The sequence below is a fragment of the Paenilisteria rustica genome, from assembly GCF_013820765.1.
GTDB lineage: Bacteria > Bacillota > Bacilli > Lactobacillales > Listeriaceae > Listeria_A > Listeria_A rustica.
Genome location: NZ_JABJVM010000024.1, coordinates 1 through 45,689, shown reverse-complemented (window position 1 = coordinate 45,689; position 45,689 = coordinate 1). Strand labels below are relative to the sequence as shown.

Annotated in this window: 42 protein-coding genes; 14 read left to right on the top strand and 28 right to left on the bottom strand. The window is 41.1% G+C overall.

Annotated elements, in window-relative coordinates; genetic code table 11:
• Positions 1–74: 74 nt before the first annotated feature.
• The 24 genes from HPK16_RS15405 to HPK16_RS15290 all read right to left on the bottom strand — a co-directional run bounded on the left by HPK16_RS15405 (position 75) and on the right by HPK16_RS15290 (position 21,903).
• Positions 75–668, bottom strand: coding sequence for a protein kinase domain-containing protein (locus HPK16_RS15405; protein ID WP_181677791.1), 594 nt, complete (start codon positions 666–668; stop codon positions 75–77).
• Entirely contained in the window at positions 640–894 is a 255-nt protein-coding gene (locus HPK16_RS15400; protein ID WP_181677790.1) for a protein kinase family protein, read from the bottom strand. The genes HPK16_RS15405 and HPK16_RS15400 overlap by 29 nt, the downstream gene beginning before the upstream one ends.
• Before the next feature lie 162 nt (positions 895–1,056).
• Positions 1,057–2,019: a DUF4062 domain-containing protein gene (locus HPK16_RS15395; RefSeq protein WP_181677789.1), complete on the bottom strand. Its 963-nt coding sequence runs from the start codon at positions 2,017–2,019 to the stop codon at positions 1,057–1,059.
• A gap of 732 nt (positions 2,020–2,751) precedes the next feature.
• Complete coding sequence (locus HPK16_RS15390; RefSeq protein WP_181677788.1) at positions 2,752–3,138, bottom strand: hypothetical protein; 387 nt, start codon at positions 3,136–3,138, stop codon at positions 2,752–2,754.
• Positions 3,116–4,459: a T7SS effector LXG polymorphic toxin gene (locus tag HPK16_RS15385; protein WP_181677787.1), complete on the bottom strand. Its 1,344-nt coding sequence runs from the start codon at positions 4,457–4,459 to the stop codon at positions 3,116–3,118. Before HPK16_RS15385 ends, HPK16_RS15390 begins: the two co-directional genes overlap by 23 nt.
• On the bottom strand, positions 4,456–4,782 hold the full coding sequence (locus tag HPK16_RS15380; protein ID WP_343064823.1) for a DUF3958 family protein: 327 nt from the start codon (positions 4,780–4,782) through the stop codon (positions 4,456–4,458). Before HPK16_RS15380 ends, HPK16_RS15385 begins: the two co-directional genes overlap by 4 nt.
• A 57-nt stretch (positions 4,783–4,839) precedes the next feature.
• On the bottom strand, positions 4,840–5,115 hold the full coding sequence (locus HPK16_RS15375; RefSeq protein WP_181677785.1) for a TIGR04197 family type VII secretion effector: 276 nt from the start codon (positions 5,113–5,115) through the stop codon (positions 4,840–4,842).
• 174 nt (positions 5,116–5,289) lie between these two features.
• Positions 5,290–5,586, bottom strand: a complete 297-nt coding sequence (locus tag HPK16_RS15370; protein WP_181677784.1) for a WXG100 family type VII secretion target — start codon at positions 5,584–5,586, stop codon at positions 5,290–5,292.
• 421 nt (positions 5,587–6,007) lie between these two features.
• Complete coding sequence (locus HPK16_RS15365) at positions 6,008–6,430, bottom strand: SRPBCC family protein (protein WP_181677783.1); 423 nt, start codon at positions 6,428–6,430, stop codon at positions 6,008–6,010.
• A 110-nt stretch (positions 6,431–6,540) separates the two neighbouring features.
• Positions 6,541–6,732: a hypothetical protein gene (locus HPK16_RS15360; RefSeq protein WP_181677782.1), complete on the bottom strand. Its 192-nt coding sequence runs from the start codon at positions 6,730–6,732 to the stop codon at positions 6,541–6,543.
• A gap of 25 nt (positions 6,733–6,757) precedes the next feature.
• Positions 6,758–7,921, bottom strand: coding sequence for an ROK family transcriptional regulator (locus HPK16_RS15355; RefSeq protein WP_181677781.1), 1,164 nt, complete (start codon positions 7,919–7,921; stop codon positions 6,758–6,760).
• A gap of 112 nt (positions 7,922–8,033) precedes the next feature.
• A complete protein-coding gene (locus tag HPK16_RS15350; protein WP_220132365.1) occupies positions 8,034–8,153 on the bottom strand; it encodes a beta-xylosidase family glycoside hydrolase in 120 nt (39 codons plus the stop codon).
• A 120-nt stretch (positions 8,154–8,273) separates the two neighbouring features.
• On the bottom strand, positions 8,274–9,011 hold the full coding sequence (locus HPK16_RS15345; protein ID WP_181677780.1) for a WxL domain-containing protein: 738 nt from the start codon (positions 9,009–9,011) through the stop codon (positions 8,274–8,276).
• 30 nt (positions 9,012–9,041) lie between these two features.
• Positions 9,042–9,770 carry a WxL domain-containing protein gene (locus HPK16_RS15340; protein ID WP_181677779.1) on the bottom strand — a complete coding sequence of 243 codons (729 nt, stop codon included), beginning with the start codon at positions 9,768–9,770 and terminating at the stop codon, positions 9,042–9,044.
• 48 nt (positions 9,771–9,818) lie between these two features.
• Complete coding sequence (locus HPK16_RS15335) at positions 9,819–10,544, bottom strand: WxL domain-containing protein (RefSeq protein WP_181677778.1); 726 nt, start codon at positions 10,542–10,544, stop codon at positions 9,819–9,821.
• A 27-nt stretch (positions 10,545–10,571) separates the two neighbouring features.
• Positions 10,572–11,291, bottom strand: a complete 720-nt coding sequence (locus HPK16_RS15330; protein WP_181677777.1) for a WxL domain-containing protein — start codon at positions 11,289–11,291, stop codon at positions 10,572–10,574.
• A complete protein-coding gene (locus HPK16_RS15325) occupies positions 11,284–11,646 on the bottom strand; it encodes an LPXTG cell wall anchor domain-containing protein (protein ID WP_181677776.1) in 363 nt (120 codons plus the stop codon). Before HPK16_RS15325 ends, HPK16_RS15330 begins: the two co-directional genes overlap by 8 nt.
• 13 nt (positions 11,647–11,659) lie before the next feature.
• A complete protein-coding gene (locus HPK16_RS15320; RefSeq protein ID WP_181677775.1) occupies positions 11,660–15,076 on the bottom strand; it encodes a pectate lyase-like adhesive domain-containing protein in 3,417 nt (1,138 codons plus the stop codon).
• 547 nt (positions 15,077–15,623) lie between these two features.
• Positions 15,624–16,865 (bottom strand): DUF1015 family protein, encoded by a 1,242-nt coding sequence (locus tag HPK16_RS15315; RefSeq protein ID WP_181677774.1) that lies wholly within the window; start codon positions 16,863–16,865, stop codon positions 15,624–15,626.
• Positions 16,866–16,935: 70 nt separating this feature from the next.
• Positions 16,936–18,123: a phosphoglycerate dehydrogenase gene (locus HPK16_RS15310; protein WP_181677773.1), complete on the bottom strand. Its 1,188-nt coding sequence runs from the start codon at positions 18,121–18,123 to the stop codon at positions 16,936–16,938.
• Complete coding sequence (gene serC, locus HPK16_RS15305; protein ID WP_181677772.1) at positions 18,116–19,204, bottom strand: 3-phosphoserine/phosphohydroxythreonine transaminase; 1,089 nt, start codon at positions 19,202–19,204, stop codon at positions 18,116–18,118. The genes HPK16_RS15310 and serC overlap by 8 nt, the downstream gene beginning before the upstream one ends.
• Positions 19,205–19,555: 351 nt before the next feature.
• Positions 19,556–20,704 carry an MFS transporter gene (locus HPK16_RS15300; RefSeq protein WP_246369458.1) on the bottom strand — a complete coding sequence of 383 codons (1,149 nt, stop codon included), beginning with the start codon at positions 20,702–20,704 and terminating at the stop codon, positions 19,556–19,558.
• A gap of 11 nt (positions 20,705–20,715) precedes the next feature.
• The gene (locus HPK16_RS15295) at positions 20,716–21,138 is read right to left on the bottom strand and encodes a MarR family winged helix-turn-helix transcriptional regulator (RefSeq protein ID WP_181677771.1); all 423 of its coding nucleotides are present in this window, start codon (positions 21,136–21,138) and stop codon (positions 20,716–20,718) included.
• A gap of 99 nt (positions 21,139–21,237) precedes the next feature.
• Positions 21,238–21,903, bottom strand: coding sequence for an aquaporin (locus HPK16_RS15290; RefSeq protein ID WP_036092923.1), 666 nt, complete (start codon positions 21,901–21,903; stop codon positions 21,238–21,240).
• A 538-nt stretch (positions 21,904–22,441) separates the two neighbouring features.
• Between HPK16_RS15290 and HPK16_RS15285 the strand changes: the two genes are divergently transcribed.
• Both HPK16_RS15285 and HPK16_RS15280 read left to right on the top strand, forming a co-directional pair.
• Positions 22,442–23,701 carry a class I SAM-dependent methyltransferase gene (locus tag HPK16_RS15285; RefSeq protein ID WP_181677770.1) on the top strand — a complete coding sequence of 420 codons (1,260 nt, stop codon included), beginning with the start codon at positions 22,442–22,444 and terminating at the stop codon, positions 23,699–23,701.
• Position 23,702: 1 nt separating this feature from the next.
• Complete coding sequence (locus HPK16_RS15280) at positions 23,703–26,252, top strand: metallophosphoesterase (protein ID WP_181677769.1); 2,550 nt, start codon at positions 23,703–23,705, stop codon at positions 26,250–26,252.
• A 65-nt stretch (positions 26,253–26,317) separates the two neighbouring features.
• On the opposite strand, the gene jag is transcribed toward HPK16_RS15280, so the two are convergent.
• From jag to rpmH, 4 genes are all read right to left on the bottom strand, one after another.
• Positions 26,318–26,938 carry an RNA-binding cell elongation regulator Jag/EloR gene (gene jag / locus HPK16_RS15275; protein ID WP_181677768.1) on the bottom strand — a complete coding sequence of 207 codons (621 nt, stop codon included), beginning with the start codon at positions 26,936–26,938 and terminating at the stop codon, positions 26,318–26,320.
• Complete coding sequence (gene yidC / locus HPK16_RS15270) at positions 26,935–27,798, bottom strand: membrane protein insertase YidC (RefSeq protein WP_181677767.1); 864 nt, start codon at positions 27,796–27,798, stop codon at positions 26,935–26,937. The genes jag and yidC overlap by 4 nt, the downstream gene beginning before the upstream one ends.
• Positions 27,799–27,840: 42 nt before the next feature.
• Positions 27,841–28,194, bottom strand: a complete 354-nt coding sequence (rnpA, locus tag HPK16_RS15265; RefSeq protein ID WP_181677766.1) for a ribonuclease P protein component — start codon at positions 28,192–28,194, stop codon at positions 27,841–27,843.
• Between the two features lie 142 nt (positions 28,195–28,336).
• Entirely contained in the window at positions 28,337–28,471 is a 135-nt protein-coding gene (gene rpmH / locus HPK16_RS15260) for a 50S ribosomal protein L34 (RefSeq protein WP_036084822.1), read from the bottom strand.
• A 628-nt stretch (positions 28,472–29,099) separates the two neighbouring features.
• Here rpmH and dnaA point away from each other — a divergent pair.
• The 12 genes from dnaA to noc all read left to right on the top strand — a co-directional run bounded on the left by dnaA (position 29,100) and on the right by noc (position 45,525).
• The gene (gene dnaA, locus HPK16_RS15255) at positions 29,100–30,458 is read left to right on the top strand and encodes a chromosomal replication initiator protein DnaA (protein ID WP_181677765.1); all 1,359 of its coding nucleotides are present in this window, start codon (positions 29,100–29,102) and stop codon (positions 30,456–30,458) included.
• 279 nt (positions 30,459–30,737) lie between these two features.
• On the top strand, positions 30,738–31,883 hold the full coding sequence (dnaN, locus tag HPK16_RS15250) for a DNA polymerase III subunit beta (protein ID WP_181677764.1): 1,146 nt from the start codon (positions 30,738–30,740) through the stop codon (positions 31,881–31,883).
• A gap of 76 nt (positions 31,884–31,959) precedes the next feature.
• Complete coding sequence (locus HPK16_RS15245) at positions 31,960–33,306, top strand: MATE family efflux transporter (RefSeq protein WP_181677763.1); 1,347 nt, start codon at positions 31,960–31,962, stop codon at positions 33,304–33,306.
• Positions 33,307–33,354: 48 nt separating this feature from the next.
• Positions 33,355–33,849, top strand: a complete 495-nt coding sequence (locus HPK16_RS15240; protein ID WP_181677762.1) for a GNAT family N-acetyltransferase — start codon at positions 33,355–33,357, stop codon at positions 33,847–33,849.
• Between the two features lie 123 nt (positions 33,850–33,972).
• Positions 33,973–34,191 (top strand): S4 domain-containing protein YaaA, encoded by a 219-nt coding sequence (gene yaaA / locus HPK16_RS15235; RefSeq protein WP_036061057.1) that lies wholly within the window; start codon positions 33,973–33,975, stop codon positions 34,189–34,191.
• Positions 34,192–34,213: 22 nt separating this feature from the next.
• Entirely contained in the window at positions 34,214–35,326 is a 1,113-nt protein-coding gene (gene recF / locus HPK16_RS15230) for a DNA replication/repair protein RecF (RefSeq protein ID WP_181677761.1), read from the top strand.
• A 49-nt stretch (positions 35,327–35,375) separates the two neighbouring features.
• Positions 35,376–37,316: a DNA topoisomerase (ATP-hydrolyzing) subunit B gene (gyrB, locus tag HPK16_RS15225; protein WP_181677760.1), complete on the top strand. Its 1,941-nt coding sequence runs from the start codon at positions 35,376–35,378 to the stop codon at positions 37,314–37,316.
• 327 nt (positions 37,317–37,643) lie between these two features.
• The gene (gene gyrA, locus HPK16_RS15220) at positions 37,644–40,172 is read left to right on the top strand and encodes a DNA gyrase subunit A (RefSeq protein ID WP_181677759.1); all 2,529 of its coding nucleotides are present in this window, start codon (positions 37,644–37,646) and stop codon (positions 40,170–40,172) included.
• Between the two features lie 313 nt (positions 40,173–40,485).
• Entirely contained in the window at positions 40,486–41,865 is a 1,380-nt protein-coding gene (mnmE, locus tag HPK16_RS15215; protein WP_181677758.1) for a tRNA uridine-5-carboxymethylaminomethyl(34) synthesis GTPase MnmE, read from the top strand.
• An 11-nt stretch (positions 41,866–41,876) separates the two neighbouring features.
• Entirely contained in the window at positions 41,877–43,763 is a 1,887-nt protein-coding gene (gene mnmG / locus HPK16_RS15210) for a tRNA uridine-5-carboxymethylaminomethyl(34) synthesis enzyme MnmG (RefSeq protein WP_181677757.1), read from the top strand.
• A gap of 9 nt (positions 43,764–43,772) precedes the next feature.
• A complete protein-coding gene (gene rsmG / locus HPK16_RS15205; RefSeq protein ID WP_181677756.1) occupies positions 43,773–44,489 on the top strand; it encodes a 16S rRNA (guanine(527)-N(7))-methyltransferase RsmG in 717 nt (238 codons plus the stop codon).
• Between the two features lie 169 nt (positions 44,490–44,658).
• Positions 44,659–45,525, top strand: a complete 867-nt coding sequence (noc, locus tag HPK16_RS15200) for a nucleoid occlusion protein (RefSeq protein WP_181677792.1) — start codon at positions 44,659–44,661, stop codon at positions 45,523–45,525.
• Positions 45,526–45,689 lie beyond the last annotated feature (164 nt).

The following is a 45,689-nucleotide window of genomic DNA, read 5'->3' as shown; positions in this document are numbered from 1 at the left end:
AGTCCCGTTAGTTTTCGCATCGCGAAATCCATTAGGAATGATACCGAAAACCAACTCATTTCTAAGATATAAAATTAATCGATCGACACCTTATAAATTTTGTTCGAAAAAGGGTTGCCATTCCAATGTCCTTTTACATATATATAATATTCTGACAGCGTAGCTATACTGTCCACTTGTGGACTTTGTGTTAATTTCTTTTTTTGCTCAATTGCTTTATGAATTTCACTTCTTAATACAGAAATATCATTATATCTATTACTTGAGGAATATGACATTGCAGTTGCCACAATACCATCATAAAATGTATCAAACTCTTCGTTACTTCTGTTGATATATTCGCCTGTGAATACAAAGTGAATCAGTGCCCCCAATGAATACACATCACTTTCGACAGTAGCATCTTTCAATTTATCTATTTGTTCTGGCGCCGCGAACGTCACATTTCCATATCCAAAAACAGATGAATTAACCCCACTGCTACCGGACTGTGTTTTTCCAAGTCCAAAGTCTGCTACAACCCAATCTCCATTAACCATCAAAATATTATTTGGTTTTAGGTCTCTATGCAGTATACTCTCTTGATGCGCACTTTCTACCCCATTTAATACTGCGAAAATAATATCCCACCGCGATTCTTCATCTAATGTATTTTTCCAATACTTCATCTGCTAGGGGCATTGAATAACTGTGACCATCCGGACTCCTTTTTAGCAACGGCATAATATTTGGACATCCCGCTAACGCTTCCAGTATGTCAATCTCTCTTGTAAACCTTTCTATTTCTTTCGTGCTCAACAGCTCCTTAACAGCAAAATCAGGGCCATTATCATCCTTATACCTTATAACAACAACGAATGCACCTTCACCAATTACCCCACATCTTCGCACCAAATGTTGCACCTCCATTACACATTAAAAAAAGTTTCAGCCTACACAACTCGCACAATATAATATAAACAGGAATAGCACCTCGCTTTCTCATGTTCTAAAGAATCTTTTAACTCTTAGAACGAAGTACTACATTTTTGTTTTTTACACTGTAATAACTTTAGTTTAGTATGTAGTTGTCTTCTTTAGCTTTCTAACTTCTGTCATCGCGAGATATTTAAGCCCATCTTTTGTAGCTCGTACCCTTTGCATTCTATTTGGTAATTTGTCCACAGCTATTAAATTAAAATTTAGTAATCGTGGGGCTACCTCAAAGAATAGTATCTTATCCGCTACCCCCATACCAGCAGCATTATCTATTCCTATATTAAAACTATCACTAGCATTGACAAAAAGTCTATGACAATCAATTTTTTCTACTTTTCCTTCTGCATCAACAGGGATATCTATAAATGTTTGCCTTAGCACACCTTTAATTTCCTCATAAGAAAATTCTCCAATTTGATTACTCTTTACTGTACTAAGTTTTTCTTCTAATTTTTTGTTTTTCTCTTCCTCCTTAAGCAGTTTAGTCTTGAGTTTACTATTTTCTGTTTGAATTTTCTCAAATGACCCAATCTCCTTACTAGACACCCATCCTTCAACTTTATCATCAGAAGCAAGCTCTTGAAGAGATTCAAGTATTGTAATTTTTATATCTTTCAAATCATCAAAAAATCGACTAACCTTAGATAACACCTTATCTCTAAACTCTTCATAATTCTCTCTATACCCATCTGTTGCTGCCAATCCCATACTTTTCACCTTTTTATCTAAGTATTGATTACTGATAACAACGCTAAAAATAGGTTTTTTAAGTGTTGTTGCATATTCATATTCCCAATGGGTGTAACTGAGCCCAGTTTCAAAATCTATGCTCCCATATCTACCACCTAAGATTAAAAAATAAACATCTGAATCTTCAATCCATTTTTTGATAACTTCTTTTTGTGTCTTATCCCCAGATTTAAATAATTCCATACCAGCAGGAATATGCCCTGCGTTCAAAACCGCTTCTACAGCCATTTGCCTTTCATCAATCAAATCAGAATATGTAGATGAAATAAAAACTTGATATTTCTTTTTCATAACTTCCTCCTTAGTTTACAGCCTTAATAGCTGATGGACATCTGCATATTATATCAAGAAACCCTAATACAGATTATCCTCTTAAAGTTGTAATATTGCCCCTTTGTTATATAAAGCGCTCACAATATGATATATATCAACCCCCTCCATTTTTTCATTTAATTCTTTTTCCCCTATTAAATTTTCCATGCCTTTTTAGCACGTTTCTTCCATTTTACTACATATCCCTCTGTATTACCTTAAAAACTATGACAACATTTTGATACGCAATGACTTATTCGCTTGTACTTTATTGTATGCCGCCATTAGTCCTCTGCTATATTTTGCAGGTATATGATTCCCAAACTCCGTCGCGATGATACATTGATAAACGTTACTAAGATTCTCTGCTTGCGAATCAGCACTACCCAGATTTTCATTTCATCGTTCCTGACTATGATCATAAATCAGTAATCGTCATTTTTCTTAGAAATTTTACGCCATTTAAATCCAAAAGTGACACTCCGATGATATCTACCAATCAAAACAGTGCCAAAACTTATAAAGTTTTGACACCACAACCTAAAATGACCAAACACAAGTACATTCACTGTTTTTGCTTCATCATCAGGGAAAGCCTCAATGGAGAAGAAGTCTGTACTATTCATGCATTAATTTAACTTAAAGAGTTCGCGCTTTAAACATACAAAAATGACATTCAATATGACTATCTAATTTTTTATAGCTTATCCACTAATTCGTAGTGGAAATTTCTATTTTCGAGAAGAATAACTCTTCTGTGATATTTTCCACTTTTACTACATAAGATTTTCCAGAAGCTACATCATACATATATTTAATACGATTAGTATCATATCTGTCATCTGCTATATTATAAGGCTTTATTTCTTCGCCTTTTTCATTACTTAATATAATTTGAAGTTTATCTCGTTTGTTTTTATCTATATTAATATAAATACCTGCTTCATTATTTTTTTTACTTGTTGTAACAGTAAATTCTTTTTCTGATCCTCCTAAATATAAAGGAATGCGATTCCTGTTTACGAACAAAAGCAATGCTATTACTAATACAGTAATAGCAACTATAATTCCTATTTTAATAATTTTTTTTGTATGCATCTATTCCCTCCTGAATCATTTTTCCATCACCAGAGTTATCTCCATAACCATCAAGCGCAAATATTGGCGCAGCTACAAAAATAAATGGAGTACTAAACCCATAACCATAAGCCCACATTTTCCAATCTCCATCACTCACTAATTGCGCAGCCCCAGCACCCGCCTTAAGCGCCTCATCCCCAAATTTTAGAGTCCCTTGCCCATAATAACCAAATAGGTAGTTGCCCAAATAATCTTGTTCCATATCTGCAGACCATCTTCTACCCCAGATTGAGTAAGATGATTCTCCCATTTCTCTATTTTTCAAATCCAAAGGATGGTGACTATCAACCATATCTATAAATTTCAAGTAATCCATTGAATTGCGTCCGGAAACATCAACTAGGGTATCCCCCATACTTCTCACAACGGCTGTAATATCAATGCCTGATAGTTGTAGTTGAGTAGCCAATGTAGCATCAGCTGATAATTCCTCTTCTGAATTTTTACCATATATAGATCTAACGGCATCGTAATAGTCAAAATCTGCTTTATTATTCAGATACAAATATTTTTCGTATACACCAACAATAGCATTTATTTTCTCTTTTTCCGTCAGATTTTTATCATTTTTTATCTTTGCTATCTCATTTTCCATTTCTTTGGGTAAAGAAACCGTTCCATCCTTAGATGTAGTAATTTTATCTTCAAAACTACTTACCCATTTCGAAATAATTGTATTGCTCCAATCCATATTCAAATTTTTATATAAAAAGATTCCTTCCCCCTTTTGAAAAGATTGCCCTGTTTCCACCTCCAGTAAGCCTTTTCCGACAGAATCCAATAACTCCTCCACTTCCTGAAATAGTTTACCTGTCGTGATATCATAGGCCAATAAATCATCTAGTTGATTCTGAATTCCTTCTTGCTGCGCTTGATACATCCATTCTAAATACGCTGGATCGCTGAGGACATAACCTGTATTCTCTAATGGGTTATTAATGAGATCCGAAATTTGCTGATTGAGTTCTTGAATCTTTCTTCGAAGTACTTCTTCTTGGAGTGAATTTTCATCAACCTCTAGAATATAATGAGTCACCAAATTATTAGACGCCTCTTTCAGTTTCTCTGTAATCAAAATCAAACCCTTTATGATGGGGTCATACATTACTGTAAAATATATCTTGGCTGAATCATAAGTTTTTCCTTTTAAATCTGTTTCATTTACAAAGCTTGTTAAGGCCGTCCGCATATTTTCTAGCCCATTAATATGTGATGCACACATTTTTTGTATGTCTTCAGCTTGTTTTTGAGCTGAATCTAAAAACATGTCTACACTCATAAACTTTCCTCCTCCCAAGCTCGCTTACGTTTCTGTATGAGTTCCTCTTCTTTTTCGATTAATGTTTGTTGCTGACGCTTCAATTCTAGTTGCCTTTCTTCGATTTCATTTAAATACTTGTTTTGATAACGATTCATTTCCACTATATTTTCTCTAATCTGATACGCCCTTTTTCCTTTTTTCCAAATTAATTCCATTTCGTTAAAAATCCGATCTTTTTGTTTCAAATGCCAATGCATGAACTCTTCATGCTTTTCAATCTGTCGCATTCCATGACGAACTGCATCCTGTTGAAGTTCAAGCTGATACATTTGCTGAGTTATCTTTTCAGGCGAATCCTGTGTCAGAATAACCCCCTCCTTCCGATATTCTAAGATTTATTAAAATTCAATATCTGGCACTACACAGGCATCCAATGCTTCAAACTCAATTGCCACACTCTTAATATTATCCACATCTTGTTGAAATACCCCAATCAGCCTATTCAAATTCACCTTCTCCTGTTGACTCGCACTATGCGCCTTAGAATTCCCTTGAAGAGTAGTTCGCTGATCATTATCGGTTTCCCAGTTTGTATTAATTGCATCTAATGCATTTTTTAATCGTGTAGCGTGCTCTTCAGCCACGCTCATGCTACTTTTAATTTCTCCCGCCATTCCCCATCATCTCCATTATTTATGTATTATCCAGAAAAGTCATTGCTTAAAATAAACATCGTATGGCAACTTCTTTAGTCACTGAAACAATTGTATTAGACACAGTCATACCACTCTGTATCCCTGACATATGTATGCCCCTCCTTTATTAACAGAAATAGGGGCCCTCTCGCCTTAGTTTAATCCAAAATTGCGTGATAAATTGGCATCATTTTCTTCGACTGCATTCGCCGTTGCGCTAAGCTGTTTCTCGATTTGATCCATCAAGTTAGCAAAATCTTTTACTTTGGGCTTTAATTGTTGGAATTGCTCATCAAATTTTTGAAAAGCAGCTCCCTCCCATTCCCCACGTAATTGTTCTTGTAATTGTTCTAGTTCTCTTAAGATTTGCTCGATATCCTCACCCTTACGACCGTATGTTTTTGAACGATCTCGAAGCTCAGCTGGGCTCATTCTAATTTGTCCTGACATGTATTCATCCCCTTTTCATCTACTATGGATTTTATTCCATTGTTAAATGATACCACGGAAAATATTATTTGTAAACGCTTAATTCCAGAATATTCTTGTTTGTTAATTCCCAAAGAAACTGCATTGAAAAGTTGCTCAATTTTGCACTGACGCAACTCCTAACATAGATCACTAATTTTACGTTTTTAGTGCATACCGTGCAATATAAAATTAAAAATACTACCCGTGGATAAGATCTATTTCAGCAAGACGCTCTTAATAATCATCTATGTAAAATAACGTATCACACTAATAACATGTTTCAAAATCCAATTTCGGATATTTTGAGACATATTGAAAATGCTTCCCATCATAATCGATGAAAAGCACCTTGTTAATTTTTTATATTTTTTCTTATGGCTGCGATGTTAACAACAAACAGCTACTTACTCAACCTCACAAGCTCCATCCCTGCTCGGTCCCACATCTCATTCATCATATCATAATACTGATCATCCATCGCAACATCGACAAGCATCCTAGTCTGGTCGCCAACTGGTTCGAAAATGTAGTGTTCCAGCATATCTGCAAATGCAGCGACTTCGACGTATTTCCCGTCATTGATTTCGCCTAAAAAGGCGAATTTGATTTCTTTTTCTGGTTCAAAAACGACTACTTTGGAAACCAGGCCATTTCCATCTGGATCAACAAAGTTAACGGTTTCATTAAGTCCCATTTCACCAGTGTAGGTCGATCCTTCGTGGAACGCTGCTGCCCATTTTTCGTACTTGCTGCGATCGACGACTAGTTGCCAAGCCTCTTTCGGTCCGCACTCCAGCGTGAATTCTTTTTTTATGTGTTTCATAGTATCATTCCCCTCCTAATTTTGTAGTGCCGTCATACATTTATATTGTAGTCTATTCGATATGCCTGAACAAGTAATCGCGCTCTCTAGATCCGCCGTTTTTTCAGCATTCATTCCGTCCCCTTATCATCTCCTCGATATCTATACTTCGACACGATAAATAGTATCCAAAAAACGCCTAAAGAGATGCTGAGCGATTCTAACCACGTAGCATTAAAGATAAATTTTAGCACTAAGAAAATGACGATAGACATTGTTAATACGCCGCTTACATAGGATGCCCGCTCCTTTTTTCTACTCATCCAGCATTTCTCATCTTCGGTTTCCTCACTTCTTAAAAACAAGATCCTGCGATTCCAGTCCCAAAACCTGCCGTGAAATCAGCGCCACACCGCCAAGTAACGAGGAATCATAAATATCGTGTTGCGTAAATTCAATTCGCGTTTCGCCTAATGGATCGAGCGCCTTGTATTCCTCGAAAATCCGCTGTAACAAATCTGGGAATTGCGATAAGGATCTCGAAGAAAGGAATACCGCTTCCGGCGCGCTGTACTGCACGAGATTATAAGCCATTTGCGCGATCGCCGTAATCCACTCATCAACGACCTCCAAAACAAACGCATCCTTACTCTCTATCAACGCAGCAAACTCATCCACCGTTAACTCCGCCTTCTTTTCGTGCTTCGCGATTCTCTCCATAATCGCTTTTTCCGAGTATAATTCCTCTAATCGATACACTTGCTTATCCTTATAAATCACAGAACGCCCAATTTCACCGGCCAGCCCTTGCACACCGTAATAAAGCTGTTCATTAATAATCGTGCCGACACCAATCCCATTATGAATATTCAACGCTAATAAGTTTTGAAGCGGCTCTTCACCAGTATAATACCAAAAATCTCGAATCGAAATCGCCGTTAAATTGGCCTCATTTTCAAAGCGAATCGGCACATCGACAATTTCTTGCAACGCGGGTAGTAACGCAAAAGAATCGAGCTCCAAAAATGGACTATACCGAATCTCATTCTCGTGAACCGGCGCATGTGTTGACACCGCAATGCCCAGTAGCCCTTTCATCGTATCAAAAGCCTGCAAGCCAGAAATCACCTCGCGCATCATCTGAAAAACATCTTTTACACTGTTGCCTATTAATCGCAGCGAGTCCTTTTTAATAACCTCACCGTTCAAATAGTTCACCGAATACCTTAAATGCCTAGCCCCCATGTCAAAAGCCAAAACGTAACCATACCGATAATTAAATTGAATCAAATTCGGCCGACGTCCACCCGCGTTAGAGGCTTCCCCAATGCCAAGCTCCTCAATAAGACCATCTTCATGCAGCTCCCGAATAATCGAGGATACTGTAGATTTCTGCAGGTGAATCGTGCTCGCAATCGAACTCCTTGATGTCTGACCAGCATTAAATAGAGTTTTTAACACCAATTTCTTATTGTTCTCTCTCATAACATCCTGATCAGTTTTCTTCGTCATATGTATACGTCCCTTCTTGCTTCCCGTTTTTAAAAAGTATATCACATTACAACAACATCTTAAAAGTTAAAACGGACCACTGCACGTTTCTAGGCGTAATGATCCGTTCTTTTTAGTTCTCCCTATAAGAAAAATAATCAAAACCTGCTGGCAACTCGTAACCCGAATAGTCCACACTCGCCATCCCCACAAAAGCACCTGTGAAAAAACCGCCATACGCCGCATAAATCATCGATCACATCATAACGTATTTACAGTGTTTCACGTGAAACATAACGAAAATCACCACCCCTAATTAGAGATGATGATTTTTAGAAGTATAGTTAGTATAAAAATGGCTTCACCTATTCAATCAAGGTGTATCGTTAATCGTCCAAGTCAACGTCGAAGTATACGTACTCCCCGCTACTTTTTGCGCTTCGGCAGGAACATGTAACGTAACATCCGGATTCGTATCAGCAGCCGTCACCCCAATTGTACTACCAAATGAATGCACCCACGTTCCCATGCCTTTATTCGCCTCCGCACTAACAAGCACTTGTGACGCCGCACCAACTGTCACGCTCGGAGTAACCGTCCCCGGAGTCAATGTATTTGGCATTGCCGAGCTCAGTGTTCCCCCACCTAGCGTTAATGTCGCACCCGCTAATGTTTGACTACTAGCATTTGTAAACTCTGTTCCTGATACAGTCAAATTCCAACCCGCATTTGAGCCACGATTATCGGTTACTTGTACGTATTGTGGAACATATTTTTTAGGCCCTGTCGCTAATCCACCCGCATCAAGTGGTTGGATTTCTGAATAAAGAGCATGATAATCTTTTGCCGCACCCGAGATTGTCTGTGTCCCAAAATTAAATTGAGAAGCAAAATCAATCCGTAATGCACCTGTAGTTGGCGCAACGGGGTCTGTCGGCGTTACGTCCGTACCTGGATCTGTCGGATCAACTGGTGGCGTCACTCCATTATCATCTGATTCAAACAAAACCTTGGCATCCGATGTGGTACTCGCAGCGTACGTGGACAATCCCGCTGTGGATAAAGACACAACTGCCACCATTCCCATTACAACTAATTTATTTACTTTCATCTTATTTCCCCCATTCTTTTTTCAAAAAACTCAGTCTGGTGTATCTGACAAAGTCCATGTAAGTGTTGTGGCGTATGTCGCAGTAGGTGATTTAGCAGTCGTACCTGGAACACTCAATGTTACACTGCTATTTTCAGAAGTTGTATCTGCTCCTAGCGTTGTACCGAATGCGTGTGTCCACGTTCCCATCCCTTTACTAATCGGAGCATTAACTACATCTTGATTCACGCTATCGCCTGACAGCGTCACATCTCCTGAACTTGTTGGCATCGCGCTTGTGTTACTAGAATTCAGCGTCCCATCCACTAATTTCAACTCAGCGCCAGTCAGCATATTGCTCCCTGATGCAAATTGAGTATTGCTAACTTGCAACTTCCAACCAGCATTAGACCCCCGATTATCAGTAACTTGAACATAACTTGGCACATATTTTACCGTTGAATTTGGCAGCGTCACTGCATCAAATTTCGCTTTATACACAACATCACTACCTGAAATTTTCTGATTTCCAAAATGGATATTAGAAACGTAATCTATGCGTAAAGGTCCTGAGGTTGGCGTCGTTGGGTCGGTTGGTGTTACTGGCGTTGTTGGATCGGTCGGATCAGTCGGTGTTGTCGGACCATTATCAACCGTAAATGTAACGTCCCCTGTTGACGTTGTACTTCCCACTGTAGCTGCAAAAGTTGGCGCTGCATAAGTAAAAGTTCCCCCTACTACAAATACCCCCGCTAAAAATACTTTTCCTAATTTATTCATTTTCCATGCACTCCTTTTGATTATATTTAATATTAAAAATACCGTCTGTTAATCTGGACTATCCGTAAGTGTCCAAGTCAACGTCGTCTTATAAAGCCCCTCTTTTTTAGGTATGCTCCCTGGGACTTCCAATGCAATACTCTTTTTCGCCGTGGCTAAACTGGTTCCAAATAAATTAATCCACGTTCCCATTCCTTTATTTCCTGCTGCATAAATTAATTCTGATGCATTTGTGCCCGTAGAATCAAGCACAATTGACTTGGCTATAGGCGCATACGTATGCAACATTGATAAATTAATTGTTCCTAACTTTGCATTGTTTAACTTTAGCGTTGCGCCATTCAATGAACTGTCGCCATTTTTAAGCGGTCCATTTTGTGTGACAGATAGCTTCCACCCTGAATTACTACCTCGATCATCGGTTATTTCAATAAAATTAGGCACCTCCTTTATTTTGTTTAAAGCATCTATTCTTACTTTATCTGTTAATGCATAGTAGACAACATCATTACCTGTGATTTTTTGTGCCCCAAAATGGATATTAGAAATATAGTCAATGCTGAGCGGACCTGGTGTTGCAGGATTAACACCCGGATCTGTAGCAGTAATTCCCAGCTTCTTTTCGGGCTGTGTCGGTTCAATCGGCCTTTTAATTCCTGTATTGTACCTCAAATTAATATCTCCATTTGACTCAGTAGTTGCCGCCAAACTCGTTGTTCCTGCTACAGCTAGTGTAAAAAAGAAAATCACGATTAATGGCACCCAACGTTTCATCGCTTCACCCCCTACTTATTTCCCAAATTAACTTGGCGAATCAACTAATTCCCAAATTAGAGTCGTTGTGTAATTCCCATCATATTTCTTCGTTTTTCCTGGAACTGTCAATTGAATGCTAGTCTTGCCATCTTTTTTACTACCTCCAAAAGCAGCAACCCATGTCCCTGTTCCTTGATTTTCTCCTGCAGTTACAACCGAAGAAGAGTCTAAACTTACCGGATTCAACTCGATTAATTTGTTAGCTATAGGCCTAATTCCATGTGAGGGTGATATGAGCTTCATATTCTTTAGCTTTAATTGAGCGCCCTCTAATATATGATTACCATTTTTCAATTGACTAGCCATCCTTACATTTAGCTGCCAGCCTTTATTGTTTCCACGATCATCGGTCACTTGAACATAGTTGGGTACTTCGATTTTCTTCCCATCACGTTTTTGCACCATTTGTGATAACTCAGCATAATAGATTGTATTTTTTTTGGAGCGCTTGTGGGTTCCAAACATGACATCGGAAATATGATCAATACTTAGCGCACCCGATGTCCCCGGCTTGGTCGGCTCTAACGGCTTTGTTGGATCTTCTGGGTCTAGCGGATCGACTACACCTGTCCGTTTTTCCAGAGAAAGATCCATTTTGGTTTCATACTCCGCTTGCGGACTCGCTGCTTGGGCCTCTACATGAACACTCAGAATACCAAAGACCAGTGGCGCAATAAGAAGACCCTTGATTGTATTTTTATTCATTGTTTTTGGCCTCCTTTTGTGCTTTTCGCAGCATTAAGCTCATTCCGCATACTATTAGTGCGCTACCAATCCATACCACGTTCGTGTCCGCTTCATCACCTGTTTTGGGCAATTCTGTGCTACTTCCTGTCGTACCTGTATTTGTAGTAGTCGCAGTCCCTGTAGAACCGTTTGTCTTGGGCTCCGTTTGGTCATCGGTCGGTGTTGTTCCGCCCCCTCCACCACCACTCGTTTCAGCTCCGTCAAAAGTAAGACCGACATCAGATTCATAACTGGCCGCAAAAACTGGGGAACTGGCGAACATCAACGCACCGAATAATAAAATAGAGGCTAACTTATACATTATTTTAATCATGATATCCTCCTTCTCATGGTCCGTCTTCTAGTGTCCATTCGATCTGGGCGGTATATTCCTCATTCGATTTTACAGTTCCTGGTGCTATATTCAATAAGAGAGTTTGTGCTTGGTCAGCTGACATGTCAATAATTGTTGTCCCATTTGCTGGTGTCGTATCTTCATAGATTGTTGTTGCTGTGTCATTTAAATACATATCTGGTAACTGGTCTCGTTTAAGTACTAGCGAATCCGTCACCGTATCTCCTGTTAGTGTCGACAAATTTTGTATTAGTTTTGCTGTCACATGCCAATTGGAAGTGACTGGTCGAGTATCTGTTACAGCTAATTGCACATCATTTTCTGGCTCAATCACTTGTTTCTTCGAGCTAATGGTGTGTGTCCCAAACGAGATTTCATCCGTCACATCTTCAAATTCTAATGTACCGGATGCCACTGTTACAGTAACCGTTTTTTCAAGGCCTCGCACACTTAGTTTGACTTGATAAGTTCCTGGTGTCGCAGATAAACCACCTTTGTCAGTAACGACTACTTGTGCTGTAATATCATTTCCTGCTGGAATCTCCCATGCTTTTGCTTGCGATTTCGTGAGTATCAATTGATTCAATACGGCATCCGTGTCTGGAATTTCATAGCTATACAACAAGAAGTTATGCGCCTGTAGCATCGCTTGGCCATTTCTTACCGTCGAATCATCACTTACAAAAACCGGAATCGAAATAGTATCATTATTCCCAGCAATATCTGCAATTTTAACTTCTGCTGTTGTATATCCTGCTGTCGATAAATCTGGTAAAGATGTAATACTGAAGGTCAGATTACTATCACTATTTCCCGCATTATCTTGAATATTTTGCAGAAGAGACTTGGCGTTGCTTGTGAATGTATCACCTACATTGAAAAATTGCACAATTCCGCTCGCTGTCGGTGCGGTCGTATCGGTAACTGTAACATCATTAGAATGTCCACTACTATTTCCCGCTGCATCTGTTGCCGTTGCGTAATAAACAGTGTACGGAACTAATGGCCTGCTTCCAACCGGTACTACTACTGAGTAAGTACCTGAACCATTTGCTGTTCCTGAAGCTAGGAGTACATTGGTTGCGTTGTTGTAAATATTCACCACCGAATTTGCTTCTGCCGTTCCTGTTATAACCGTTGCTTCATCTGTGATTGCACTTAACGTTGGTGGATTAGGCGCAACATTGTCGGCAACCACAGTCGATACCGTAGAACTTTTTCCGTTTAAAAGAGCTGTTGCAGTAATTGTTTGGCCTCCCGAGAAATACTGACTCGCTGGCAGAGAAAATGAATAATTTCCGGATGAATCTGCCTGAACATGATATTTAGTAGTCGTATCTGCGGCATTTGGTGAATTGATAGTTCCTGTTGGTATCGCTGATGAACCACTGAATATAATATAAGCATTTGGCGTTGCCGTTCCTGTTATAACATGACTATTTGTTTGTGATGTATTGTTTGTTAAAGCACCTATTGTGACTGTTACGTCTGGGATATAGTCGAACAGGACACGTTTAAAGTTTTGCGTTCTAAAATTGGTACCAAAGCTTGTTTGAGTTGCCATCGTATACGAAGTCCCTGTAACTGCGGTGACATTCCCACCACTATAACTAACCGCGGCGTTAAACATCGGTACCCACTCATAGTTAAATCCAGTTTTTCCGCTTGAACCAGCACTATTCCAAGCAAGTACTCGTTGCGTCGTTGCCTGTAATTTTCCAGCTGTGCCCGCCATTGAAATTAACCTACTGCTTGTATTCGAATTATTCAAATTCAGATCCACACTAGCTGAATTGGCTATCTTAAATAACGCATTATTTCCCAGATTTACAATTCTTTTATTACCTGTACCGTCCGAATATAAATTAAAAGTTGACATGTTACCAATATCGATGCTTGCATTGTCTCCCATATTAAGCGCATTTGCAGTGGAAGTCCCCGAGCCTTGAGAGTTCACCGTTAGTTTCCCAGTGCCTTGGACAATGATTTTACCGTTCCCGCCTGTATAGATACCGTGCTTGTCGCTATCCGAAGCAGCATTCGTTTTCACATTTAGTTCGGCACCTGTTTCAACTAATATTTTAGGCGCGCTTCCATCTATCCTTATGCCTCCACGCCCGCTTGCGGAATCAGTTGTGATGTTCAATTTTGCACCACTGTGGACGGAAATATTGCTACCATCAGTCTGTATCCCCGCATATGGCGCCTCACCACCATTTCCTGATGTAGTTATATTGACGGTTGCATTAGCCCCTACATCCACGTTTCCGATATAGCCAAGCTTCATTAATCCTGCACTCAAAGTCTCACCTGTATATGTGGAACCCGGTAAGAAATTAATATTCGCAACTTCAAAAGTAGCTTGACCAGATGCAAGTGGAACTGGTATTGTAATTCCTAATATGTTCAAATAACTATTCACCTGTTTTGTTTGAACAACTCCACCGATATCGATATCAGATCCATACGCAGCAGACAATTGTGCCCCTGTATATGAAATATTCCGATATACTATTTTACTGTATCCCGTTCCAGAGCCTCCAGAAAGTCCTAACGGTCCATAATAATTCTGGCCAAACATACTAAGATCATTTACCGTTAAAATCATGGGAGCACTCGAACTCACATTAAAATAAGCATTTAAATTAGAAAAATCAATTGCATGTCCATTACCATTAATCACCAAATTAGGTCTTGTCGGATACACTGTCGTTTCGTATAAAGGTGAAGTAACAACAAAATCTTGAGTTACATTCATCACAGTAATTGTTGGATTGTTCAAAGCAGCCCGAAATGTTGCATTATCATAAACATCTACTTCACCTGCCGCAGCTGCTACGATACCTGCAGTCTTTGTTTTTGATTCAACAACGTCTTTGATTGCAGCTTTTTCTTCAGCAGGTTTCTTGACTGAAACCTCATTCTGCGCTTCTTCCATCCCAGTGATTTCTAATTCATTTGAGATGATTTCTTGCTTGTCTATTATTTTGTTAGCGGTCACACGAAATTCCCCTGCGCTCATTACCGATAATACCAATTTTCCATCGCGCATAGGGTGATCTAATGTTTGATTAATAGTTGCTAATCGTGTTTTGTCGTCAAAGCTAACTGGGTTATTATCGTCTGGAATACCGTTAATATCTGCCGTTTTTTGATCATCGAATTTTAGTCCTTCTGGAATTTTAACCTGTAATGGCGCAGTTGATCTCGTATTTTCTGAATTTGTCTTGTCTGTAAAATCGATTGTAACGGACTGACCAACCTTGGCTTTAACAGTATCTGCGGTTAGATTTATGCGATCAGTCTCATTTGATACGTCTACACCCCATCCACGTACCGATCCAAGAGTAATTAAACCGACTATCAAAAAAACTAGTGCCGTTCTTAGAATATGCGATTTCCCTATCATTGATTATTATACCTCCCTCGCAAAACAAGTATTGATTCTCTACATGTTAAAAACGCACACATAGACCCCTTCATGTTTTAAACTTGTTGCATTTAATCACACCTACTACTATCAAAACTGCCTATAATATTATGGGTACCACTTCACCAACTAATTTAAACCATTTCTAAGATTTTTTTTCATATTCTATTCATTATTTGCCAAAAACGTTGTGACCGCGGTGTACTAAAAAATTATTAAAATAAAAAAACATCTAAATGACATAACTTTAATATCATAGAGATGTTTAATTTTAAGATTTATATCAAACTGAACCAATTTCATAATTCAAAAGCGTTGCGGCACAGTGACTTTCAGAACGTTAAAAAAGGCTACCTCCCCATGCCATTCATATAAATACCATAAAATAACTGATGTAGAGTTTTCAAATCTCATTACCTGCGCTATTTCGAAGTGAAATGGGTTATTATTCCTCTGAAAACAAAAGCGGAGTTATGAAATTGGTTCAACTATGTGAATGATTTCATCGTTTGTTTCACGTGAAACTTTACTTACTCTCCAAATCATGCACAAACAATCCACTCAACAACTTCGGCTCAAACCAAGTCGATTTCGGAGGCATAATCTCGCCAGCATCTGCCACATCCAGCAAATTATCCATCGTCGGCGGATACATCGAGAATGCAATCGTGTATTTCCCAGCATCCACAAGCTGCTCCAACTCCACAAGCCCACGAATCCCACCAACAAAATTAATCCGGTCATCGCGTCTGATATCCTCAATCCCGAACAACGGTGTAAGTACCTGATCCGCCAAAATAGACACATCAAGGCTCGCAATAACGCCATCACCGGCGAACTCAGGTTTCACTTTCAAACCGTACCATGAACCGTCCAAATACATTCCAAACGTATTCGGCGCCGCCGGTTTATACTCCTCTTTTCCGACTTTCTCTATATCAAATTTTAAAGCAACTTGATCTAAGAAATCCGCTGCGATTGGAACATCAACGACCCTATTATAGTCCAGAATCTCCAGCTGATCTTGCGGGAATAACACAGATAAGAAGAAATTAAACTCCGCGTCCGCGCCAGCATCCGGAAACTCCTCCCGACGCTTCAGACCGACTTTAACCGCCGATTCTGTGCGATGATGTCCGTCCGCAATATAAAGCGCTGGAATTGCCTCAAAGGCCTCCGTAAGCACGCGCACCACATCCGCGTCATCCACCGTCCAAATCCGATGCTTCACGCCATGAAAGCTCTCAAAATCGTAGACCGGCTTATGACTACCAATCCAAGCGTCCACAACCTCATTCACCAATTCATCCGAACGATACGTCAAGAAAATCGGGCTCGTATTCGCATCCGTCACATCCACGTGGCGAATCCGATCCAGCTCCTTCTCCTCACGCGTCAACTCATGTTTCTTAATCGCGCCACTCACATAATCATCAATCGCCGTACACGTCACAAGCCCCGTCTGCGGCCGCCCGTTCATCACCAATTGATACAAATACAACTCCGGCTTCGCATCCTTCGCAAGCCAGCCCTTCTCCTGAAACTCCGCCAAATTCGACGTAGCCTTCCTATACACCGAGTCATCATACGGCGACACATCAGCGGACAAATCAATCTCCGCCTTATCAATATGTAAAAACGACATCGGGTTCGAAACGCCCAATTTCCGCGCCTCCTCCGTACTCAACACATCATACGGCAACGAAGCCACATAAACCGCCTCTTTCGCACTCGGTCTAATTCCCTTAAAAGCTCTAATCTTTACCACAAAAAATCCCTCCTCATTATTATAAAAATAGCCACGACAGAAAATCCATCGCAGCTATTCATTTTTATACTTAATAAGCCGTCACACCAGCAGGTTCAATCGCGCGCACCCGAATCACACCAGGAATCGCGTTCAAACGGTCCACAACGAGCGATAAATTACCTTGCGCGCCTTTTTCCATATCAATCAGCGTATACGCATAATCGCCCTTACTGCGGTTCGTCATATCCAAAATATTAATCGACCCGTTCGCAAGTTCCGTCGTGACCTGCCCAACCATGTTCGGCACATTATGATGAAATACCCCCAAACGCGGATGTCCATTGTAAGGCATGTCCACATTCGGATAGTTCACCGAATTTTTAATACTACCCGTCTCTAAAAAGTAAGCCAGTTCCTTCGCCGCCATTTTAGCACAATTGGTTTCCGCTTCTTCCGTCGAAGCCCCCAGATGCGGCAATACTTCCACTTGCGGATGCTTCACAAACGCTTCCGTCGCAAAATCCGTGATGTACATGCGTAATTGACCAGCATTCAGCGCCTCAACCATCGCACCTTCCTCCACCAATTCCCCACGTGAAAAGTTAAGCAAAACAGCGTCAGGTTTCAGCAATTGCAACGTTTCCCGATTGAACATTCCAGCCGTATTATCCTTCAGCGGCACATGCACCGTCAAATAATCACACGTCGCCAAAACTTCCTCAATCGTCATCGCGCGTTCCACTTCTTTCGAAATCCGCCACGCCGTATCCACCGAAACATACGGATCATAACCGACAACGTCCATACCGAGCGCCAACGCATCATTTGCCACAAGCGCACCAATCGCACCGAGTCCAATGATACCAAGTCGTTTTCCAGCAAGCTCCGTGCCCGCAAATTTCTTCTTCCCAGCTTCGACTTTTTTCCCGATATCGCTGCCATCAAGCGTCTTGACCCATTCCGAGCCTTCCAAAATTGGCCGCGCACCCATAAATAAACTCGCTAATACCAGTTCTTTCACTGCGTTCGCATTCGCACCGGGCGTATTAAAAACTACGATTCCCTTATCAGCACAAGCCTCCACAGGAATATTATTCACCCCCGCACCAGCTCTAGCAACAGCTTTCACACTGTCAGGGAACTCAAAATCGTGCAGGTCATAACTTCGCAGTAAAATACCATCCGGCGCCTGATTCCCGTCAATCAAATATTTCTCCACATCGAACTTACGTAATCCTTCTTTAGCAATCGCATTGAAAGTCTGAATATTAAACATGTATTTCTCCCCCTTTATGAGTCGCTACAAATTTTTCCATCAGAGCAGTCAACGCTTCGACACCCTCGTACGGAAAAGCATTGTAGATACTTGCACGCATACCACCAACCGAGCGATGTCCCTTCAAATTCTCAAAATGAAGTTCCCCCGCCTCCTTAATAAATAACGCATCCAACTCAGGTGAACCCGTCACAAACGGCACATTCGTAAGCGACCGATCCTCCTTGTTCACAGGAGACGAAAACATCGAAGACGCGTCCAAATAATCATATAAAAGTCCAGCTTTCTTCCTATTTAACGCCTCGATTCCCGCCACACCGCCTTGCTCCTTGATCCATTCAAAAACCAGCTTCGACACATAAATCGCAAAAGTTGCTGGCGTATTGTACATCGAACCGTTCTTCGCCTGCACCTCGTAATCCAGCATTGCCGGCAAACCAGCTACATTTCCAATCAAATCCTCTCGAACAATAACGATCGTGAGACCAGCAGGACCAATGTTTTTCTGAGCCCCCGCATAAATCAAACCAAATTTGCTCACATCGTACACACTCGACAAAATATTGGAAGACATATCCGCAACAAGCGGCACTTCACCAGTTTCAGGAGGTGTGAAAATCGCCGTACCTTCAATCGTATTATTCGTCGTAATATGCAAATAAGCCGCATCGGAAGGCACCCGCGGTATCTCTGGAATATAACTGAAATTCTTATCTTTTGACGACGCCAGCACTTCAATATCGCCAATTTTTGCCGCTTCCTCCATCGCTTTTTCAGACCACGAGCCAGTATTCACAAAGTAGGCTTTCTTGCCAGCCATCAAATTCATCGGCACCATCGTGAATTGCAGACTCGCCCCACCTTGTAAGAATAAAATTTTGTAATTTTCGGGAATGTGCATTAATTCACGCAATAGCAATTCCGCTTCCCCAAGAATCTCCTCAAATAAATCCGATCGATGACTTAATTCCATTACTGACATTCCTGAACCTTTGTACGATAGTAGCTCCTTCTGCACCTTTTCTAAAACTGGTACGGGCAAAATCGCAGGTCCTGCTGAAAAATTATACGCTCTTTCCACACAACATCTCTCCTGTTCCAATCGTATTTCCAACCTACAACTTCGATTTCTCACATCTGGTCTTAATACAAAAACTGTGACAAGCATTACAAGTATCGCGAAAAGCCTATTTTGGAGTTCACATATGTATCTCATTCCCATTTACAGTTTAATCAAACCCAAGAAAGAATACTTACTCCTAACACTTGGATATATTATATCAGAAAATACGAATATTTTCAGACAAATTGAACTTATTCTGCGGGTTTTTATTTAAAAACACCAAGAAAGCGTCCCCATTTGGCTAAAAACCTTGAGACTGACTTTCCAGCATTCTTTTTAAAAACTTTTTACGAAAAGCCAATCCCCACATTATTTCCCGGGTAATAATCGCTTCGTCCGAAAAACAAGCAAATAAATCACCAGAAAAATCACTAGCGTAACAATCGACCAACGATACATCATCGCATAATTATAATGTGCCGCGATAAAGCTCAGCCCGAAACTCCCAAGTGCCATCCCGACATCCATCCCCGACAAGAACGTCCCATTCGCGATTCCCTTTTTGTCAGGGGCCGCACGATCCACTGCCAAAGCTTGCAAAGAAGGCTGCACCATTCCGTAGCCGAGCCCGAAAAACAACGAAGATCCAAATAAACTCCAAGCTCCCGTCGCCAGTGATAAGAGCCACAATCCGATGCCCATCAACACGATTCCCGGCAGAATCACCACCCGATGTCCCTTCAAATCATACAATCGTCCTGCAAAAACACGGCTCACCAAGACCATAATCGCTTGCCCAACAAAGAAAATCCAGACCATCCGCACATGTAATTCCAATCCGTAAATCATCATAAACGTTTGAATTCCGCCCAATGGAAAAGCCATCAACATGCATAATAGCGCCGGCAACAACGCCCCCTTATCAAACAACTGCATCTTATGCTTCACGACAATCTCCTGTTTTGGTATTTTCAACCGCGTCACCAACAGAAAAACCAAAACCATCAACACAATCGAGAATCCAATCAGAAAATTAAACGAAAACTGGTTCATCAAAATAATCGCTATAATCGGTGCCAGCGACATCCCAAGCGCCGTTGTCAATCCATAAAAACCGATACCTTCCCCCGTCCGATTCGGCGGCACGAGCGTTGAAACCCCCGTCGCAATCGAAGTCGTCGTGATTCCCCAACCAACACCATGAAATAATCGCAACACAAGCAAAGCCGACACAACCGTTGACCAATAGAAATTCACCGTAACCGCAATCAATACAAAAAAGCCGACCAAAATCATGATTTTCGCACCAAAGCGATCATTTAGCCCTCCTGCAATGACTCGCATAAATAAAGCTACCAACGAAAATAAGCCTACCGCCAAACTCGCCTGGGTTTCCGTACCGCCTAATTTAATAATTTGCGCCGGTAAAGTTGGCATAAAAATCTGGAATCCAATATATAAAAACAAACTCGAAATCAACAATATCACATAATCCTTCGTCCACAACTTCGCCTTCAAAAAATCCCTTCTCACTCTAAATTATTTTCAATCCGTGCTAAAACATCTAAATACGCGTTAAGTTCTGCATCCGATATTCCTAGGTAAAAATGCGAACACGTCTCCTCCACCACGTTCCGAATCAGTTGCACGTTCTGCTTTCCTTCCATAGATAACGACAACAATGTAATCCGCCGATCCTTCTCATCGACCGCTTTTTCAAGCAAATTTTTCCGAACGAGCACATCGATAATTCGATTCACGGTCGGCGCATCCTTCTCCACCAACTCCGCCACATGACGCTGCGAAATTGGCGCTTTTTGATCCACCACATTCAAAACCGACCACTGCTCTGGCGTTACATCGAATCGCTCTAACCCGTGCTGCAAACCAAGACTCGCTTTTCTCGCCACTACATTGGTCCGAAATGTCACATCATCATAAAAATCCCGCATCCCCATTCACCTCTTTTTAAAATAATTGTCATGACAACTATATCATAAAAAAAGATATGATGACAGCAAATCGCCACCATCATATCTCAGGAATACTTCTTATTTTTCGCTATCCATAGCAAATTTACCAACAATCGCAGCCACTAAACCACCAACGATAGGCGCCACAATGAACACCCACAATTGAGATAAAGCTTCGCCGCCAGCAAATAGAGCTGGACCGATACTACGAGCCGGGTTAACAGAAGTTCCTGTCAACGGAATGCCTAATAAGTGAATTAAAACTAAAGTCAAACCGATAACTAGACCAGCAAAAGCAGGATTTCCTTTTTTACCAGTAACGACGATAATAACTAAAACAAATACGAAAGTTAAAATTGCTTCTACTAAGAACGCGCCGCCTGCACCGATATTGCCAAATCCATTTTGACCTAAGTTTTTAGTAGACATGTCAGAAAGATTTAAGAATGAAAGCAATGTAACGGAACCAACAATCGCCCCAGCCACTTGCGCCACAACATATCCTACTAATTCGCCACCTGAAATTCTCTTGTTTAAAAACATCGCAACGGAAACAGCTGGATTTACGTGACATCCAGAAATAGTCCCAATGCTATACGCCATCGCAACGATTGACAAACCAAATGCCATCGCGATTCCAAGCGTTCCAATTCCTTCAATTCCCCCGCCTAAAACAGCAGTACCTGTACCGAATAATACCAAAACAAAAGTCCCGATGAATTCAGCAAATAATTTCTTACTCATGTGTTCTCCTCCTTTTGAAAATAGCATACTTATTATATATACCTCTAAATCATGAAATTGTAAACCTTTATTTATGTAATATTTTACACACTGGATACAAAATTCACGGTATTGACAAATAGAAGCGCTTACCTTAACGTTATGTTGTATAATATATTTCTAACAATGCTAAAATTTAGCAAAAAATCATGTAAGACTTTAGAAATAACGCTTTACATGGCATTCCGCTAAACCTCAGCGTGTCGACAAATGCTTAGTTTCTAGGCAAAAGCGAGTACCAGAGCGGAGCATACTCGAGTACATTGACTGAAAACAGGGAGGGAGTACCATCCCCGACCATGTGAGAAGTTATGCGAAACGCAGTGTAGAAGAGCGCTGGAACGGAACTTTTAACGTAAAGGATTACAGGTTAGCTTTGTTCTCCTGCATATTGGGGGTGTAACTCGTTCTATTTCGAACACCCCCAACAATGATTGTTTGTCGGCACACTGAGATGTTTCACGTGAAACATCTTAACCTACAGTAAAGGAGCAATAACATGGCAATTATTCAAGTAACATCGACCAACCCTGATTTTTCTTTCCTTATTAAGAAGAATCCCGAGTCAGGCATGATGCTCCGGCAAATGCGTAAAGGTATCGCACATGGCTGGTATTCCGCGCCCGATACTTACAATGTTTATTTCAAAGATGCTGATAATGAGATATCCTATAAAAAATATCGCGAGGAAAATTTTGAATACCTGAATCTATCTCGTTATAATTCGAATATCTTCCCATTAAATGCACTTGGCGAATTCTTTTCATTAAAGGAACCCGACTCGCGTGACTTGCCTGGATTTACGCACCAATTTCATATTAATATGCTCTATATTCGCCGGATTCACTATGTCGAATTCTTTCAAAAGTACATGCCAGACTATACCTTCGAAGTTGAGCATCTTTCTGATAAAAACTGGGCCGTGACGATTTCCACCAAGTCTAGTCTCTATGATTTAATCCATGTTTCGAACCTGTTTTGCCTATTTTTCGCTGGTTTCAGTCAAGAACACCTAGATATAACCGATGATTTACTGCGCAAATACATTAAAAGCATCCAAATAACTGATCCGCCTTTCTATATTCGTAATCTTTTCGTTCACAATTTCCTAACAACGCGAAAATTATTCAATCAGTTCAAAGAGGAATTAGAAACAACGAATCGCTATGATATCCAGTTTGATTTCGGTGGCACTGCCCTTCAAAGACGGAATTTCATTGCGAATCAGCTCTCTTTCGACAAAGTCATTGTAGACATAGGTTGCGGCGAAGGATTTTACGCTATCCCCTTTGCTGAGAAAACAAAGCTCGATTATTATGCGATTGATATTGATCCTGAGATGCTGCTCATTACAAACAAGAAAGCTGCGAGAAAAGAGATCGACAATATTATCACCTACTCCTCACTGGAATTATTCTTAGAAAATAGCCCAGCTGAAAAAGTCGACGTGATTCTAACGGAAGTTATTGAACACATGCCTACTAACATGGCGAAAAAACTCATTCGAAAAATCATGCAGCATATTGATTTTGATACATTCATTATCACAACTCCAAACAGCGAGTTCAACACGTTTTACGGTTTGGAAGGCTTCCGACATGACGACCATGATTGGGAAATGAGTACTACAGAATTCCAGACTTGGTTGACAGAAATTGTTGACGAAAAAAAGGTCACGGTTGAATTCCATGCAATTGGTGATGCCGTAAATAATATTCATACAACCCAAGGCGCCACTTTAAGAAAGAAGGAGGTATAATATGGAAATAAATACACAACTACACACCATTTTCCTGCTTGTTGGTCCAACAGAATGCGGAAAATCCACATTTGCACAAGAAACGTTGATACCTCAACTTCAATTTTCCGAACCCGACAAGAATTTCCAAGCAAACGTTCAGTATTTGTCCTCCGACACGATTCGCCAAGAAATCCTTGGTCACGATTACGATAAATATGCCCAAATTATGCTAGAAGCAAGTGATCAAACGTTCGAACTCTTATTCAAAAAACTAGATATGGTCACAAAATTCCCAATCAACGCCGAATTTGTAGTTTTAGATACAACCGGACTAACCGCTGACTTCCGTGAAAAAGTTCGTGAAACAGCTAAAAATAACAATTATAATGTCGAAGTCGTTCTTTTTGACTATCGTGATCGCGATGATTATTATGCCAGCGAGCGCTCCAAAAAGTTGATTTCCAAACATATTACTCGCCTAAAAAAAGAAATTCTACCTAATATCGCACGCGAACAATACCATCAAATTCACCGGATTCGAGCTAAAAATTTCACGAACTATACAATCAACATCCAGAATAAAACACAGTTCTGTGACACACTCCTCCCAACAAACGAGACCTACACGATGATTGGCGATGTTCACGAATGTACGAGCGAACTAAAATCACTTCTACACAAACTGGGTTGCAAAATTGAGAATAATATAATCACCCACAGTCCTCATAAAATCATTCTTGTCGGCGATTGGATTGATAAAGGAAAAAATACACGCGAAATCACTGAATTTCTACACGAAAATCAGCAATATTTCCTATTTGTACTCGGAAACCATGAAAACTTTGTTCATAAATATATTTTGGGTGAAATTAAGGGAGCCAATCAAGAAATTGTCGATAACTATTTCGACTCGATTCCAGACCTTGTCGCGGATCCCGAGCTATTTTCGAAATTCGAACAACTTTTCCACTTAGCAAAACCCTTTTATCGCTATATTGGCGAAGAAACAGCATCCTTTTATGTCACACATTCACCATGCCAAAATAAATATATCGGCAAACTTGACGGAAACTCCATGCGCCACCAACGAAACTTCCACCTAGATCGAACAAGACCCGTTCAAGAACAGTTAGCCTTTTTAGAGAACGAAGCCGTGAATAATTATCCATACCATATTTTTGGACATGTAGCAGCAAAACAAGCATTTCGCATAAAAAACAAATTACATCTAGATACTGGATGCGCTCACGGTAATGAATTGACAGCCGTCACCTTAAAATATCGAAAACCCCTGTTCAAATCCGTGCGGTCAGAAAATCAACAACTCGCTGGAGAACTTCCAATGCTATTCAAGCGCGAACACACCGTTCAGATTTCCGAGCTCGATACGGAATCCTTGAGAAGATTACACTATATCGGCGAAAATAAAATCAACTTTATCTCTGGAACCATGTCACCCGCACCAAAAGACCTAGCGACAAACAATCTGGAATCCTTAGAAAAAGGACTACACTATTTTGCCGAAAAAGGTATTTCTCATGTTGTCCTACAGCCAAAATATATGGGATCGCGCTGCAACATCTACTTGCATAAAAATACAAAACACAGTTTCGCAGTCAGTCGAAATGGCTTCAAAATAACTCATATTGACTTGGCACCAATTTACCAAGCCTTGCATACCCGGTTTGCAGAATACATGGAGCAAAACAAAATTCAAATGCTCATTCTAGATGGCGAACTCCTTCCATGGCAAGCACTTGGCAAGGAACTCATCGAAAAACAATTCCAGCCGATCCAAACTGCGCTGGAAACCGAGCTAGCCTTTTTGCAAAGACATGGTTTTGACGAGAGTCTAGGTCAACTCATCACCGAATATGACGCTACTGATTTCGAAACCTATCAAACCCAACTCACGAAAAAGGAATTAAACGAAAAATATAGCTCGCGACTCTATCAAAACTACAAACCCCTGCATCAAATCAAGCAAATACACACAGATTTAGCGCAGCACAAAGAAGCTCTAAACACTTACAAACAGCAACTAGACATTTACGCAGCAGAATCCGATCTTGATTACAAAGCCTTTTCCTTACTAAAAATAATCTATCAAGATGGAACCGAGCATATCCCTGCATGGCCGACCTCGGAAATGTACAGCTTTCTAAATGATGACACTTTCGTATCGCTTGATCTCACGAATCCCGATTATCACACCATCGCCGAGCAATATTTTTCAACCATCACAACCACAAACAAAATGGAAGGTATCGTGATAAAACCAGAAAAACTAAGTCCACACATCGCGCCTTATATGAAAGTTCGAAATATGGACTACCTATCTATCATTTACGGGTACGACTTCCAATTCCCACACAAATTCAACAAACTAATCAAACAAAAAAGCATCCATAAGAAACTGCGAACCTCCATTAATGAATGGTCTCTTGGTTCCAAATTACTAGCAACAAAATGGACGGAAATCTCACCGACAAATCAGCAGTTCAATGAAACTGCAGCAAACCTATTGTTCGAAGTTGAGAAAGAACGAGACATTGATCCACGCTTATAAATGTTTCACGTGAAACACAAAAAAAGAAGCTTTTCCGATCTTTTTCTCGGAGAAGCTTCTTTTTTTCACCCTTTTATAGGCTTAATGACAATATAACGATATGGTTCGCGACCTTCTGAATGTGTTTCCACACGCTTATCTTCGCTCAAAATCGCATGAATGATCTTCCGTTCAAACGAAGGCATTGGCTCCAAATGAACAACTCGACGCGTCTTCACTGTTTTATCTGCCATTTTTTTAGCCAATAAAGTCAGTGTTTCATCACGACGTTCTCGATAATCACCAACATTCACGACGACGTTTTTGAATTGCGTCGTATCTTTGTTTGCGATCAGTTGCGTCAAATATTGCAACGCGTTTAACGTTTGACCATGTTTTCCAATCAGCAAGCCTAGGTTGTTTCCTGACACTTGAATGCTGACTTCCTTACCTTTTTCAGAGACATCAACAGAGACCTCAGCCCCCATTTTTGTAGCCACATCCATCACATACTGGACAGCCGTTTCGATTTGGTTATGCTTCTCGATGACCTTAACCATCGCAAGCCTTGAACCAATCCCGAAAATACCTTTTTTACCAGCGTCCATGATTTCCACGTCTACTTTTTCCCGCGTTGTGCCTAAGTCCTTCAACGCGTTTTGAATTGCTTCTTCAACGGTTTGGCCTTGCGCAGTTATATCTCTCACTTTCTTTTCTTACCTCCCTTTTTCGATGCAGACATTGTCGCTGCTTTCTTTTTAAGTCTTTCTTCTTCCTTCTTAGCCTCTTCCAAAGCCGCAGCTTCGCGTTTAGCCTTGAATGGATTATTAATTAACATCGTTTGGAAAATCGTAAATATGTTTCCGACAACCCAGTAAAGTGCTAGTGCTGACGGCAAACTGATACCCGCAAATAGGATCATCAACGGCATGAAGTAAATAATCATGTTCATTGATTTATTTTGCTGCGTTTGGCCCATCATCGACAATTTAGAAGAAATAAACGTCGTCAATGCTGCTAAAATTGGCAAAATGAAATATGGATCTTTATCGCCGAGTGTCATCCACAAGAAATCTTGCGTCTTAATCTCCGCTGTCCGACTAATCGCTTGGTAGAATCCAAGTAAAATCGGCATTTGGATTAATAATGGTAAACAACCCATCATTGGATTTGCATTGTTTTCTTGATATAAACGCATTGTTTCTTGCTGTAATTTTTGTTTCGTCTCGTTATCTTTTGATTTGTACTTTTCTTGTAGTTCTTTAATTTGTGGTTGCATCGCTGTCATTGCTTTTTGGCTCTTCAGCTGTTTAATCATTAATGGCATGATCAGTAATCGAATCGCAACGGTTGTCATGATAATCCCCATCGCATAGTTGCCACCAAAAAGTTCCGCAAACCAGATAATTACTTGTGATAATGGATAAACAATGTAATGACTCCAAAATCCTGATGACTCCGATGTGATTGGATCAGTTGAAACACCACACCCCGCTAGAACTGCTAGTAGTCCCATCATTAGTCCTGCAAAGATCAACTTCTTTTTCAAACTCATTTTCTTCTTCAAATAGTGCTACCTCCACTCTCCGCCTGTATTCTTTCCATAAAACTACTTTTTCTGAGGCTGCTTCAAAACTCTTGATAATTTCAAAACATGCATCAAACTTTTCTTAATTTCATGAAAATCCATATTGGCCGCCGGTTTCCTGGCGATGATAATATAGTCATAACCTGAATCAATTTGCTCATTCAGCTCATGAAAGGATTGCCTAATACATCGTTTAATACGATTACGTACGACAGCGTTTCCAATTTTTTTACTCACAGAAAGTCCTATTCGAAAATGCGCCAAATCTTCCCTTTTTAATATGTAAACGACAAATTGGCGATTCGCAAACGACTTCCCTTTTTTAAATACGCGTTGAAACTCATCATCTTTTTTTATTCGATATGCTTTTTTCATAAAATCTCCATCTTCTAATCAGATTATCTTTCATACATGCACCCTTGTTAACCTATCAGATCTCCCTATATAGGAAGTGACTGATAGATTAACGGTTACTCTGCCTGAAATTAAAAAAAACCACTGAGTCTTTTTCAGTGGTCTACGCAGATAAAACTTTTCTTCCTTTACGGCGACGACTAGCTAAAACTCTACGTCCGTTTTTAGAACTCATACGTTGACGGAAACCATGTACTTTTTTTCTTTTACGCTTGCTTGGTTGGTATGTTCTTTTCATTAATTACACCTCCTAGTAAGGGTCTATTACAAATTTACTCGTATAGACAGTCTTAGACATTGTACAGAAATATATCGGATTTGTCAATAATACCTCGGAACAAAGTAGAATATAAACACTCTATCTTCCATAATACCATATTTTCAAACTGATATATAGTTATTTTAAAAATTTTTTCAAAGACTTTTTACTCCTTCTTTTCTTGTGGATAATCTCAGTAAATGTAGGTAAGTACGCTAAAACCCACTTTTTCTGTGGATAACTCTTAAATATACTGAAAAGTTATGCACATTTTACGATAGTTAACCACAATCACTTGTGGATAACTGTTTTTTGGATATTTTTTTATCCCGACCTAGTTCACAAGTTATGCACAAGCTCATATCCTGTGGACATCTTTTCTCAACATCTTCATAACTTTGTGGATAGAATTTGAAATCCCTTGCGATTGTGATGTTTTTCTGATATTATATCAATTGTCGAATAGAAAATTATTTGGGGATAACATTATTTATCCACAGTCAACTTTTACTTTGTGGATAACTTCTAAACAACCCCTGTATAACTTTATCCACGGCTCTATCCATCTGTGGATAACTTTTATGTTTAATGAAAAGGGGGGAACATAGTGCAAACAATGGAAGACATATGGAAAGAAACCTTACGTATCGTCAAGCAAAATATGAGTAAGCCAAGTTATGATACTTGGATGAAATCTACCACTGCGCATTCACTTGAAGGAAATACGTTTATCGTGACAGCTCCAAACAATTTTGTTCGTGATTGGCTTGAGAAAAGTTATTCACAGTTCATCGCTAATATCCTACAAGAAATTACGGGAGAAAATTTTGATGTTCGATTTATCGATGGGGAACAAGATGAGGTATTTGATAACTATATTCCACCAAAACCGCGTAATTTAGATGAGGACTTGGACGAAGCGAACTCCAAACACATGCTAAATCCGCGTTATGTTTTTGATACTTTTGTTATTGGATCGGGCAACCGTTTTGCCCATGCAGCCTCACTTGCAGTAGCTGAAGCGCCGGCCAAAGCCTATAATCCGCTCTTTATTTATGGTGGTGTTGGACTTGGAAAAACGCATTTAATGCACGCAATTGGCCATTATGTTTTAGAGCATAAAACAAACGCGAAGGTCATGTATCTTTCTAGTGAGAAATTCACAAACGAGTTCATTAACTCTATTCGAGAAAATAAAGCCGAAGAATTTCGTAATAAATATCGTAATGTCGATGTGCTTCTTATTGATGATATTCAGTTTTTAGCTGGTAAAGAAGGAACGCAGGAGGAATTTTTCCATACGTTTAATACGCTTTATGATGAGCAGAAACAGATTATTATTTCTAGTGATCGCCCGCCAAAAGAGATTCCAACACTTGAGGATCGCTTACGTTCGCGCTTTGAATGGGGTCTGATTACCGATATTACGCCGCCGGATTTAGAAACTCGGATTGCGATTTTACGTAAAAAAGCAAAAGCTGACGGACTGGATATTCCGAATGAAGTGATGCTTTACATTGCGAACCAAATCGATTCCAATATTCGGGAGCTAGAAGGCGCGCTTATTCGTGTTGTCGCCTACTCGTCCCTCGTAAATAAGGATATCAATGCGAATCTTGCTGCGGAGGCTTTGAAAGATATCATTCCAAATTCGAAATCCCACGTGATCCGAATTCCTGATATTCAAGAAGCTGTTGGCGAATATTATCACGTTCGTTTAGAAGATTTTAAAGCGAAAAAACGGACGAAAAGTATTGCGTACCCTAGACAAATCGCGATGTATCTTTCTCGTGAGCTGACCGATGCTTCCCTACCGAAAATTGGAGAAGAATTTGGTGGCCGAGATCATACTACGGTGATTCATGCGCACGAAAAAATTTCTCAGTTATTGAAAATCGACCAAAACTTGAAAAATGATTTGGCTGAGATTGAGAAAAACTTGCGAAAACCACAGAGTTTATTTTAAAGGACTATATATTGGGCTCTAGGTTAGCCAATTGATGCTTTCAAAGAGCCGAATCATGATATCCTCCATTTTTTAAAGCTGTGCATAATGTGGATAAGTGGAACATACTTACCAACAAGTTATCAACATGTGGAAAACTTTGCGGGAGATAGGCTCAGCTATACTTATCCACAAATCCACAGGCCCTATTACTATTACTACGATTTTTTATTAATTAATTAAACATATTTTGATATAATGTTATACTTAGAAAAAGAAACTAAAAATGGGGGAATTCTCATGAAATTTGTAATTCAGCGCAATCGTCTTGTTCAGGCGGTAAATGAAGTGACGCGTGCTATTTCTTCAAGGACTACTATTCCAATTTTAACAGGTATTAAAATCACAGTGAATGATGAAGGTGTCACATTAACTGGTAGTGATTCTGATATTTCGATTGAAGCTTTTATACCTCTTATTGAAAACGACGAAATTCTAGTGGAAGTGGAGAGTTTTGGTGGTATTGTTTTGCAGGCGAATTATTTTAGTGATATTGTTCGTCGTTTACCGGATGACAGTGTGGAGCTTGAAGTGACGACGAATTATCAAACCAACATTCGTTCTGGGCAAGCGTCGTTTAACTTGATTGGACTTGATCCAGCAGAATATCCGAAATTACCAGAAGTGACTGCTGGTAAAAGTATTCAAATCCCGATTTCTGTCCTCAAAAATATTGTTAGACAGACTGTTTTTGCTGTTTCGGCGATTGAGGTTCGTCCTGTTTTGACTGGTGTTAACTGGATTATTAAGAATAATATCTTGACTGCTGTAGCAACGGATAGTCACCGGTTAGCGTTACGCGAAATTCCGCTAGCAACCGAAATTGATGAGGAATACAATATCGTGATTCCTGGAAAAAGTTTATCTGAATTGAATAAAATTTTGGATGAAGGTACGGATTCGATTGAAATGGTGCTTGCTAATAATCAAATTTTGTTCAAACTGAAGGATTTACTTTTCTATTCGCGTCTTTTGGAAGGCAGTTATCCTGATACTTCTCGCCTTATCCCGACGGAAACGAAATCAGATTTAATTATTAATGCGAAATCCTTTTTACAGGCGATTGATCGTGCTTCCCTACTTGCTCGTGAAAATCGTAATAACGTGATTAAATTAATGACTTTGGAAAACGGTCAGGTCGAAGTTTCGTCTAATTCACCTGAGGTCGGAAATGTTTCTGAAAAAGTTTTCAGTCAAAGCTTTACTGGTGAGGAATTGAAGATTTCATTTAACGGGAAATACATGATGGATGCGTTGCGTGCTTTTGATGGCGCGGATATCCAGATTTCTTTCTCGGGAACGATGCGTCCGTTCGTACTTAGACCAAAAGATGCGGAAAATCCAAATGAAATTTTACAATTGATCACGCCGGTTCGTACGTACTAAAGATTATCTTGCCTGCTCAGTGAAAATTGGGCGGGCTTTGTGTTGTACTTGAATACATAAAAGGAGGCGCCAGAGTATGATTAAGGACATGACTACTGGAAATCCGACGAAAACGATTTTTTATTTCGCGATGCCGATGCTAATTGGAAACTTATTTCAGCAATTTTATGTCATGGTGGATGCGATGATTGTCGGAAAATTTGTTGGTGTGAACGCGCTTGCTGCTGTTGGGGCGACGAATGCACTTAATTTCTTTTTTCTATCGTTGGTGATTGGATTAATGAGCGGTGTTTCCGTTGTTGTGGCGCAATATTTCGGTTTTCAGGATTTTAAGCGATTGAAACGAGTGCTTGCGACGGCGAGTATTATGATTGTTTCGGTGTCTGTGGCATTAACGATCGTCGGAATTTTGCTCGCGAAACCGTTGTTGCTGCTTTTAGGAACACCAACAGAAATATTAGATGATTCTGTGCTTTTTGTGACGACTTTATTTATCGGAATACTACCAATGGGACTTTATAACGGGGTTTCGGCGATTTTGAGGGCGTTTGGAAACTCGATTACGCCACTTTATTTTCTTATTATTTCGTCACTACTCAATATTGCGCTAAGTTTTCTTTTTGTCGTGGGACTTGGTATGGGTGTTGCAGGAGCCGCTTGGGCAACTGTTCTTAGTCAACTCGTTTCGGCGATTTTATGCATTATTTATAGCTATCGCAAAATTCCATACATGCGTTTGAAAAAGAAGGATATTCATTTTGATAGCGCGATTTTTAAAGAAATTTTCCGAATTGCGTTTCCTTCGGCGTTACAAGGTTCGTTTATTTCGATTGGAAATATGGCGATTCAAGGCTTGATTAATAGTTTTGGCGCGACAGTTGTTGCAGCTTATACGGCAGCCAGTAGGATTGATTCGCTGACATATCAACCTGGGATTGCATTCGGTGCGGCTTCTTCGATGTTCGCTGGTCAAAATATAGGAGCTGGTAAAATTGATCGGGTGAAACAAGGCTTTTGGTCCGGGATAAAAGTAGTGACTGTCGTCAGCTTAGTCTTAACTGTATTAGTACAGCTTTTCGCGCATCAGTTTTTGACGCTGTTTCTGGATAGTTCGGCGACTGAAGCTTTATCAATTGGAACAGGTTATTTGAAAATTGTATCGCTATTCTATGTCGTTGTCGGGATTTTATTCGTTGTGCGCGAAACATTGCGTGGGACTGGGGACGCGATTATTCCGCTTTGGATGGGAATTTTTGAATTGGTAGCGCGACTTGCTATCGGTTTTATTTTGGCACAATTTTTAGGTTATATGGGCTTGTGGTGGGCAACACCGGCGGCTTGGGTCAGCGCGACGATGCTCGGACTATGGCGCTATAAATCGGGCAAGTGGATGCGAAAAGCTGTTATCAAGAAGGAACTATAGTAGAATGGGGAGTAAGGAATAGAAAGTGAAAATAAAGGAGTAAGATAGATGATTATTAGAAAATTACCTCTGGATATGTGGGAAAAGGCTTCAGAAATAAGCGTTTTTCGTGAGCAGAAGCCATTTGTTGACTCTGTTGCTGATTCGTTGATGCGCATCGCTGGTGAGCCAGAGGATTCGAAGCTGGTTTACAACCCATATGGCATATACTCAGAGAAGGAATTAGTCGGCTTTATTTTGTATACGTTTGAGGATGAATCGAAGGATAATCATTGGATTTCGGGTTTTGTGATAGATAAAGATTACCAACATCAAGGTTTAGGTCGCCGCGCTTTGGAACAATTGGTTGATTTTGTATTTGTGAAAAATCCGGAGAGCATTGAAGTGAAAGTTGCTGTTTCCACAGAGGACACGGTCGCGAAAAATCTGTTTGTATCGATTGGATTTAAAGACGCCGGATGGAAAAAAGAAAATCGTGAAGTTTTGTGCTTTAAGAACAAAAACCCGCTGAGAAGCCCCATATTTATTTATAAACCAAAATAATATCCCCCTATTAGTTTTATTAAAATTGGCTAAAAAACGCATATATAAATAATTTCGTTGTATTCTGGCTGATTTTCTAGTAAAATAGAGGAATAGGGCTTATTAAGATTGGACGTGAAAAAAATGGCGGAAAGTATTAAAATTAATACCGAATATATTACACTTGGGCAACTGCTTCAAATGATGGATGTTATCTCGAGCGGCGGCATGGCGAAAGCTTTTTTAAGTGAAAACATGGTGTATATAAACGGAGAAGAAGATAATCGTCGCGGTCGTAAGTTACGAAACGGTGATGTAGTCTTAGTTCCTGGTGAGGGTAAAATCCAGATCCAACAAGGCTGATCAAAGAAGGTTAAGGGATTATATGCATTTAGAGAATCTAGTATTGCGCCAGTTTCGCAACTATAAAGAACAGGAACTGACATTTGATAACAAGGTCAACGTTTTTTTAGGCGAGAATGCGCAAGGTAAGACGAATCTTTTGGAAGCAATTTTATTACTCGCAGTTGCGAAATCACATCGGACGACGAATGATAAGGATTTCATCAGTTGGGACGCCGAATCTGCAAAAATTGAAGGTCGCGTCGAAAAACATGGGCAATCAGTTCCACTAGAGCTAACGCTGACACAAAAAGGCAAGAAAGCTAAGGTTAACCATTTAGAACAGAAGAAGCTAAGCCAATATGTCGGGAATTTGAATGTCGTCATGTTTGCCCCAGAGGATTTATCACTCGTAAAAGGCGCGCCGGGCGTGAGAAGACGCTTTATCAACATGGAAATCGGCCAAATGCAGCCGGTTTACTTGCATGATTTGAGTCAGTATCAACGCATTTTGCAACAACGCAATCATTTTTTAAAGCAAGCGCAGATCAAGCGCAAACACGATCCAACGATGTGGCAAATTTTAACCGAACAGTTTATCGAGGTTGCGGTGAAATTAACGAAGCGCCGGGCGGATTTTATCGAAAGGTTGGAGCAATTCGCGGTTCCAATCCATTTTGAGATTTCACGCGAGTTGGAGCATTTGAAATTAGAATATAAGCCGTCTGTTGAGCTTGAGGGTTCAGATGCGGCGCAGTGGCAAGCGAATTTATATAAGAAAATGGAATCAATCGCTCAAAGAGAAATCGATCGAGGTGTTACGCTAATTGGCCCACATCGAGATGATCTCTTCTTTTATGTCAATGATCAAAATGTACAGGTGTTCGGCTCACAAGGCCAGCAGCGGACGACAGCGCTTTCTGTGAAACTTGCAGAAATTGATTTGATTTTTGAGGAAACGGGCGAATATCCGGTTTTATTGCTGGACGATGTGCTCAGTGAGTTGGATGATTTCAGGCAATCCCATTTGTTGGCTGCGATTCAAGGCAAGGTGCAGACGTTTGTGACGACGACAAGTATCGACGGCATTGACCATGCAACGCTGAATGATGCGACGACATTTTGGGTGGAAAAAGGCACGGTAACGAAGAAATAGTATCAAAATATAGTTTTGTAAACGGATAAGAAAGCGCGGTGGATATTAGATGTCTGAGGAAAATATGACGAATGTGCAAGGAAATGCGGATGAGTATAGCGATGATCAGATTCAGGTCTTAGAAGGCTTAGAGGCTGTTCGTAAAAGACCGGGTATGTATATTGGTTCTACTAGTCAACGTGGTTTGCATCATCTGGTATGGGAAATTGTTGATAATAGTATCGATGAGGCATTGGCTGGATTCTGTACGGAAATTGAAATTTCGATTGAAAAAGATAATAGTATCACTGTACGCGATAATGGTCGTGGAATTCCAACCGGGATTAACGAAAAAATAGGTCGTCCTACAGTTGAGGTTATTTTTACAGTATTGCATGCTGGTGGTAAGTTTGGCGGCGGCGGTTACAAGGTTTCTGGTGGTTTGCATGGTGTTGGTGCATCTGTTGTTAATGCTTTGTCAACGAGTCTAGAAGTACAAGTTCACCGTGACGGCACCCAGTATTACCAACGTTTCGAGCGTGGCGATGTGGTTATGGACTTGGAAGAACGTGGCGAGTCTGATTATCGCGGGACGATTGTTCATTTTACGCCGGATCCAGAGATTTTTAAAGAAACGACGGATTTTGAGTATGACACGCTTAGAACGCGTACGCGAGAGCTTGCTTTCTTGAATCGTGGTTTGCAAATTTCGATTGAAGATAAACGTGAGGGACAAGAGCAACGCCAAGATTATCATTATGAAGGCGGAATCAAGTCTTATGTGGAGCATTTAAACCGTTCTAAAGAGGTCATTCACGACGAGCCTATTTACATTGAAGGTGAACGCGATGGCATCATGGTGGAAGTTTCGATGCAATATAATACTGGCTTTTCGAGCAATCTGATTTCATTTGCGAATAATATCCATACGTATGAAGGTGGAACGCATGAATCAGGCTTTAAAACGGCTTTGACACGTGTTATTAATGATTATGCGCGCCGTAACAAGTTGTTCAAGGAAAGTGATGATAATCTGTCTGGTGAAGATGTTCGTGAAGGTCTGACAGCGATTATTTCGATCAAGCATCCGGATCCACAGTTTGAAGGTCAAACGAAAACGAAGCTCGGTAACTCCGAAGCGCGTACAATCACGGATAAGCTGTTCTCTACGGCTTTAGATAAGTTCTTAATGGAAAACCCTACGGTCGCTAGAAAAATCGTTGACAAGGGTGTTGTGGCGAGCCGTGCGCGTCTTGCAGCGAAGCGAGCACGTGAAGTGGCACGTAAATCCAGTGGTCTTGAAATTTCGAGCCTACCAGGTAAATTGGCCGATTGTTCTTCGCGAAACCCTGCTATCAGCGAACTTTACATCGTAGAGGGTGACTCTGCCGGTGGTTCTGCTAAACAAGGTCGTGATCGTTTATTCCAAGCGATACTTCCAATTCGTGGTAAAATTTTGAACGTAGAAAAAGCGCGTTTAGATAAAATTTTAGCGAACGAGGAAATTCGGACGATTTTTACAGCAATGGGAACCGGTTTTGGTGGCGATTTTGACGTTGCGAAATCACGTTACCATAAATTGATTATTATGACCGATGCCGACGTCGATGGTGCGCATATTCGGACGTTGTTATTGACGTTATTTTATCGTTATATGCGTCCTTTGGTAGATGCTGGGTATATTTATATCGCACAGCCACCACTTTATCAGATTAAACACGGTAAGACGCAGGAATATGTTTACAGTGATAACCAATTGGAAGATTACTTGGCGACACTGGAAGCTGATACGAAATATGGTATTCAGCGTTACAAAGGTTTGGGTGAGATGAACCCTGAACAATTATGGGATACGACGATGAATCCTGAACACCGTACGTTGCTCCAAGTAAATATTGATGATGCGATTGCGGCGGATGAAACGTTTGAGATGCTTATGGGTGATAACGTGGAACCGCGTCGTAAATTCATTGAAGAGAATGCACAGTACGTTAAAAACCTCGACGTCTAAGTCTCTCAGCGCACCAGCAAACGCTCACTTCCGTCGTTAAAAGTTCCGTTCCGATACTCTTCTACGCTACGCTTCGCATAACTTCTCACATGGTCGGGGGTAAGACTCCCTCCCTGTTTTCAGTTGATGTACAAGTCGTACGCTCCGTTTCGGTACTCGCTTTTGCCTAGGAATTAAGCATTTGCTGGCGCGCTGAGGTTTCCCATTTCAAGTCGGGAAACTGCAAGATCAAGGGATTAAAGATTTAATAAATAATAATATTTCCCGGGAAATATTCTGGGAGATACATATCATATGTGTTGTAATTTGAAGGAGGTTTCTTGAAAAATGTCAGAAACACCAGAGTCAAGAGTGACGGAAATCAATTTGAATAAAGAGATGCGTACTTCTTTCTTAGATTATGCGATGAGTGTTATTGTGGCTCGGGCTCTTCCAGATGTTAGAGATGGCTTGAAACCTGTGCATCGTCGTATTTTGTATGCGATGAATGATCTTGGTATGACGTCTGATAAGGCTTATAAGAAGTCGGCGCGTATTGTCGGCGAAGTTATCGGTAAGTATCATCCGCATGGTGATACGGCGGTTTATTTCACGATGGTTCGGATGGCGCAAGATTTTAGTTATCGGAATATGCTCGTTGATGGGCACGGTAACTTTGGTTCGGTCGATGGGGATATGGCGGCTGCGATGCGTTATACGGAAGCCAGAATGTCCAAAATTTCGATGGAGCTTTTGCGTGATATTAATAAAGATACGATTGATTATGTTGATAACTATGACGGTTCGGAGCGGGAGCCTAATATTTTGCCAGCGCGTTTTCCTAACTTGCTTGTCAATGGTTCGTCTGGGATTGCGGTTGGGATGGCGACAAATATTCCAACGCATCATCTTGGTGAGGTGATTGACGGTGTGCTTGCGCTGAGTAACAATCCTGATATCGAGATTCGTGAGTTGATGGAGTATATTCCTGGTCCTGATTTCCCTACTGCTGGGATGATTATGGGTCGTTCTGGAATTCGTCGTGCTTATGAAACGGGTCGTGGTTCGATCACGCTTCGTGCTCGTGTGGAGATTGAAACGAAGAGTAATGGTAAAGAGACAATCGTTATTACGGAGTTGCCGTATCAAGTCAATAAGGCGCGTCTACTTGAGCGCATTGCTGAGCTTGCTCGTGAGAAGAAAATTGATGGTATTACGTCTGCCAATGATGAGTCTGACCGTACAGGTATGCGTATGGTCATTGAGGTTCGTCGTGATGTTAGTGCCAGCGTTATTATTAATAACTTGTATAAAATGACAGCTCTCCAAACGACTTTTGGGATTAATATGTTGGCACTTGTTGCGAACCATCCAAAAGTGTTAAATTTGAAAGAGATTTTATACCATTATTTAGAGCATCAAAAAATCGTTATTCGTCGCCGTACGGAATTTGAGCTGCGTAAAGCGGAGGCTCGCGCGCACATTCTAGAAGGTTTGCGAATTGCCCTTGATAACATTGATGCGGTTATAAAATTGATTCGGGCTTCAAAAACGGCAGATATTGCCAAAGAAGGTCTGATGACACAATTTAGCCTTTCTGATAAACAAGCTCAAGCGATTTTGGATATGCGTTTGCAACGTTTAACTGGTTTGGAACGCGATAAAATTGAGGATGAGTTTAATAGCTTGATGGCTCTGATTACAGACTTAAAAGCGATTTTAGGCGATGATGAGCGTATTTTAGAAATTATCCGTGAAGAATTGACGGAGATTAAAGAGAAGTATGCGGACAAACGCCGTACGGAAATTTTGGCGGGTGATTTGGTAAGTTTGGAAGATGAGGATCTAATTCCTGAAGAAGAAGTCGCGATTACGCTTACGAATAAAGGCTATATCAAGCGTCTGCCGCTTTCGACTTATCGTAGTCAGCGCCGTGGTGGCCGTGGTGTGCAAGGAATGGGCACGCATGAAGATGATTTCGTGGAGCATCTTGTAGCTACGAGTACGCATGATACGTTGCTATTCTTTACGAATACAGGGAAAGTTTACCGCGCGAAAGGGTATGAAATTCCTGAATATAGCCGTACTGCGAAAGGGATTCCGATTATCAACTTGCTTGGCATCGAGAGCCAGGAAAAAGTAAATGCCGTGATTAACCTGCGCGACTTTACGGATGATCAGTATCTGTTCTTTACAACGAAACTTGGCGTCGTGAAGCGTAGTACGTTGACACAATTCGCGAAGATTCGTCAAAGTGGTTTGCGAGCTGTGGAACTTCGTGAAAATGATGAATTGATCTCTGTTCAAATGACAGATGGTAGCAAAAAAATCATCATCGGAACGAAATTCGGCCAATCGATTTACTTCGAGGAGACTGATATTCGTGTCATGGGTCGTACAGCGGCTGGTGTGCGTGGTATTCGCCTTCGTGAAGATGATGAGGTTGTCGGCATGGAAATCCTTGAAGACGACGAGAAAGTGCTTGTCGTGACGGAGAATGGTTATGGAAAGCAAACGCTCGCTGCACAGTATCCACTTCGTAATCGCGGTGGTATGGGTGTTAAAACCATCAACATCACGGAGAAAAACGGAAATCTTGTCGCTCTGAAAACCGTCACTGGTGAGGAAGACTTGATGCTGATGACTATCGGCGGCGTTCTGATTAGGTTCTCCGTTGGCGATATTTCTCAGACTGGCCGTAGCGCGATGGGTGTGAAACTGATTCGTCTGGATGATGATGAATTTGTAGCGACCGTTGCAAAAGTGCCGAAAGAAGAAGAGGAAGAATTCGTGGATGAAGAAGTATCCGAAAATGAAGTTACTCCTGCCGAAGAAGCACCAATAGAAAATACCGAAACGGATGGAACTGAAGAATAGTAAATGGGAGCAATAAGTTTGATTCTGAGCTTATTGCTTTTTTTGTTGTGTGGATAACTTCAGAAATTAATCCAAAACTATTGTTATTCACATGTGGATAAGTTAAAATAAGGGGTAGGATATTTTTAAAATCTTAAAAATCTGGATATGTGGATAACTTTTTTCGGATAACTATATAAAACCAATCATTATTAGCTTTGGTGAAAGCGGAGCAAATGTTGATGATATGCACAGGTCATGTGCCAAAATTTATTCGATTAGGAGATCGTGCTTCTTTGTGAGCTGATTTTTCCTAGAAAGGTGAGGGTAAAGAATGGAATTTGATACAATTGCTGCGATCTCAACACCGCCGGGCGAGGGAGCCATTGCTATTATTCGTTTGAGCGGTGATGAGGCGATTCAGATAGCGGATCGCATTTTTTGTGCGCAAAAATCGCTTAGCGCGGTCGAGAGTCACACGATTCATTATGGTCATATTGTGGATCCAAGCACGAAGGAGACGGTTGAGGAGGTCATGGCAACGGTCATGCGTGCGCCGCGGACGTTTACTCGGGAAGATGTGGTCGAGATTAATGCGCATGGCGGGATAGTTTCGGTAAATCGGGTGTTGCAATTATTGCTTCGAAATGGGGCAAAATTGGCGGAACCTGGTGAATTTACGAAACGGGCGTTTTTGAATGGGCGGATTGATTTGTCGCAAGCGGAAGCCGTGATGGACTTGATTCGGGCGAAAACGGACCGTGCGATGGGTGTTGCGCTACAGCAAATGGACGGTAGTTTGTCGCGCTTAATTCGTAATTTAAGACAGGAAATTTTAGATGCTTTGGCGCAGGTCGAAGTGAACATAGATTATCCGGAATATGACGATGTGGAAGAGATGACGCAGCGGATGTTGGTGGAGAAGGCGCAATTGGTGCGGGCTTCGGTGGAGCAGTTATTGTTGACGGCGCAACAGGGCAAGATTTTGCGTGAGGGACTGGCGACGGCGATTATTGGTCGGCCGAATGTTGGGAAATCATCGCTTTTGAACCAGTTGATTCAGGAGGAAAAGGCGATCGTGACGGATATTGCGGGTACGACGCGGGATATTATTGAGGAGTATGTGAATGTTCGTGGCGTGCCGCTTCGCCTGATTGATACAGCGGGTATTCGCGAGACGGAAGATATTGTTGAAAAAATTGGCGTGGAACGGTCGCGTAAAGCTTTGCAGGATGCGGATTTTATTTTGTTGGTGTTGAATCAAAATGAGCCGCTGAGTGTGGAAGATGAGGCGTTGTTTGAGGCGGTCGCGGGACATAATTTTGTAGTCGTTTTGAATAAGACGGATTTAGCGCAGAAGATTGATGTGGCGCGGGTTCGGGAGCTTGCTGGGGATAATCCTGTGGTCGAGACGTCGCTTGTAAATGATGCGGGGTTGGCGCAACTTGAAATCGCGATTCGGGATTTATTTTTCGCGGGAGAAATTGATGCTGGGGACGCGACATATGTTTCGAATGCGCGTCATATTGCGCTTTTACATGAGGCGATTGGGGCAATTGAGGCGGTTATTGATGGCGTGGATGCCGGAATGCCAGTGGATATCGTTCAGATTGACATGACGCGGGCTTGGGATTTACTCGGAGAAATTATCGGTGAGTCGGTGCAAGATGAATTGCTCGATCAGCTATTTAACCAATTTTGTTTAGGAAAGTGATGTGTTGAAATATGCAAACTTATGATGCGGGACATTATGATGTAATCGTGGTCGGTGCGGGACATGCGGGCGTGGAAGCGGGCCTTGCGAGTGGTCGAATTGGCGCGAAAACATTGATGTTGACGATTAATTTAGATATGGTGGCGTTCATGCCGTGTAATCCTTCTGTTGGCGGACCTGCAAAAGGTGTCGTTGTGCGCGAAATCGATGCGCTCGGCGGTGAAATGGGTCGAAATACGGATAAAACGCATATTCAAATGCGGATGCTTAACACTGGAAAAGGCCCTGCCGTTCGTGCTTTGCGTGCGCAATCGGATAAGTGGGATTATCAACACGAAATGAAGCACACGATTGAAAAAGAGGAAAATATCACGCTACGCCAGGGTTTGGTGGATCGGTTAGTTATAGAAGATGGTGTTTGTAAAGGCGTTATCACGAACAGCGGTGCGATTTATTATGCTAAAACGGTCGTGCTGACAACGGGGACATTTTCACGTGGTGAGATTATTGTTGGTGAACTGCGTTATTCTAGTGGTCCGAACAATCAGCAGCCATCGATCAAGCTTTCGGAGCACTTGGAGGAGCTAGGTTTTGAGTTGCGTCGTTTTAAAACGGGGACACCACCGCGTGTGAAGTCGAGTTCCATCGATTATTCGCAGACGGAAGAACAGCCTGGTGACGATGTTCCGCGTGCCTTTAGTTATGAGACGGTGGATTTCATTATGGATCAGTTGCCGTGTTGGTTGACGTATACAAATGAGGCGACACACCAAATTATTGAGAAAAATTTGCATCGTTCGCCGATGTTTACTGCGACTAAAAAAGGGACGGGTGCGCGTTATTGTCCGTCGATTGAGGATAAGATTGTGCGTTTTAGCGATAAGCCGCGCCATCAAATTTTCCTAGAGCCTGAGGGTCGCAATACGGAAGAGGTTTACGTGCAAGGTTTGTCGACGAGTTTGCCAGAGGATGTGCAGCGTGAGATGTTGTCGACGATTCCTGGACTTGAGAATGTCGAAATGATGCGTGTTGGTTATGCGATTGAGTATGACGCGGTGATGCCGGAGCAATTGTGGCCGTCGCTTGAAACGAAACGAATCGAGAATTTATATACAGCGGGGCAATTGAACGGGACAAGTGGTTATGAAGAGGCGGCTGGACAAGGTTTAATGGCTGGAATCAATGCGGCGCGCCGTGCTTTTGGAAAAGAGCCAGTTGTGCTTGGACGCGATCAAGGTTATATCGGCGTTCTCATTGATGATCTCGTGACGAAGGGAACCGATGAGCCGTATCGCTTGTTGACGTCTCGCGCGGAGTATCGCTTGTTGTTACGCCATGATAATGCGGATTTGCGTTTGACCGAGATTGGCCGTGAAATTGGTCTAATTAGCGACGAACGTTACGCCCGTTTTGTAGCGAAACGTGAGGCTATTGAGGCTGAAAAACAACGATTGAAAACGACGCGTATTAAACCGACTGCGGCTGTACAGAAAATGTTGGTCGATATGGGTAGCACGGAGCTCAAGGATGGCGTTTTAGCGGCGGATTTCTTGAGACGTCCAGAGATTACGTATGATATTTTGATGGAGATTGTTCCACGTGAAACATCGCTAACCGCAGATATCGAGGAGCAGGTTGAAATTCAGATTAAATATGAAGGTTATATCGAGAAATCATTGAATCAAGTGGAAAAAATGAAGCGTATGGAAGGCAAAAAAATTCCGGAAAACATCGATTATGATGCGATTGGCAGTTTGGCAACGGAGGCACTGGAGAAATTGAAGAAAATCCAACCGCTTTCGATCGCGCAGGCTAGCCGTATTTCAGGTGTGAATCCCGCCGATATTTCCATCTTGTTAGTGTATATTGAGCAAGGCAAAATCGCAAAAACGAAGTGAGGGAAAAACGTGAATCCAGAACAGTTTAGAGAGCAATTATTGCAAAAAGGAATTGAGTTATCCGATACGCAAATGGCGCAATTCGATCTGTATTTCAAGATGCTTGTCGAATGGAATGAAAAAATGAATTTGACGGCTATTACAGAGCGTGATGAGGTTTATTTGAAGCATTTTTATGACTCGATTACTGCGACTTTTTATGTTGATTTTAAAGGTGTGGGAACGGTTTGTGATGTTGGTGCGGGTGCAGGTTTTCCAAGTATTCCAATCAAAATTTGTTTTCCTGATTTGGATGTTACGATTGTGGATTCCTTGCAGAAACGGATCACTTTTTTAGACGCGCTTGCGGCTGAATTGAAATTGGATAAGGTTCATTTTCATCATGCACGAGCGGAAGAGTTTGGTCAAAATAAGGCGTTCCGCGGGAGCTTTGATTTAGTTACAGCGCGTGCCGTAGCAAGGATGAGCGTATTGACCGAGCTTTGTTTACCACTAGTCAAAAAGGGTGGTTTTTTCCTAGCGATGAAGGGAATGCAAGCGGAACAGGAACTGAAAATTGGTGCCAAAGCGATTGCAACACTCGGCGGGAAAGTGAAAGATCATTATGATTTTCTACTGCCAATCGAGGAAAGCGAACGTAATTTGTACTTGATTGAAAAAGTAAAAGAGACGCCAAATAAGTATCCTCGCAAAGCTGGTACGCCAAACAAACAACCAATTGAATGAAAAGCGTATATTTATCAGCAAATTTCTGCTAAAATGGACAGAGTGGATAAAGTGAAATTCCAAACTATCGAACAACCGATTTTCGTAGATAATGCGCCGAACTTGGCGCGCAGACTTTAACGACGGAGATGAGCGTTTGTCGACAAACATTAGAAGGGATGATTTGATAATGCCTTTTTCGCGCTTATTCGGAAAGAAAGATAAGGAATATATTGAGATTGAAACGGAAGAAACCGTGGAGGAATTCATGCAACAAATCGTGGAACTTCCTGTCGCAGCTATTATTCCGAATCGCTATCAGCCTAGAACTGTCTTTGATGCGTCAAAAATTGAAGAATTAGCCAGAACAATCCGCATTCATGGCGTCATTCAGCCAATTGTTGTGCGTGAATATGAGCCCGAAAAATTCGAGATTATCGCTGGTGAACGCCGATTCCGCGCTGTTTCTTCATTGGAATGGGACACAATTCCTGCTATCGTTCAAAATCTTACAGATGATGAAGTAGCATCCATTGCCTTAATTGAAAATCTGCAACGTGAAGAGTTAACACCAATTGAAGAAGCAAAAGCGTATCAAAGTTTGCTAGACATGCAAGAAGTGACGCAAGAAGCATTAGCCCAACGTGTTGGTAAAAGTCAGTCCGCGATAGCTAATAAATTGCGTTTGCTAAGGTTGCCAGAAGCCGCCCAGCAAGCCGTTTTAGACAAGCAAATCTCGGAGCGTCACGGTCGGTCCTTACTCGTTTTGGAGACGGAAGAAAAGCAACTTGATGTTTTGGCGAAAATTATCGAGAACAAGTGGAATGTGAAAGAGACGGAGCAACATATCCAGACGTTACTTCCCGCCGAGCCAAAACCTAAAAAAGCAAAACCGAAGCGCCAAGCAATTAGTCGTGATGTTCGAATTGCTGTGAACACAATCAAGCAGTCCATCACGATGGTAAAGGATAACGGCATGGATTTACAGATGGAAGAGGAAGAGTCTGATGAGTACTATCAAATTACGATTCAAATACCAAAGCAAAAAACCAAATAAGCGATCGAAAAACAGATTTCCAATGAGGATTTCTGTTTTTTTGGCTCTATGTCAATTGTTGGGGTGAAATATCAAGGTGCGAGCTAGGGAGTCAATAGCTCGTGCCTTTTCTTAACCTACAGAGATGTCAAAATCTTTGATAAAGTGTTGGGCTAGTATTTTGG

What these genes read in the sequence shown, in the direction of transcription:
- HPK16_RS15405 (WP_181677791.1), bottom strand. Translation starts at nt 668, where the DNA reads ATGAAGTATTGGAAAAATACATTAGATGAAGAATCGCGGTGGGATATT.
- HPK16_RS15395 (WP_181677789.1), bottom strand. Translation starts at nt 2,019, where the DNA reads ATGAAAAAGAAATATCAAGTTTTTATTTCATCTACATATTCTGATTTG.
- HPK16_RS15390 (WP_181677788.1), bottom strand. Translation starts at nt 3,138, where the DNA reads ATGCATACAAAAAAAATTATTAAAATAGGAATTATAGTTGCTATTACT.
- HPK16_RS15385 (WP_181677787.1), bottom strand. Translation starts at nt 4,459, where the DNA reads ATGAGTGTAGACATGTTTTTAGATTCAGCTCAAAAACAAGCTGAAGAC.
- HPK16_RS15375 (WP_181677785.1), bottom strand. Translation starts at nt 5,115, where the DNA reads ATGGCGGGAGAAATTAAAAGTAGCATGAGCGTGGCTGAAGAGCACGCT.
- HPK16_RS15370 (WP_181677784.1), bottom strand. Translation starts at nt 5,586, where the DNA reads ATGTCAGGACAAATTAGAATGAGCCCAGCTGAGCTTCGAGATCGTTCA.
- HPK16_RS15365 (WP_181677783.1), bottom strand. Translation starts at nt 6,430, where the DNA reads ATGAAACACATAAAAAAAGAATTCACGCTGGAGTGCGGACCGAAAGAG.
- HPK16_RS15360 (WP_181677782.1), bottom strand. Translation starts at nt 6,732, where the DNA reads ATGAGTAGAAAAAAGGAGCGGGCATCCTATGTAAGCGGCGTATTAACA.
- HPK16_RS15355 (WP_181677781.1), bottom strand. Translation starts at nt 7,921, where the DNA reads ATGACGAAGAAAACTGATCAGGATGTTATGAGAGAGAACAATAAGAAA.
- HPK16_RS15350 (WP_220132365.1), bottom strand. Translation starts at nt 8,153, where the DNA reads ATGATTTATGCGGCGTATGGCGGTTTTTTCACAGGTGCTTTTGTGGGG.
- HPK16_RS15345 (WP_181677780.1), bottom strand. Translation starts at nt 9,011, where the DNA reads ATGAAAGTAAATAAATTAGTTGTAATGGGAATGGTGGCAGTTGTGTCT.
- HPK16_RS15340 (WP_181677779.1), bottom strand. Translation starts at nt 9,770, where the DNA reads ATGAATAAATTAGGAAAAGTATTTTTAGCGGGGGTATTTGTAGTAGGG.
- HPK16_RS15335 (WP_181677778.1), bottom strand. Translation starts at nt 10,544, where the DNA reads ATGAAACGTTGGGTGCCATTAATCGTGATTTTCTTTTTTACACTAGCT.
- HPK16_RS15330 (WP_181677777.1), bottom strand. Translation starts at nt 11,291, where the DNA reads ATGAATAAAAATACAATCAAGGGTCTTCTTATTGCGCCACTGGTCTTT.
- HPK16_RS15325 (WP_181677776.1), bottom strand. Translation starts at nt 11,646, where the DNA reads ATGATTAAAATAATGTATAAGTTAGCCTCTATTTTATTATTCGGTGCG.
- HPK16_RS15320 (WP_181677775.1), bottom strand. Translation starts at nt 15,076, where the DNA reads ATGATAGGGAAATCGCATATTCTAAGAACGGCACTAGTTTTTTTGATA.
- HPK16_RS15310 (WP_181677773.1), bottom strand. Translation starts at nt 18,123, where the DNA reads ATGTTTAATATTCAGACTTTCAATGCGATTGCTAAAGAAGGATTACGT.
- HPK16_RS15295 (WP_181677771.1), bottom strand. Translation starts at nt 21,138, where the DNA reads ATGCGGGATTTTTATGATGATGTGACATTTCGGACCAATGTAGTGGCG.
- HPK16_RS15290 (WP_036092923.1), bottom strand. Translation starts at nt 21,903, where the DNA reads ATGAGTAAGAAATTATTTGCTGAATTCATCGGGACTTTTGTTTTGGTA.
- HPK16_RS15285 (WP_181677770.1), top strand. Translation starts at nt 22,442, where the DNA reads ATGGCAATTATTCAAGTAACATCGACCAACCCTGATTTTTCTTTCCTT.
- HPK16_RS15280 (WP_181677769.1), top strand. Translation starts at nt 23,703, where the DNA reads ATGGAAATAAATACACAACTACACACCATTTTCCTGCTTGTTGGTCCA.
- rnpA (WP_181677766.1), bottom strand. Translation starts at nt 28,194, where the DNA reads ATGAAAAAAGCATATCGAATAAAAAAAGATGATGAGTTTCAACGCGTA.
- rpmH (WP_036084822.1), bottom strand. Translation starts at nt 28,471, where the DNA reads ATGAAAAGAACATACCAACCAAGCAAGCGTAAAAGAAAAAAAGTACAT.
- dnaN (WP_181677764.1), top strand. Translation starts at nt 30,738, where the DNA reads ATGAAATTTGTAATTCAGCGCAATCGTCTTGTTCAGGCGGTAAATGAA.
- HPK16_RS15245 (WP_181677763.1), top strand. Translation starts at nt 31,960, where the DNA reads ATGATTAAGGACATGACTACTGGAAATCCGACGAAAACGATTTTTTAT.
- HPK16_RS15240 (WP_181677762.1), top strand. Translation starts at nt 33,355, where the DNA reads ATGATTATTAGAAAATTACCTCTGGATATGTGGGAAAAGGCTTCAGAA.
- yaaA (WP_036061057.1), top strand. Translation starts at nt 33,973, where the DNA reads ATGGCGGAAAGTATTAAAATTAATACCGAATATATTACACTTGGGCAA.
- recF (WP_181677761.1), top strand. Translation starts at nt 34,214, where the DNA reads ATGCATTTAGAGAATCTAGTATTGCGCCAGTTTCGCAACTATAAAGAA.
- gyrB (WP_181677760.1), top strand. Translation starts at nt 35,376, where the DNA reads ATGTCTGAGGAAAATATGACGAATGTGCAAGGAAATGCGGATGAGTAT.
- gyrA (WP_181677759.1), top strand. Translation starts at nt 37,644, where the DNA reads ATGTCAGAAACACCAGAGTCAAGAGTGACGGAAATCAATTTGAATAAA.
- mnmE (WP_181677758.1), top strand. Translation starts at nt 40,486, where the DNA reads ATGGAATTTGATACAATTGCTGCGATCTCAACACCGCCGGGCGAGGGA.
- mnmG (WP_181677757.1), top strand. Translation starts at nt 41,877, where the DNA reads ATGCAAACTTATGATGCGGGACATTATGATGTAATCGTGGTCGGTGCG.
- noc (WP_181677792.1), top strand. Translation starts at nt 44,659, where the DNA reads ATGCCTTTTTCGCGCTTATTCGGAAAGAAAGATAAGGAATATATTGAG.